Below are 44,107 nucleotides of genomic sequence, written 5' to 3'. Positions count from 1 at the left end.
CATGAATACGATAGCATGATGACTTGGATTGTACATTTTTATTTTCCATTAAATGTACATTTTTATTTTACCATTTACACCTCTCTATCTTTTCCCACAAAGTTCCAAAAACTCTTCACATCCCTCATATACTTTTCAATCGTCGCCTCTGATTTTTCTTCCCTGTACATTCTCCTTTTCAAATCCTGTAACATTTCCTCTTTCAGTTTATGCTTCATTGATATCGCCTCCTTGTCTTGCATGCTTTCAAATAGTATAGCCCAATGCGGGCGCTTCTATATATTAAAATGCTGTCGTCGATTTATTTTTGGATAACAATTAAAAAAATGGATGAGAAATCATCAAACCAAATGATTTTTCATCCATTTTGCATTTTGTATCCATTCAATCATAACCGAAGATATGATAACTGTTATAACGGAAAACATAATGCGAGAAAATGGGATGCTTCTTGAACTCTTCTTCATTTTCTATTTCATTGCGGTTCGCCACAACTGTCAGGTATTGTTCATTGTTCATAATAATACTGCTGATTACATCCGGCTCTCCTTCCACGCTTCTGTCTTTCCTCCTCAGACCGGTTCCAAATATCACCGCAACTCCAATCATCACGGCAACTACCATCTTCCATTTTCTTCCAATCTCTATCTTCATTTCCATTATATTACATCCTCTTCTTTTGCAGTCTATACATTGCAATTATATGAAAATTTTATACTATAATCAATGGAAAGGCATTCGTGTAAATGGAAAGAGGTGAAATCTTTATGGCTTAAAAATTACATTAATTAATGATATTTCCATTGGAGATAATCTTCGCAAGCTGAGAAATGCAACCAATCTTACTTAGGAACATGTCGTAGCACAATTGCAGTTGCGTAATCTCGCTACTTCCAGAAGTGTTTACTCACAAATTGAAGCCGGAACTTACAATATCCGCATCAGCGAACTGATTGCACTTGCGGAAATATTCCATACAGATTTCAACACTATTTTTAACGGACTGACATATGAAAAATAATCCTAGAGAACAAGTTATCTGTTGTTTGCTGTTGGCGGGGCTTGGAATGTGCCGTCTCACCTATAATCCGTCCCGGATTTTTAAATAGTTTCAAGTTTCCATTTACCCATATAAACGTATAAGCGTATACTTTATACATTTTCAATTTCCAACTTATTTCATTGCCCTGCAACTATAAGCATATACGTTTTTCTCTTCACATTACATTTTCTGTATTTTTTCCGTATCATCTATAACTCTCACAGCATATCTGTGTATGGATTCCCTGAAATCCTCTCGCATTTTTTCCGTTGTCTGAAGAAATGTTTGTAGAATACCGGATATTATATATCTTTTCGTTCTCTTTCAAATCCCCTGAAAAGCTTCTGGCGCTCATAGGCTTTTCTGCATTATCCTCACACCATCTGCAATATGCCTGATACAGTTTTCTGGAAGTTGCTGTTGTGTTCACTTCTAGACGGATATATCCGGTTGATTCCATAAAGGAAATAATGTTATTCGCGGATTCCATCGCTTCATGAAGATTTTTCTTTGCCTTCTCACTCAAAGTAAAACGATAATCATATTTCAATAAACGCTCCAATCCTTCCAGACACCAGAGGAAAATATCATCTGCTTCTTTTCGTAATTTCTCGATCAGATACGGATCATTCACTATTCCCGCCGGAATATCTTTTACCGTCAGAATGATCTGTCTCCGATAAAATCCATAAGACCGATCATGCGGTGCACTGAGACTTCCATTTCCTAAACAGCGGAACCTTACATACAGACTTCCCTGCACACTCTGCTTGGATTTTCTCTCCAGATCCATCTTGTCCTCCAGAGTAACAATAGATTTGATATAGTTGGTATCCTTCAGTGCTTCCAGCTTCATATCATCATCTACCATGAGAAGTTTATGTTCCAGATCTGCCCTTGCGAATCGGTATGCTCCACCTTCTGGATACTGCTTACATTCTTATCTTGTGCGGATATATTTCTTTTAGACATAAAATATGCCCCCTCCTAAGTAGCAAGTTTGTATTATTTTACTTGTCTACCTAGAAGGGAGCATATCAGCACAGCATGTGCTGTTATACATAAGGCAAGGGTCGTGAAGCCTTCAGCCCAGTTATTATCATAGAAGATCAGTATTTACAGACTTTTATTCACACACTCTGTTTCGGCTTAAAAATGGCAAAAAGATGCTGCCGCATCTATGATTTTCTAATCGTTGATGCGACAGCCCCATATCATAAGAAACGAGGTCTGGCATAATCTTTTAACCCCTAACCACCCCCTGAAACAACAAAGGAAGGCTTTTTTCGCTATCGAGGTCATCCTCATTTAAAAAACAAATATCTTCCTGTTTTTTATTTCCCCAAAATCACCTGCTCCCCTTCCGCTGCAACAACAGCGCTTCGCCTCTCCTTATCGTACTGCATCGTTCCTCCGCTTATGCTCCGGATTTCAGGAACATTGTAAAGTACATATGTTATCCTTTCATTTTTTCCACAACTAGACAAATAAATCTTATCTTTATCCGTATATGCCCTCACATTCAGCACAATATTACCTTCTTTGTCGGGGATCCGGCATTCTGCTTTCTCTCCCTCCCGTAATTCATAGATACCGATCTGCACATTTTCCGCGAAGGAATACCCGGCTGTTTTTTCATTGCTTCCCATCGGGAGAAGCGAATTCTCGGCCACGAATAAAGGCAGGGAATGATAATCGTATGTTTCCCGGTACCAGCGTCCTCCTTCTTTCCGTTCTCCGTTCAGAAGATGCGTCCACACACCTTTTGGGAGATAATACTCCCCAATTCCCTCTTTATTAAAAATCGGCGCTACCAGAAGACGATCTCCAAGCATATACTGCATATCGAGATATTTTACTGCAGGATCATTTTCATATTCCAGGATCATCGGTCGCATCACAGGAATTCCCGTCTTGTGCGACTCCACTGCCATACTGTAGATGTAAGGCATCAACTTCAATTTCAGTTTCGTAAATTCTCTGCACACTTCCACAGATTCTTCATCGAACAACCATGGCACCCTGTAGCTTTTGGAGCCATGTAGTCTGCTGTGAGTGGAAAGCAGCCCGAATTGCAGCCATCTTTTATATACATCTGCATCGGCTGCCAGTTCAAATCCACCAATATCATGGCTCCAGTAACTGAAGCCGGAGAGCATAAAGGAAAGGCCGCCTCTCAATGATTCTGCCATAGATTCATATGTGCCTGTACAGTCGCCTCCCCAGTGTACGGGGAATCTTTGGCCTCCCACCGTCGCACTTCTGGCAAATAAAACTGCCTCCTTTTCTCCTCTTTCTCTCTTTAACAATTCAAATACCGTCTGATTATATAATAATGTATAATAATTATGCATTCCCCATGCATCTGCTCCGTTTGCATAAGTCACATCAACAGGTATCCTTTCACCGAAATCTGATTTGAAACAATCGACTCCCATATCCAGCAGTTCTTTCAGTTTTTCCTGATACCAAATCACAGCTTCCGGGTTCGTGAAATCAATGACTGCCATTCCAGGCTGCCAGTTATCCACCTGCTTTACGCCCAAACCATCGGCGCGCATTAGGAAATAGCCTTTCTTCAACCCCTCCCGGAAGAATACCGTCCCCTGTGCTACATAGGGATTAATCCATACGCATATTTTCAACCCTTTGTCTTTATATCGCTTTAACATTCCCCTCACATCCGGAAATGTTTTCTCATTCCATTCAAAATCACACCAGTGCAGGCCTCTCATCCAAAAGCAGTCGAAATGGAATACGTCAAACGGCAGATCCCGCGCTTTCATCCCCTCGATAAATGAGTTAACAGTTTTCTCATCATAATCAGTCGTGAAGGAGGAACTCAGCCAGAGTCCGAACGACCATGCCGGAGGAAGTGCCGGTTTGCCCGTCAGACTCGTATAGTGCTCAATCACTTTTTTCATAGAACTTCCGCCAATCACATAATAACGCATCTCCTCTCCTTTTACGGAGACGCCGACTGCTTCTACCTTTTCGCTCGCAACCTCAAAGGACACGTCTGTGCTGTGATCCACATAGATTCCGTAATTTTTATTCGTTATATAGAACGGAATATTTTTGTAACTAATCTGCGATGAGGTTCCCCCGTCCTCGTTCCAGCAGTCTACAGTCTGACCGTTTTTTACAAATGCGGTAAACCTTTCACCAAGACCATAGACACATTCTCCCGCTGCCAGTGAAAACTCTGAGACAATATAAGGATTGTAGTCCTCAGCAAGATAATTTGTCTCCGGGTACTTGGTTGAATTTTTTCTGTCATGTCGCATGTATCCGACATTTTTAAACCCACATGATGTCATATCTTTCCCGTTTCTTTTGTAGCTGATATAGAACTCTTTTAGTCCCACATGTACACTAACATTCCCTGCTGACATCACCGCCTCATCCTCGCTGATGTCTATATTTACTTTACATTTTTCTCTATTCAGCATAAACCGGGGTTCTCTCTTTTCGTATCCTTCAAAATGAAAACATCTTACGGAAATAATATCCGCGCCGGCTGAGGTAAACTCAAACGTCAGCGTTCCGACGTCCAATGCGCCTGCGCGGCTGCAGATGGTCCGGAACGGAGCAATCACCCTCATGCCGTTTTCTATTTCTTCCACTTCGTACGCCTGTACCGCATAACATGCGTGAGCAGCCTCGCTCTTTTCCCAGAATCCCTCTGTAAATTTCATGGCTTACTCCTCCTGCTAATGTTCTGTAATACTTCCGCCTTTGCATAAAATCCTCTCGTTCTACCGTCGATTACTGCACTGTCAGCTACTTGCAACTGTTCCTGAAGACGGATATCCCTGCAGGACGCTCCAAGCGAAATGATGTAATTCCCCTTTTCCACAAACCATTGCATGTCACGGTCCAAGAAGGCAAACTGAGACACCTTCATCTCAAACCGCACTTTCTTTTCTTCTCCCTTTTTCAATTCCACTCTCACGAATCCGGCCAGTTCCATTGTCGGACGCACCATCTGCGATACGGCATCTGTAAAATACATCTGGACAACTTCTGTTCCGTCACAGCCACCTGTATTTTTAATCCGTGCTTCCACCTTGATGACAGACGACGCACTAACGACCTTTTCCTCGATTTTCATATCAGAATACTCAAAAGAAGTGTAGCTCAACCCATGTCCGAAATAATAGAGAGGCTCTGCCGTATCATTGATATATCCGTTTTTATTCCGAATCATTCCGGTGTGCCCAGCTGCAACATAGCCGCTTCCTCTCGGAAGGCCATAGTAAATCGGAAGCTGTCCTGCATTTCTTGCCACAGTGACCGGAAGACGCCCGGACGGATTCACCTCGCCGAAAAGCAATCTGCACAGAGCACTGCTTCCCATTTCTCCCGGCTGCCATACTTCCACGATAGCATTGAAATGTGACGCGGTAAACTCGTTTGACAGGGGACGTCCGTCATAATGAAGTACAACTGTTTTCTTATGTAATCCGTAAATTTTTCTTGCAAATTCCTCCTGTGCTCCCGGCAGATCAATGTCGGTAGCATCCACGCCCTCCCCAACCGTAGAAGTACTTCCCCAGCCATTTTTACCTCCGAGCGTCAGCAAGACTACATCGGCATCGGCCGTAGCACGCACTGCCTCTTCCATTCCGCTAAGTTCAGTTCCTGCACAGTTTATCCCCTTTGCAAATACCACCTCTGTGTTAGGAAGATATTCTTTTAATTTTTGATAAAGTGTTTTTGCTTTCGGAAAATCTTTCTGTATCCGCTTATTTACCCTGGGTGAGGTATCACGAACCTGTCCTATATATTCCTGATCAATATCATAGATAATGACTCCCGGTTCCTCAAAGTCCTGCCCATCTTCCTCTCTGGACATCGTCATATCGATTACTGCAGGATAAGAAAATGTCCCGAACAAGCTACGGATGTTGTCCGCATGAGGACCAACTACTGCAAGTTTTTTTATCTGTTTTGACAGTGGAAGAACATTGTTCTCATTTTTCAATAAAATAAAACTTTCCTCCGCTATCTTCTCATTCAGCCGCTCTGTTTCTTCTAAATGTAATGTCTTTTTTAGTTTTCTTAAATCTGGATAAGGGTTTTCAAAAATACCCATTTCAAACTTCATTCTCAGAACTCTCTCCACCGCCTGATCGATCACAGATATGCTCAGTCGCCCGTCATTTACCGCTTCTTTCATGCAGTAATGGAACCCTTTCGGTCTCGGATACTCTACATCCAGCCCGGCCTCAATTGCCTGAATTCCGGCCTCTTCAAATGTGGCGGCCACCGAAAATGGGTCTACCAGACGATCCACTGAGAGATAGTCAGAGACAACAAATCCACGGAAACCAAGCGCATTTCTCAGTATTTCTGTGAGCATCTTTTTCGATCCCACAACCGGTTCCCCATTGATGGAACCATATGAATTCATAACACTCTTCAAATTGGCTTCCGTTATTGCACACTGGAAAGGTTTGCAGTGAATTTCCAGAAGATCTCTCTCCGAAACAAGATTGCGCCCCATATTGATTCCGCCCTCTGTGACCCCATGCCCCGCAAAATGTTTTGCCGTTGCCAAAATACCTTTTTTCATATCCTCTGACTGAATCCCTCTGACAAAGGCACTTGACATCGCCGATACAAGAGCCGCATCTTCTCCGTATGTCTCTGTCATTCTTCCCCACCTCGGATCCCTGTCCACGTCCATCACAGGAGAGAGTGCCTGTCGAAATCCCACATACAGCATCTGGCGGCGTATGATATCCGCCATCTGCTCCACAATCGCCGGGTCAAACGTAGACGCCTGAGCGATTGCACTAGGAAATACATCAGCCTCCGTATACTGTGCCCCCGCACACGCTTCACAATGAATCAGTGCCGGAATTCCAAGCCTTGTCTCATTTACCAAATATCTCTGTAATTTGTCCGCGTACTTCACAATTTCTTCTACACTGTCTGCCACAGTAAATGCGCCAACATTCCCAATTCCGTTTGGTACATATTCCTTAAAATCAGGAATCTCCTCCGTGATTGTCACAAGACATGTAATCTGATCGATTTTCTCCTCAAATGTCATTCTCCGCATTAGGTCTTTAAGCCTTTCCTCCACCGGAAGGCTGCTGTCTTTGTAATTCGCCATCTCCTTTTACCTTCTTTCTTGCGCTGTCTTTCTGAATGGACTGCTTTATCGGATTATTTCAGATACTCGTCCACATTTTCTGCTGTGACGATTTTAAACGGAATGCTGACATCCTCGATATCTGCCGGGTCTGTCCCGTTTTTCAGGTCCTCGAAAATCTGAGCACCCGCTTCTGCCTGTGCTTTTGCATCCTGCAGAGAAGTCATCGTCATTTCTCCGTTTTTAATAGATTCCAGTGCGTCATCACTTCCGTCCACACCGAGCACCTGAATGCTGTCCTGTTTTCCCGCAGATTTCAATGCCTCAACAACTCCCAATGCCGCATCGTCATTCTGGCATACAATTGCGTCAAAACTGTCATATGACAACAGACAGTCATCCGCCGTACTCATTCCGAGATCTTTTGCGTTTTCCACGTTATATTCACCTAAAATTGTAATATTACTGCCTTTCAGAGCATCTTCCAGACCCTGTTTACGGTCAATATACTGCTGGTCGTTTGGTGCTCCTGTGAAGTATAAGATAGATGCTCCTTCCGGAAATACCTCTCGTAGGTATTCACCCTGTGCTTTTCCCGCATCATAGTTCGGAGAACCAACATAAATATATCCGTCATAGTCATCCCCGCCCGAAACCGTAGTCAAAAATGAGATGTAAGGAAGTCCTGCACTTTTCGCCGCCTCAAGAGCCGGTATAGATCCGTCCAGATCGTTGCTGATAGCTGAAACTACATTTACGTTCTGTACAATAAAATCATCAATTTGTCCGTTCTGTACATTTGTATCTCCACCCGCATCTGTGACCGTAATATCAATTCCTTTCGCCTCTGTCATCTCTTTTAAATACGTTCTGAATTTTGCACAATAATTGTACGTATCACTGTTGTTTGCAAATCCGACTAAGTACCCTTCACTTTTCTTACCTGTTTCGCCCGTATCACCTGTCTTGTCCGTACCGCATCCTGTCATTACCGTCACACATGCCATAATTCCCGCCACCATCACTGCTAATTTTTTCTTCATTATTTTTTCCTCCTTAATTTTTATTTACTTTTTTTATTTTCTTTTGTCTTAATATCAATAATCACTGCCACTGCGATTAACACCCCCTTCACAATCAACTGATACTGGGTGGATACATGCAGCAGATTCAATATGTTGTTGATCAATCCTACGATGACCGAACCGATCAAAGCTCCTGTTACCGTTCCGATTCCTCCTAAGAAGCTAGTCCCGCCCACAATCACCGCAGTAATAGCATCAAACTCATACCCTTCTCCCACAGAAGGCATTCCCGCCATCAAACGCGCCATCAGCACTACACCTGCCAGTCCTGTCAGTGCACCGCTCAGTGTAAATATCAGCCTCTTTATGCGCTTCGTATTAATGCCCGAGGCAATTGCCGCCTTCTCACTTCCTCCGATAGCATAAATATAAGTTCCGAATGTTGTCTTTTTCATCAATATCGCTATGACTACAACCATAGCAAGCATAATGATAACCGGAACCGGTATTCCGAGGACTGCCCCATATCCCAATGGTCTCGCTTTCTGCACGCCTCCGATTGTCTGCCCGTTTGTATAAATCTGAACAATTCCCTGAAGTACATAGGTCATAGCCAGAGTCGCAATAAACGGCTGTAGTTTATAGTGGGTAATTAAAAATCCGTTCACCCAGCCGCAAAGACATCCGATTGCGATACCCGCCAGTATCGCCAGCGGTAGATTTCCCGTTCCTGCAAGGATTCCCGCCGAAATGCACGCTGATGTTGTACATAAAAATCCCGCTGACAAGTCAATCATGCCTGATACGATAAGCATCGTCTCGCCGCAGGCAATAATGGTAACAACAGAAATCTGTTTTAATATGTTAATCAAATTCTGGGGTTTTAAAAAGTTATGATTAATGACTGCCGATGCAATAAATAAAAAAAACATGATAAGTACGATTCCGTATTTTCTGTATATCTCTCCCGATGATAATCTCTTCTTATTTTTCATCTTTCGCCTCCACAATTATTTTCATAATTTTATCCTGAACCAGATCCTCACGCCCTAAAATTTTTAACAATTTCCCGTCACCGACCACTCCTACTCTATGGCTCATGGAAAGCACTTCCGGCATATCAGAGGAGATGAGTATAATTGCCATACCCTGCCTCGCAAACTCTGTAATGAGGGAATAGATTTCTTCCTTTGCACCTACATCAATCCCTCTTGTCGGCTCATCTAAAATAAGAAGCTTAATATCCCGCACAAGCCATTTTGCCAATACTACCTTCTGCTGGTTTCCGCCGCTTAAATTCTCTGCAAGTGTACTCATACCCGGAGCTTTCACTGAAAGTTTCGAACAAATAGCATTTCCCTTTTTCTTTACCTGCTTTACATTCCAGAAACCTATTCTCGCAAACAAATCCCCATTCGGAAGTTTGATATTGTCTTCTATCGATCTCACACCCACAAATCCGTAAGTCCTTCTGTCCTCCGTCACCATTGCAATCCCATGCCGTATTGCATTTTTGACAGAGCGTATCTTTACCTCTTTTCCCTCCATCAGGATCTCTCCTTTTTCCAGATGATCCAATCCGAATATTGTCTGAACAATCTCACTTCTCCCTGCGCCTACCATACCTGCAAGGCCGAAAATCTCTCCTTCATGAACCCGGAACGAAATGTCTCGAAATACCCCGTCATTAGTCAAATTCTTCACTTCAAGCACAACTCGATCCTTATGTTCTGAAATTGGGGGATAGATATCTTCGATATCCCTCCCTACCATCATAGATATAAGCTGCTCTTCCGTAGTGTCTTTTATTTCCCCCGATGCAATCCACTTACCGTCGCGCAAAACTGTATATTCATCGCAGAGTGCGAAGACTTCTTCCAGCCTATGAGAGATAAAAACGAATGCAATCCCAGTCTCTTTCAGTTTGCATACTGTCTTAAAAAGAATGCCGGTCTCCGCACTTGTCAGAGATGATGTCGGCTCATCCATTATAATGACTTTACTGTTTCTCGAAATTGCTTTCAGAATTTCAATCATCTGACACTGAGCCACATTCAGATTCCCCATTTTTTCATCGGGGTCATAATCCAGGTTCATTATTTTTAATAATTCCTTTGTTTGCTTCTTTCTCTCCTTTTTGTTCAAAAATAATTTTCCTTTTTTCTGTTCTCTCCCTAAAAACAAGTTCTCTGATATCGTCAGCTCAGGTACATAGTTCAATTCCTGTGCAACAATAGAAATTCCTTGTGCATAGGCATCCTTCTCTGACTTCATATGAATCTCTGTTCCTTCACAAAAGACTGTTCCACCATAACCGGTATAAGTTCCCGACAATATCTTCATCAGTGTTGACTTGCCGGCTCCGTTTTCACCGACCAGTGCATGAACTGTGGAAGAGCGTATCTTCATATTGACCTGATCCAATGCGACTACACCCGGAAACTCTTTGCGTATGTTTTTTAGTTCCACAATTGTACGCCTCACCAAAATGTTCTCTCCTCCTTGTCTAAACGTTTTAACATTTATTTTTTCCAATCCTTTTTGTACGTTAGAATTATATCATATTTATCATGTTTATTAAATTAATTAGGTTTATTTTTGTTTATTTTGTATATTATTACTTGTCTAAACGTTTCAACAAATATGTCTAAACGTTTCAACACTGTTAAAAATAGACAGACACAAATGGTATTATTTTACAGAATAAAAGAGCCGGTTTCACCGACTCTTACATAAAACCATTTTAAATTTTCTTTGTACTGCCCCGAAGCAAAAGTTGTGGTTTATACTCTCTCACATTCCTTCCCTTTTTTTCTGTGCACTCGATCAGCTCCATGGTGCGTTCTCCTATATACTTTCCCATTTCCTCTACCGGAATGCCTATTGTTGTCAGCGGCACCTGCATCACATCCGCAAACGGAACGTTGTCGAAACCGACCACAGAAACATCTTCTGGGATACCAACCCCGTACATTCTCGCCGCACGATAAATACCAAATGCCATCTCGTCATTCATAGAGAAAATAGCCGTCACCTTTTTTCCCATAATATAGGGAAATAACATGTATCCGCTATTCATTGTATAATCCCCATAGACAACCAGTTCTTCATCGTAAAAAATTCCAGCTTCCTCAAGCGCCATTTTATATCCTTCCAAACGCTCCTGTGTTACCTGATAGTTCTTTTTCCCCGCCACACAACCGATCCTTCTGTGTCCGTAATCTATGAGATGCTTCGTCGCAATATATCCGCCCTGACGGTAATCAAACACTACATCCGTCCCTTCACAGGCAAATCCGTAATTATCCATAGTCATTACCGGAACATCTAACTGCAGCATGGCATCATTCAGTTTCTTTTTTTCTTCATCCGTATATTTCTCAAGCGATTTCGCCCAGATCAAGGCACTGATATTTCCCGCACCCACGTTCCGAATCAGATCACACTCCACCGCTCCGTCATCTTCGATAATATGACAGACAAGAGAGTAGCCTCTTTTTTCAAACACATTGTTAATCTCCATGAAAAGCGATGAAATATGGGTATTCCGCAAGTCATTAAAAACAATCCCTATCAGCTTACTCTTTTTATTCACAAGGCTTACCGCTGCATTATTTGGCTGATAATTATACTTTCTTGCAACTTCGATTACTTTTGCTTTTGTCTTCTCCGACACCCTCGTTTTCTTTGAAGACAGTGCCATAGACACCGTTGCCACCGAGACGCCGCACTCGCGTGCAATATCCTTAATTGTCACCTGCATCGCCGTTCCTCCGATATATCTTCCACTCTGTTTCTATCTGTGTTTTTTGTCTATTTTACCATTGTAAAACAAATCATAATATCTGACAAGGAATTCCCCATCACTTTCTTGTCTGTATTTTAAATTTATTTGCTTCAGCGCCCTGATCTCCTCTACATTCCAACAAATTTGGGCCATGTTCTTTCTTAAAAGAACATGGCCCGAAGCAGGCAAGAGGTGTCCCAAACCCAGGCATCCCTATATTTTATCCCCTGCACCTTAAACTTTCATAAAAAATAAATAGTCCCTCTGCCATCACCGGATTTATGACATGAATCCCTGTACGGCTTTCTATTTCGCGGTCTATTCCGTCCATGCCGAGTCCCGTGCAGGCCAATGCTATTATATCCGCCCCCTTTTCCTTCAATTCCAAAGCCTTTCTGTAACAATTTCTGCGTCCTTCTTCTTTTCGTAGGTCCAATGTATTCTGTACGCCGTCCGGCATTGCCATCTCTATTATCTTGTCCCCCAGCATCTTTCCAAAAGCTTTCGGAATATAAGATGTTACGCCCAAAAGCGCGATCTTTTTTCCATACAAAGATGCCAATGCAGCCGTACATTCCCCTGCCCCAAGAACCGGTTTTTCCGGAAACATCCGGCGTATTTCATCTACTCCCGGGTCATCAGCACAGCTGACAACAACTAAATCTTTATTTGCAAACCCCTTAGCGAGTGCTAAAATCTGCGGCAGCGCTTTTTGGACCAGCTGTTTCGTAGGCAGGCCTTTTTCAAATCCCTGAATACATTTACTTTCCACCTTTATTCCCGGGAAGAATGTTTCTATGACCCTCCCGTGGCTTTGTATTTTTTCGTCATTTTCTAAGGTTACCACCCTGATTAAACCGACCTCAAACATAAGATCCCATCCTTTTTTATTCCTTAAACACGAGAATGTTCCCCTTCGCCTATGCGTCTAACCATTCACTGACAGCACGTGCCAGCATGGTTCTGCACAGAATCACAGGCTTTCCTGAAATCTTTCTTACAAGCTTCTTCGCCTCTTCCGTATATCCAATACAGTCCATCACGATTAAATCCGAATCAATTTCCTTTGCCTTTTGCGCTGCCTCGACCAATTCTTCCCTGCTTCCATAAGGGTTCGCAGCTATTGGAGCGACCTGATCCATAATAGGTCCCCATTGATCATATGCCTGCTGTATCTGTTGCGCATCAGGCGTAATTAATATCATATTAGACCGCTTACTAACTGCTTTTGCGATCCCATTCAGAATTTTGGACGGATAAATCAACGGCACATTCGCCTGAAAAATATCCGGAAATGAACCGGCACATAAAAACATAATCAGTTCTGCCCCATTATGCTCCAGCCGGGTAATACAGTCCTGCAGCCGGCTAAGAATGAAGCTTTCACCAAATTTTGCAAATTCACCGTTTTGAAGGCGGGAAACAAGCACATAATCACCCTTCGCCGGTTCCATTTGTTTGATTTCTTCCATTGAAATCCCGTCCAGTGCCCCTGCTTCTAAAACTTCAACCTCTTCTCCCAGAATCGCCTTCATGTCCGCCATAACGTCAGTTCTTGGAGATTGTCCAATTGTTACTGCTCCTATTTTCATAATAACACCTACTCTCTCATAGTAAATCCAAACACAACCGGCACTCACACCGGGCAATTCTCATTCTGACATTTAAAATACTTTGCAGATATCGCCATACAGCCCGGGCATCCTATACTTAAGATAAGGTATTTCTTCCCGCCTTTGTTCTACAGTACTCCTGGTAAGTTCTATTTCCATTATCCCATCCTCGTCATTGCCAATGCAGCGCATGACCCGTCCCGATGGATCCACAATTGTTGAAAATCCGCAGCGTTCACTTTCATATTTTGCTCTATTCACTCCCGCTACATATAGTTGGTTTTCTGCCGCTCTTGACGCAAGCATAGTTGACCAGAATTCCTGATACGGATGCGGCCATGCACTTGGATAAATAAGCAGCTGGGCGCCTTTCACAGCCAGTATCCTGCTCAGTTCCGGGAACCCCAGATCTCCGCACACGAGCAGGCCAATCTCCCAGCCCTTATACGTAAAGACCTCTATTGCGGAACCCGGTTCAAAAAATTCCCTTTCCTCCCCCCAAAGATGTATTTTGTCAAAGTAATGCAGCATTTTCCCATTTTCATCCCAAAAACACGCCGTGTCAAAATACTGTTCCTCTCGTTTATCTGCAATCCCGGCAACAATTGCCAATTCATTTTCTATCGCCAGATCAGCAAAAAATGCTTTCTCGTCTATCGGCACAGTTCTTGTTTTTTCAAAATCATACCCTCTTACACAAAGTTCCGGAAAACAAATAATGTCAGTACCCTTTCCCTTTTGGGCCCGGATAATGGAACGGATTTTATTCATGTTATACTCCGCATTCCCCTCTGCCGCTCCCATCTGCACCATGGCTAATTTGATTTTCTTATCCTGCACAGCAAATCTCCTTCCTGCTCTTAAACCAGTTTATTATTCAGATGTTACGAATGACTCTTTTGATCATTGTGCTCCTGCTCTGTAACCCTCTCTTTTCCTTTTGCCCAGACACGGTATCCGTAATAAGTCGCCCCTGCCATAACAAGGCCGTTGACAGCAGAAACTCCTACCACAACGACAAATGAAGTGATATAGCATGTCACTGCCCCAATCACACAGCACACAATTCCTGCAACATTAAAATTGCTTTCAACTACATATTCCTTTTTATGTATAAGATAATATTCGACCCAGAGTATTCCCGCAATCGGACCATAAATCACGCTGATCAGATTAAGAAAACTCTGAAAATATTGGATCACATTTAACATAGCAAGAACCGTCCCTATCATACCCGCCACAAAGGTTAGCGTACTTCTTTTTTGTTTCGGGAAAATATTATTCAGCGCCAGCCCGCCAGAATATGCGCCGGTTAAGTTGGTTGACCAGGCGGCGCCTATCAAGATCACAAATGCAACCCAGTTAAATCCCAGATTAAACAGAACATCAACAATATTATATGACGGCGCAGTCATTGCAATAATAGCCGTTCCGGTCTCTTGAATTGCTGAAATTCCCCCGATTCCAATTATACTGATAATTGCAATATGGCTTTTCTTTTTCTTGCAAAATCTGGTATAGTCACTCGAAATAATTGCTCCGCACATGATAAGCCCGACAACCATATTTAAACCGCTCATAATCCCCATATGTTCTTTCGGAACATAACTCCAAATGTTGGCAAGGCCATATGTATTGGATGTCTTTATCAGCCCCCAGACAACAAGTATCAATATCGGAGGTATTAAAATATAATTGACCCACTTAATTGAATGGAATCCCTTTGCAGCAAAAATTGTCATTAATACGCCAACAATAATTACGATTAACTTGTAGTTACTAAACTGAGGAAAAATTTTTTGGATTGATAAAGCTGCCAGGCTTGTCTGAATGCCAAACCATCCGAACAGTGAAATACACATGGCCCCCGATACTAGAAATTTGTTTGCATACTTTCCAAATGCCATCTCCGTCAGTTTATAGGTAGTCAGCCCCTCTCTCATTCCGATAAGACCCTGAATGTAAAAAATAGTAACCAATATTAAGTTTCCTATAATAATGACGAATATTGATTCTTTTAGCGTTAGTTTCTCAATTAATCCCCCTCCCACCATAAGTGTAGAAACCGCTACATTCATACCCAGCATCGCAAAAAGAGGTCCTGATAACCCTTGCCGTTGTTCATCAGGGATTCGTTCTTGAGCGGCGCTTTCCTTTTGGATAACTTCTCCCATTTTCGCAACTCCTTTCTCTTTATTTTGTTTTTCTTTTTATTATGTGTTTATTATATCATGAACAAAACTATAACTAAGGTGTAAATGTGTACACAAATATAGTATATAAATATACAAATCATACATCATAACAGATTTAGATTTGAATTATTCGCTTATTCCTGATAAAATGTTCTAAATATCATAATATTCAAGGAGGTGCAGGAAGTATGAAAGTGCGTGATTTATTTGATTTAAATGCGGAAGTATTTAAAGAATTCCGGCTTCTGACCGGAGTTGGAGGGCTGGATAATGAGATAACGGATGTTGTTATTATGGAAGTACCAGACGGTATCTATTGGATTAATCCAGATAACTTCGTTATTACAACCGGCTATTCTCTTATGACAAACGAAGTTTCTATAGAAAATATGATTCAGCTCCTGATATCACGTAAAGCTGCTGCCCTGGGCATTAAAATCGGAAAATATATTGACAGTCTCCCTGAGAAAATAATCGCTTATGCAAATGAGCACAATTTCCCCATTATCAGCATTCCTCTCGCCTTTACCTACAACAGTATGGTGCTTCCCATTCTTAATAAATTAAAAGGCGAGGATAGTTATCAGTACTATATAGTCAGAAAACTTCACGAAGAACTAAGCTTATTAAAAAAGCATCATATTAACATCACTTCTTTCATCAGGCTGATTGAAGACTATACGAACCAGGAAATATTCTTATACTGGGAAAATAATTTAAGCCTTATCAATAATACTGACCGTGTAGACGACGCCTTACTGAAAAAAAGCATCCGTGAAAGCCTCTCACAGATATATGCAGCGGACCGCCCTTTTGAGATTTCATCAGATACGGCTTCCTATGCAATATTTAAAGTAGAAAGTCTGACAGAAGTGTTGGCTTTTCTCTGCATACGTATGGGATACGGACAGTCGTTAACTCCGATCAATGAAATCCTTATTAATGAAATTCTTCCAACTGCCTGTATATATTTATTGACTAACTTAAACAAATCTGCAAGATACTATAAATCCGCAGATGACTTTTTCTTAAATATTCTGGATGGAGCATACACCGGAAATGAACTCAGATTAAAAGAAGATGCTTCCTATCTGAATATAGATTTTCAGGTCTCCCGCTTTGTCTGCGTCATTGACACAACAATTAAAACATCTGGAGAATTTCACATTTTTAAGGAAAAAATCATATCCTCTCTGCAAATATATACCTTCCATTACATTTGCCAAAAGCATGGATATCAAATCATTTTAATCTTTGAGCCGAAGAATTCTCAGAATATACAAAAAATATATGAACCTTGCTTCCAAAAGCTCGTGGGTGATCTCAAAAAAAGGTTCCCGGCAGAGCACTTTTCAGTTGGCGTCGGCAAAACTTGCCACACGCTGAAACATTTGAATTTTGCGTATGAGGAGGCCCTGTTCGCCTTAAAAATAGGTAAAAAACTCCATGCACAGCAGGACGGCATATACTTCTATGAAAACTTCATGATTTACCACCTGCTATATGAAATTTCAGGCCATCCAACCTTATCTAAAATTTATAAAAATACAATAGAACGCATCCAAAAATATGACCTTGAAAATAATACTGTGCTTCTTAAAACTCTTGAAATGCTGGTTGACTGCGATTTCAGCATTTCCCAAACCTCCGACAGGCTTTATATACACCGCAATACTCTTTATAAAAGAATAAACAAGCTGAACTCGCTGTTAGATTTCGATATTGACAAATCCGAAAACCGGCTTATTCTGCAAATCGCCCTAAAGCTCCATAAAATCGGTATTTAGTCGGCAGGCTTTAGTCCTGTCGACTAAACTCCGTTTTACCTCCTCAACAACAGCCTGTACCAGACGGTCCACGTCCATTTTCTCGTTATAACATGTATTCGCGGCTTTCCTTTCACTGCCAAACAGCTTCATCTTTTTCATTGATTCCTGCTTAACCGCCTCCACGGCTGCAGGAATCAGGTCAATAATCCCTTTATTCATATCACTGAATTTTTTAAACTCAGCCTCTACCGCAGCGATATTGATATCCGTAAAAATATTCACCTTGCTGATGCCCTCCGAAACAGCCTGTTTGAAATCAGAGTCCGTAAGGCCGGAGCCACCATGCAGTACAAGAGGGACATCCACGGTGTTTGCAATAGTCCTGATTCTCTCAAAATCTAATTTGGGCGGCAGTTTGTAAGCTCCATGTGCATTTCCTACCGCAATTGCCAATGCATCTACTTTGGTCTTTTCCACATAATCCTTCGCCATCTTCGGTTCCGTATAAAACTGCTTCGGATCTGTCATATGAGAATTTCCTTCTGCAGAGCCTTCATTATCCCCCACATGCCCGAGCTCCCCTTCGATTGTAGCGCCGTAAGAATGGGCGATATCTGCCATTTCTCTTACTTTACTTATATTCTCCTCATAGGGATCTGTAGAGCAGTCATACATAATAGAAGAGAACCCTAATTCAAGCGCTTTCAGGCAGGTTTCCTTATGAAGGCCGTGATCCAAATGGATGACAACCGGCACATTTGCCTTTTTCGCCATAGGAATCAGGTAATATGACACCTCCTCCAGCGGGCCGTATGGGAACAGTACTTCCGCAGTACCCATAATTACAGGTGATCCCGTGCTTTCTGCTGCACTTATAATTCCTCTTGCAAGTTCCAGATTTACCGCATTGAAAAGTCCTACTGCATAATGATTTTTTTTCGCAGGAATCAATACTTCATTTAAATTTACTAACATATTCCGCCTCCTAATTTTTATTAGATCATTTTATGACCCTATTTTGTGCCATCCGGCATTTATTTTCTGTTCCAGTTCCTCAAAAGTCTGCAGTCCGCTCAAAGCATCATAGGCCGCCACGCAGGAAGCACCGGTTGCCGCCGACAGCTGCAGTGTTTTCTCCAGAGGATATCCTTCCAGCATGGCAGTCAAAAATGCAGCGATGCTCGTATCCCCGGCTCCGGTACCGGAAAGGATACGCTCCGGCACATAACTCTTTTCAAACCCTTCTTTGTCTGCCCAGCTGTTTAAATCCAGCCCCACTCTGTTTCCTATATTCATGAGTGCCCTCCGGCCCGCGGTTTTATAATACATCCCGGGCGCACCGCATTTGATCAGAAGGACTTTGGCGCCGAATTCCATGCATTGTCTTCCCAGGGGCTTTATATCTTTTTCGATGTCCAGGACCTCTGTGATGTCCTTCCCCGAAGCCCTTTCCTGCCATTGTTCGTAACGTTTCTTATCCAGCATAAAACAAAGTTCTTCCACGCTGGGCACAAAAAAGTCCACAAAAGGCATGACACATTCCAGAATCTTCTCCCAGTCAGCCCTGCCGGCTTGCGCATCAGGATCTACAGCCGCCATATCAAGTGAAGTTGCTGCACCCGCCGCTTTTGCACGTTTCATTATTTCCACCAATTCCGCTCCGTCATTTTCATACATAGATCTCATCAGCGGAGGATAACCAAAATGAAACAACGCCGCTTCCTCTAAAGCTTTCTGAGGAATGTCCGATGCCCGGAAGGAATGGTTTGCTCCTGAATTATGAAGAAAGATGCGGTCAATTCCCGGAACTGCCAGGATTACCGTATAGGATGTAGATTCCTTGTCTGATAAAATCATTCCCGCCTCTGCATCATATTTCTTTAAAATATTATATACCATATCGCCAAATGCATCTTTTCCGATCTTCCCCATCAAAGTAACATCCGCACCGAGTATCTTCATTGCCAGTCCGGTGTTGACTACGGCCCCGCCAGTGTGTACGTCCGCCTGCCCCATCTGTATCAGACTGCCCGGAGAGAGTGTCTCGCTTAACTGCTTTACCTTTTTATCAGGGAATACCGGCGTGATATCCAGACAAATATGTCCGGCTGCGATTACTTTTTTCTTCATAGCTGCCTCCTGTCTTTCTTTTTCTAATACGGAAAATGAGAGACCTTTTGATCTCCCTGTTTTTTGTGTCAAGACTTATTAGATTCCCATCAGAAGATTCATCACATACATTTCCAGCGCCTCAAAATCTCTGTTATCAACACATTTTTTCTGGAAATCATAATCGAACTTATCCACCTTTTCTTCCAGAGCCTTAAATATCTTCAGGCTATTTTCCAGATGCTTATAGCTGTCCTCATCCTTTGTCGTCCTCATCGCCTTGACATCGAGACCGACATACTCTCCGTTCTCCCCATAACCATTTTCCTTCAGGACCTTGACCTGATTGAATGCAGCGCGCAGATTCTCGACGCCAAATGATTTGTCCTGGTCATAACGGATTCCGTTCTGGTCATTCAGATGCACGGTCATCAGTTTTCCCATTGCCATCGCAAATCCAATCTCATTGGCCGGATCCAGCCCTGCCAGAATTGCGTGTGCACTCTCCAGATTACCGCCTACACGAGCCGGATCTATCGTAGCCGCAGAAACAGCCATGACATGTCCCATTGTTCCGCAGATGCTTCTGTCAATCGGCTCATTTGGCTTCGGCTCGATGCAGACACGGATCTTCGGGTCATATTCCAGCATCTTATTAATTGCCTCCACCAGCATCTTTGTTGCCCAGACCGGAGATTTTGACTCTGCACACAGCGTTCCCTCTCTTGCAAGCCAGAGCACAATCATATCACAGCCAAGTTCGTTGGCGATATCTATCGAGCGGTAAGCCCTCCACATCGCATACTCTCTGTCTTTTTCAGATGTGCTCATGAATCCGCCGTCCTGCGTGTGATCATCCATCCAGAGGCGCGGAGCGACAAATTCTGCCTTCAGATCGTATTTGTCCAGTGTTTTCTTCAGTTCGCGCGCCTTCTCTTTGATTTCCTCTTCCGTGTAATCATTGATGTTCGGCACTGCATCGTCATCGTGGAACTGCACTGCGGAAAACCCCAGTTCTGCAAACCTTTTGTACTTCTCCTCTGTCGGAATGTCCCTTCTTGTTGCCGGGCCATAAGAATCTGCTCCTGTATGTACATTCCAGGGACCGACTGAAAATTTGAATTTTGTCATAATAATTTTTCCTCGCTTTCATAAAAAATTGGCTTTAGCGCTATTATTAGCGCTTTTTACGGGAAAACCGCACGCCCTTAACTGCTGTATCTTAGTTATATCAGAAACAGCAGGCAGGAAAATGACTATGTTGCGGTTTTTTTGTTGTTTATTGTTTTCACGTAGTGTATCATAAAGCCAGAGCTCACGCAGTGAGCAGCGGGGTATCGGACCCTCACCGCAACCAGTTCAGACGTTTCTGCGATGTTACGCATAGCCCGCAGGAATAAAGTGTATTTCAGGGAGAATCAAGACATGGTAAAAAAAGAAGAATTTGAAATTGTACAGCATACAACGATGAACTATCTGGAAATCTTTCTGGTAGAAATGACCGCCCGCAGTCCCCACGGGCACGGAGACCTGGAAATCGGCATTCTTCTGGACGGAAGCCTTACGCTCTTCACAGAGTTTAAACAGCATGAACTGCACGCCGGGGATATCTATATTATCAACAGGTATCAGATACATTCTTTTTATAATAATGGCAGCCAGAACCAAATACTGGCGTTTCAGATTCATCCCGACTTTTACCGCAGAATTGATTATCAGCTCGGTTTCCTTCGTTTTGATAGCAATATTATTCGAAGCGGTGAACTGCATGACGCTCTGTACCAGACTTTACTTTCCTGTGCCGCTTCCTGCTTTTCTTCTTCCGCCCACAATGCCATCAAGTGCTCCAGCCTGCTTCTGGACGCCATTTACCAGCTGCTGACAAGCACGAATTATACAATTGCGAGTGAAAAAGAATCCGCCACCGCAAAAAACAACTCCAGACGCCTGAACCGGATTACAGACTACATCTCAGAACACTACATGGAACATATTGCTCTGCAGGATATCGCCGCCCTTGAGAATATCACCACCTATCATGCTTCGCATTTCATCACGCAGATGCTGGGGATTTCCTTTCAGGAATATCTGAATAATATCCGGTTCGAGCACGCCTTCCAGTTGATCTCCAAGTCCGATCTGCCAATACTGGACGTCTGCCTTGAGACAGGATTCTCCAGCAGCAGGTACCTCAATCAGATGTTCATGAAAAACCTTGGGTGCAGTGTAAAAGAATATCGAAAAAAGCAGGAAAAGCCGCGCCTGATTGGCGCAGCTCTCCCTACTGACAATATTCAGAACCGGTATACATTTGAACAGGCGGCTTTTGTTCTGTCCCGCATATGGAATACGTGTAAACTGTAAAAAGCTTTATGAATCTTCAAACTTTTTCCGTATATATTCATATTTGCGCTCCATTGGGCTGCGCTGAGGCCTGGGGCGCAATGCCCCCCCCTACACCACCTCATAAACCGCCGTCCCAAAAGCCGGAATAACCTGCCTTCCCTCCTGCCATTCTCCCGTATACAATAGCGGCATCTTATGCTTTAGTTCAACCACAGCTCCCCCTGCGCAAAAGTTCAAAACAAACAGGAAGCTTCTGCCATCCTTCCTGCGCATGATAATCTCCACATCATCCCCTGCGTTTATCAGTTCCGCAAATGGTTCCAAGACATTCGTATATTCCAGCAGCATTTTTACATTTCCCCGTGAAAATGCACTTCCAAGGTGCAATACTTTTCCGCTTCCCACATGATGTTCAACGAAAGCCGCTTTCCCCGCATAATAGCTGTTTTTATAAACAGCAAGCACCTCCCCGCCGGCAGGTTCCATGATATCATTGAAAACCGGCATTTCCATCTCACGCCCATTCCAATCTGCATATACCGGATCCTCTGCTGGACTTGTAAAGGTATATTCTTTTACATCAGAACCGGTCAATTCCGCCATAAGCCCCGGCAACGGCTGCATCACACATTTTCCGTTCATATCCTTATATCCGGCCATGCAGCCAATAATCAGCGTGCCGCCCTGTTCCACATAAAGCTTCAGTAATTCCATGCGCTCCTTATTCACGATAACCGGATGCGGATAGAATAGAACCGGATACCTTTTCAACTCATCCAGTTCGCTGCCGCGCTGCAGATAAACCACATCATAAGGGGTATGGGACTTTTCCGCCGCAGCAAAAATCTCATTCTCACTATACTTACTAATTCTTTGATGCCATGCATCCACTTCTGCATCCAGTACATTATCGAAATCTTTTAAGACTGCAAAAACCGCCGCATAGTCCGCTCCGCACAGAGATTCCAGTGTCCGAAGTTTTTGATAAAAGTCCTCCACTTCCGCCAGCTTCCGATTATCTCTGTTATCATGATCTAAGATTCCGTGCCAATACATTTCGGTTCCAAACGTGCAGGTACGCCAACGAAAAAATGATATAAAATCCGCACCATGTGCCACACTCTGCATTGCCCAGAGCGTCAGCTGCCCCGGACGCGGAGCCGGCCCTTCCATTCTGGTTGTCCAGCCGTTGGCCCCAGCCTGCTGCTCCATGATTCCAAAATGCGGGCAGATTGACCGCACTTCTGCCAGATGCTTCGACCACTTCCTGTCATTCAGATCCTGTGATTTCAGAGGTTCCCGGTCCAATCCATAGGCAAAACTGGGGTACGAATCATACATATATACATCCAGGCATTCTTCCATCATCCGATGGTTATCCACATGGTCGAACATTCCGTTCGTCATCACAAAATCTTCCGGTTTTTTATACTTACGGATGATCTCCGCCTGCATGCTGCAGTAGGAAAGTGTACTGTAGGAAATAAACCGGTAATAATCCAGATGCATATGTGGGTTCACGGCCCTGCTCAGTGTCGGCCGCGGCACATAAATCTGTTCCCATTGTGTATAGGTCTGATTCCAGAATACAGTTCCCCATGCTTCATTCAAAGCATCCAGCGTCTTATATTTCTCCTTCAGAAATACGCGGAATGCCTCAGAATCCGCATCGGAATAGAATTCGGAAACCTCACAGTTCAGCTCATTGTCAATCTGCCATCCCACAATCGCCGGATGCCCGCCATAATGTGCGGCAATTTCCGTTACCACTCTTGCTGACAGTTTCCTGTACACCGGCGCATTATAATTATAATGCCTTCTGCCGCCATGGCGGTACAAAACGCCCTCCATACTGCTGTTCAGCACTTCCGGATATTTTTCCGTCAGCCATGCCGGCGGCGTTGCTGTGGGGGTTCCGAATATGACTTTCATTCCCTTCTGCAGGCACAGCTCTAAAAAATCATCAAAAAATGAAAACGTAAAGCTGCCTTCCTCCGGTTCAAATTTATTCCACGCAAACTCCGCAATACGAATCACTGTAATTCCGATATCCAGCATCCGTGTCAAATCCGCTTCCCACAGCGCTTTATCCCAGTGCTCGGGATAATAGCACACGCCCATTGTCATTTTGTTCCACTGAAAATTCTGCTTTTTCTTCATATCTCCGCTTCTCCGTTTCCTGCATAAGCTGCCAGTTATTTTACGATGTACTGGTATAGTAGTTTTATTCCTAAGGCCATGAACTGCGGTATGCTCTCAGGATTTGAAAAACAAATATATCCTCTTCCTTTATTTTATAGAATAGAAAACGGAGCGAAAAGAGAGAAATCCGAACATTTATAAATAAATGGGCATGTCAGAAATCCATGACTTCTGACACGCCTGTTTATACTGCTTCGGTACACAACCTCTTCACCGTTTTACTTCATCCCATGTTCTGAACACCGTGTACACATTATCCGGTTTTGCTCCCGGACCGAATTCACACTGTGCGATACACCCGCCGTCTGACCATAGCCTTTCGTATACTGCTTTGACCGCATTTTCTATATCCTCTGTGCTGCCGTCGGGCAGAAGATGCTGTCTGTCAATCTCTCCCCAGAATGTAATCTTTCCCTTATATTTTTCCAGCTGTTCCAGACCGATACAGAATATCTGTGTATTAAATGCATCAAGCCCCAGTTCAATCATTCTGGGATAAATATCCAGCGTATTGCCATCGGAATGCATAAATGTTTTCTTTCCATATTTTTTGGCAATTGCGATATAGTCTCTATACATTGGACGGAAAATTTTGTCCCACAACTTCGGATTAATCAGCAGACTCTGCTGGCTTCCCCAGTCGTCCATAAATGAGATTGCATCAATGTCTGTCTTTGCCCATTTTTCTACCAGTTCACAATAAAAACTGTGCATTTTCTGCAAAAAATCCAGCATATTCGCAGGAGGATCCATCAGGTCCATGTACAGTTCTTCCGTTGTACGAATGAACTGCAGCTGCTCAAAAGGCCTGGGGCAGCACCCTGAAAGTACGAATTTATCCGTATTGCGGCAGAATTCATTCACCGCTTCCGTATCAAACTCCAGCCACTCCAAAGGGATATGTACCTGGTCAGCATCCTCCCATTCTTCATCACGGACCAGAGGCGCTTTTACCTCCCCGATGATCCCTTCATGGATATTATTGAACCTGCAGCCCCATTCGTCTGTGTACTCGCCTATTTTATACGGCTCTCCTTTTGCAATCGTCTTCTTCTGCAGAATACAGGGCGCCGTGACAATATCGTCCTCATATTCCCTCCTGATCTTATCCACCATTGATCCATAATTCATTTCTGCCCATGGCAGCAGCCACATCTGTCTGGGAACCCGTCCATCCGTGTTCCGAAATTCCAGTGTCCTGTATACAAGCTCTCTTGAAGTCATCGCATAATCTCCTTAACAACTATTTTTATCCTATTATACCTTCTGCATTTCAGCAGTTCATTAAAAATAATCCATAGTACTATTTTATACATGGGAACCAAGTGGACTTGTCAGATTGCAGAACCGGTGATATTCTTATATATATAATTCGGACGTAAATAGATTCATAACTATTAGGGCAAATGATTCCAAATATACTTAAGAGGAGGTGGACATCGTGCTTCATATTCCTGACAACGTACCGATCTGGACAGACGAATGTAAAGTCCTTACGAGAGAACAGCTGAATATACCAGCGCTCCATATGATTGGGCATGCGCATTTTCAGGCTGCCAGCGCCAAACTGGACATGCACTACCACTGTAATATGGAATTTGTAGTTATTATGAATGGCAAACAGCAGTACATGGCAGACGGCAAAAGATATATGCTGTACGGCAATGATATTTTCATGACCTATCCATACGAAAATCACGGAAGCGGCGAGAACTCCCAGGACGTATGTGAATTTATCTGGTTTCAGTTTGACATGTCCGCATCGCAGAACTTTCTTGGCCTTACAGCGCCATACAGTGAATACCTGTTCCGCCGGCTTCTCAATTACAAGCATCGGACCAAAAAGGCGAACACAAAAGACCTGCAGGTACTTAACCGGGCATTTCATCTGCTGGGATCGAAAGAAATATCACAGCAGATACTGGGGTATAGTTTTTTTCTGCAATTTGTTGCGAACAATATATGTACAGCTGATATTGAATTGACAAAAGACCTTTACAGTGCGGATATTCAGGAGGCAATTAATTACATCCACATCCATCTTATGGAGGATTTGAGCATAGATATGCTGGCTGAGAACTGCGGTTTATCGTCGTCACGGTTTAAAACAAAATTTAAAGAAGAACTTGGCATTACGCCCCATTCATATATCATCTCTTTGAAGATTGATACCGCCAAAATATTATTGAAGGATCCGAAGAATACGGTGACAGATGTGGCCTACCAGTTGAACTTTTCCTCAAGTAATCATTTTTCTTCGGTGTTTAGAAAGTATACGGGATGCACGCCAACCTATTTCCGGCGCCATCGTTTCTCTAATATTTATTAAGCAGAATTTTGGTATTACAGGCAGGGGACTGATGCCTCCTGCCTCAGACTGTAGAAAACTAAGTTAAGGGAGAGCATATTGCTCTTTGATTATGGATTAGCTGAAATTCTATTTTCCGCGGCCGGATATTTCTTTGCATTCTTTTTTGCCTTGTCTTCCACCGCCCGTGCCAGATCGATGTCAAAGTGTTTACATATCCGGCAGAGATACCAGAAGACATCAGCAATCTCTTCCTGCAGATGTTCAAATTCCCTGGAATCTTCCTTTACACTGTCCGCTTCATCAGAATGAAGCCACATAAATATTTCCGCAAGTTCTGCTGCCTCAACGGTGAGAGCCATCACAAGATCCTTAGCGTTCTGGTCTTTACGCCAGCCCCGGGCGTTTGAAAACTCCTGAATATACTCCTTAATCTCCGCCAGTGTTGTAACTTTGTCTTTCATTTGTATCATCCTCATTTCCTAATAGTCTTGTAATTTAGTACATACTCACTCAGCGAGTCTGCGGCATAACAGCAGAATAAGGAGTCAGCTATTCGATCTTTCCGTCCAGAAACGCCTGAAGGATATTCTGGGGATTTTCATAGTAAAAACTACTGTTATAATCGTCAATTTTCCCGCTTACAAATGAATGGTACGCTAAAAATAATGCATCTATGACAGATACCTTCTTCTCCTTTGCAATCCCAAGTATCAGACGTTTATATACTTTACCTATATCCCAATGAGATGGAATAGAATATCCGCATTCTCCCACATTGTCAAATGTCCCCTTTAATATACCCGCTGCCGCAATAAACTGATCACTTACATCCTCAATATTATCACTATGGTAGATATCCGCCAGCTCATACATCTTTTCAATGCCCTTCTGCCCTAATGCATCAACTACATCCAAGTTCTAAATATAAGCATATCACCGGCCGCCCCATCTGGCAAGCCGTCTCTAGCTCACATTTCCCTTCACATTTTACTCTTTTTTTAGGAACCAATCACATTCCCGACATATTTTGCCGCTATACTCAAAAACAACCATAGAGAAAAGGAAGGATTTACTATGTCCAGAGCAATCGGTATTGATTTAGGAACTACGAACAGCTGTGTTGCAGCAATCGAAGGCGGCAAGCCCGTGGTGATCGCCAATGCGGAAGGTATGCGGACCACTCCGTCCATCGTCGCTTTTAAGAATGACGGCGAACGCCTTGTCGGAGAGAGCGCCAAAAGGCAGTACGCACTGAATCCCACAAGAACCATTTCTTCCATCAAACGCCACATGGGCACGGACTACCGCGCCCGCATTGACGGAAAAGATTATTCCCCTCAGGAGATCTCCTCCATCATATTAATGAAGCTAAAAAAAGACGCAGAGCAATATCTCGGCCAGCCCGTTACGGATGCGGTCATTACGGTGCCCGCCTATTTCAGTGATTCCCAGCGCCAGGCAACCAAGGATGCGGGAAGGATCGCGGGCCTGAACGTACTGCGGATTATCAATGAACCAACCTCTGCTGCCCTTGCATACGGGCTTGATAACGGGGAGCCTCAGAAGATTATGATATACGATTTCGGCGGCGGAACGTTCGATGTCTCTATTATCGAAATCGGAAACCAGGTCATCGAAGTGCTTGCCACCAATGGGGATAATCACCTGGGCGGTGATGATTTCGACCAGCGCCTGACGGACTATATCGTTAAGACCTATAAAAAGCAGGAGCGGATTAATCTAGAAAAGGACTTTTCGGCGCTTCAACGAGTCCGCGAGGAATCCGCCAGGGCAAAGATCAGCCTTTCTTCTGCAGCACAGACTGATATCAATCTGCCATTTATCACAACAGATAAGAAGGGCGAGCCAAAACATCTGCAGATGACCATTACCCGCGCACAGTTTGAGGAGCTGACCAGCGACCTGGTGGAGCGGACAGCAGGCCCGGTGAATACCGCCCTGAAAGATGCCGGCATTCGTGCAGCCGACCTCAGTAAGGTCATTATGGTGGGAGGCTCCACACGGATTCCCGCAGTCCAGAATAAAGTAAAGCAGCTGACAGGCCTTGAGCCCTCGAAGTCCCTGAACCCGGACGAATGTGTTGCCCTGGGAGCGGCAGTCCAGGCAGAAAAGCTCAGCGGGGGCGCGGCACTGGCAGCAGGCTCTTCCGCTTCGGAAATTATTCTCATGGATGTCACACCGCTCTCTCTTTCCATTGAAACAGTGGGAGGCGTGGCAAATGTACTGATTCCTAAGAATTCGGCTATTCCCACAAGGAAAAGCAACATTTATACAACCGCCGCTAACTTTCAGACTTCTGTAGATGTTAAAATCTATCAGGGTGAGCGTAAATTTACACGCGACAATAAGCTGCTCGGCAATTTTAAACTATCGGGGATCAAGCGTGCCCCTGCCGGAGTTCCACAGATTGAAGTCACCTTTGATATTGATGCAAATGGAATCGTCAACGTGTCTGCTAAAGACCTGAGTACCGGCAAACAACAGCAGATTACAATCACGTCCAGCTCCAATCTGTCCGAGGCTGAGATACAGAAGGCCATGGCCGACGCCAGATTTTATGAGAGCCAGGACAACAAACGTCAGGAAAACATTGATATCCGTAACGAAGCGGAAAAGCTTGCATTCCAGGTAAGCCAAAGCCTGAAAGATTCTAAAAAAGATATGGAGAAGACCGAGTACAAACAGATCAAAGCCGACCTGAATACTCTTCAGAAACTGCTTGGAAAGACAACCATTGAAAAAATTACCGATCAGCAGGCCGGAGAAATCAGGGCCGCCAGGGAAACTTTGGAGAGATCAGCGGCGGAGCTGCTTTCCTAAAGCCCAAGCAGATTTTCTTTTCCGGGTAGGGATGGGCAGAAGGAGATCCCTTCCTTTCACTGGTTGCATCCAATCGGTAGTAACGGTCGTCAGCTGGGAAGGCTCCTTGATGTGGACAGTGTATGGATTCGCTTGGTGGTACAGCTTAATCCAGAATCAGATCAGGATTGTCTGAAAAGTGTTTCAGTATAACAATTGGGTCTGTTTCTGATGGGTTTACGATCTTTACGCCTTCTTTTGCTGCCTTTTCGGTCACAAAGTACTCATCGTGGGTAAGCTGACCATAGCGGATCAACGCGGGGGATTCTATCTCCCACACGCCAAATGTTCCATGCCCTTCCAGGCAGATCAGGCCGTATGGTGCGCTGTCTTTTATGAAGACTGTACGCCCGGGCAGTACTGTCAAACGTTTTGCGCTGACACAGTCACATTTATAGCAGATCCACTCCTCTATATATCCATCCTGCAGCATTTCTTCCATAGGACGTACTGGTTTGGGCCTCATATAATTATGCTTATGAAAATCAGGGTCGATATTCTTTTCCCAGTCAATGACATCCAGAAGATACTCATAATTCCCCTTTTCTTCTTCCGGACAGTTCTTCCAGAGCAGGTCTTCGCCTACCACCTGTCCGTTCAGCAGTACGGACTGATACATGGCATAGACATCTGATGCAAACTGTGGTTCATATGTACACAGTGAGCCCGGTGCATGCATAACTCCCGGGTCTACATGGAAACCGGTATCGTGTTCCAGCTTATATGCTCTGGAGAGGCCGAGAATGTTGTTATCACCCTTCTTAAAGTTTCTGAGGCTTTCCAAGACCTCCTCTTTCGTGGTTTCCGGATTAAATCCGAAAAATGTGAAGGGGAACTCTCCTCCATGGTTATTCAGCTGGGATGGGAAAAAGTACATTTCGGGTTTACCGTCTGCCCCCACTCTTTCTGCGTGTGCCTGGCGGTGATGGATATGATGAGGCAGAGGCCCGGCATTGTCAAAGAATTTAGAAAACATAGCCCATCGATGGTACTTATTCCACAGCTTCTCTCCGATCAGCTCTGCGCCTGACAGTTCAACTGCGTCCCGCAGGAGAATCCGCTCGTTCCCCTCTTCGTCAGCTATAATATAGCTTAACCCTTCATCCTCCGGAGTTCCCGGCCCATTTTCCGCCCATGTCGTGGAAGAAAACCACCGTTCATCAATTCCGCCCCGCGTGCCCAATATATAGTAATCATCGGGGTGCAGTTTAATTCTCTTCCCCGGACGGCAGAATGCTCTGGGTACCCAGGCCGGCGCCAGGCGGAGCACTCCTTTTCCCTTTGACAAAGCTTTTTCTGTCAGACCTTTTTTGTCCATAATAGCCTCCTTACTCATTTTATCGAAAACTCTTTACGAGGTACTAGTATAAGCCACACTAAATGCCTTGCTGGTTTATACTAGATGAGTTTAGACTATCACGCCAGAAAACGTTCGTCAATTCAAAATAATATTTTCGGCTTAATACACATTTTATGACGCAATTCATCGTGTTTTAGCACAAAAAAGGAGCGAACGCCAGAAAACATTCTTCGTTTTGTTCGCTCTGGTTATCGATGCCGGCACTTACCATCCGAATAATTCCCACTCGCTCGCTGCCAGTTTATTCGTAGATCTTCGAACAATCAGATTACAGGGCAGTTCTACGCTTTTTTCTTTTATATCCGGGTCTGCCAGCATTTTTACCGCCATACGGCCCATTTGATACGTGGGAACATTAACCGTTGTCAAAGACGGCTCTATCATTGACGATACGCTCAGATTATCAATCCCGGTCACAGCAAACTCATCCGGAATCGTCCGCCCCTCCGACCGGACCGCCTTAATTGCTCCTATCGCCATCTGGTCGTTCGCTGCAAATATAGCAGTCAGGCCCCGGTTCCTGATCATCAGCTCCTTCGCCATCATATATCCGCTGTTTGGCGTAAAATCGCCCTCTGCAATCAGATCCACCGAATAGGGCACGCCGAATTCTGCCAAAGCTCTCTTGTATCCCTGGACCCTGCATATTGTAAGAGGATTAGACATCTTGCCTGATATGTGGGCGACACGCCGGTGTCCGTTTTCCAACAGTTCCCGGGTCGCCATATATGCATTCTTCTCATGATTTACATACACACTTCCGAACCCCGTTTCCTCCAGTTTTCTCTCCAGAGTTACAACCGGGATCCTCCGTTCCAGAAACGTCTGTTTTATAAAACTGAAATATTCCTTTTCTTCTGTAGCCGGGCAGACAGTATCAATAAGAATTCCGCACAGCGCCTGCTTCCGGATCGTTTTGATGAACCTTTTTTCCTTATTAAAATCGAAATCCGAGTTGCCAACTACCAGGACATATCCCTCTTCTGCCACCGTGTCTTCGATTCCGTTCAGGAGATTAGAAAAAAATGTGCTTGCAATATTCGGAAGAACAACCGCAATAATCTTATCTCTTTTTTTCTGCCTTTCCGGAAGCTGATACCCCAGCTCACCAGCTGTTTCAAGCACCCTGCTCCGGATCTCTTCACTCACATATTTTCCGCTGTCACTTAAGACCGCTGAAACCGTAGATAAAGATACGCCGGCAGCCTTTGCCACATCTCTCATACCAGGCATCTCCGCAACCTCCCTGATCTGTGTTTTATACTATGGTACTCCGGCAGCGAACGTTTGTCAATTCATTTTCCTTTTATTTAGATTCCTTTCCCACCGAAGCCTCCGGCTCACGCTGGAAATCCCCAACCTAAGAGACTACATGAACATTGTATTATTCTCCATTGGGGACTGCTGATGCAGCCCCCTGTTTTCTGGTCAGCCCTGAGACTACAAGATACCCATCTGCATATTTCCCGGCTGCCTCCGCCAGTTTCTGCACCTCTTTTTCTTCCATCAGTTCAGTTGTGTCATAATCCCATTCCTGTCCAATCTTAGCATATTTCTCTTTACACACATTATTAAATGCACATAATTCCCAGCGTTCTGTCACATCCGCCAGTTCTTTCCGAACAAACAGGCCGATTTCCTCTATATTTTCTTTTGCTGCTGTCGCCCCCGGAATTAACGGCGTCCTGATCCACAGCCTTGTGTCCCTCTTTTTCCGAATTTTACCGGCTATGAACTTCAGGTTATCCAATATGATCTTGTTGCTGACGCCCGTATATTCTCTATGCAGTTTTTCATCCATGAATTTGATATCATAGAGAAATGTATCCACATATGGATATATCTCCTCGTAAACCTCTTTCTTACCGAAACCAGATGTATCCAGTGCGGTATCCACACCCTGACGCTTCAGCGCCTCCAGAAATTCAGCCAGAAACCGGTGCTGGAGCACAGGTTCGCCGCCCGACACGGTCACCCCTCCTGAAAAATCGTCAAAAAACATATCGTCTTTACATGCCTCTTTCACAAGCCGGGCTGTTTCCCAGTATTCTCCCACCGTGCCCATCGCTTTTGCCGGGCACTGGTCAGCACAGGTGAAACATTGTCTGCAGGCTGTTCTGTCGATCCGTATCCCACCGGTCTCCGCAGCCAGCGCATTTCCCGTACAGTGGGCGGCGCAGCTCATACAGCCGATACATTTTTTTGCATCCCACTGCAGCTCCCTGTCCGGACTGATACTTTCCGGATTCTGGCACCACCTGCAGTGCAGGGGGCACCCCTTCAAAAACACAGTGGTGCGCATACCAGGCCCATCGTGGGTTGTTCCTCTGTGTATGTCAAAAACCAGTCCCTTTTCCATCTTTCTTCCCCGCTAAACACTTGTATAATTTACTCTGTTCACAAATTCTTTTCTGAACTCGTGATCCATAACCACAAAATGAGCGCTGTACCCGGTGACCTTTACGACAATGTCCGCATATTCCGGGTTCTCGATATCGTCTACCGCCCTCTTAAGCTTTTTCAGATCGATTACATTAAAGTTAATCTGAATGCCGCCCTTCTTCATGTATGCCTTAGAAAAGTTTTCGATATATGCGCCTTTGTTTTCCTTTCCGTCAAAGAATTTCGGCTGCAGTTCGATCTGCAGCGAACCGCCCTGGTACTCTCTGAAAGGCACCTTCAGTAAGGACTTTGCGGTTGCAGTGATCCCCTCATGGTTTCTTCCATGCATAGGATTGCACCCATGCGCGATCGGTTCCTCGGCAAACCTGCCGTCCGGCGTCGCGCCCAGTATAGGACCGGCATAGGTATGCCCCATATATTGGAATAAAGAGGCCCGGAAGTTGAAGCCTTTGATATTGCGCTGTTCCTCCAGCGTATCGTGGATATTTTCCGCTACTCTTACGTACATCTCGTCCACACCGTCCCGGTCGTTCCCGAATTTCTCCTGGTTCAGCATGATCTGGCGCATGATTTCGTGATCTTTCCAGTTGTTCTGAACAGCCTTATTCAGCTGGGCCATCGTATATTTCTTTTCCTCGAACACCACTTTCTTTATGGCGTACAGAGAATCCACCACATTGGGCACTCCCAGAACATTAACAGAAGTAAATGCATTATGAGGCCCGCCTATTGACGTAACATCCAGCCCTTTTTCAATGGTGTCTTTCATGCAGAGGGTAGTGACCATTTCCGGCCATACCCGGTCCTGCCACTTATACACACAGTTCTTAAATTCGGTAAATGCTTCTGCCGTCCGCTTTACTTCCCGGGTATATAAATCCCAAAACTCCTCAAAAGTTTCTGCATTCTGTTCTTCTGCCAGCTTCATGGCTCTCTGCATGGGGGCCGGCAGAACAAAAGAGTTCAGGTCATGGTCGCTGTACTCGGCTCCCACCGCGCAGTACCACTGACAGCCGCTGTACGACACATTCCAGGCATCGTCTTCGCTGTAACCACTGTACAGCTCGGAATCCCGCATTACATCATAGTTGACCAGAGTAGGAACCCCGCAGCCGTGTCTTGTCACCACGTCACATGCATAGCTGTAGTAGTCCGGATCCATATCTTCATGCCACATCACACCCAGATGATTATAGCCGCCTATCATATCGTAGGCCTCCAGTCCGATCCAGCTGATTTCATTGGTGGCGTCCCGGCCTTCCCGGTCTCTTCCGCCGAAGGAGAAATAATTCCCGCCGTATTTCAGGTACAGTTCTGCCAGGATATCTCTGGCTTCCTCCCTTGTGATTTTCCCTTCTTCCAGATCCTTTCTATAAAATCTGATCAGCATCTGGTCCAGCCTTCCATATCCGTTGCCATGGCCGTTTATCCTCTCTACAACCTGGAATAACTGGATCCACTGTACTGCCTGCTCAAAACTCTCAGGCGCCCCCTCTGCCAGCTGTTTCATATTGGCAGCAATTTTCTGATACCTCTTCTTTTGTTCCGGGTCGCCCTCCGCCCCTGCAAGTTCCGCAGCACGCAGGGAATGCCGCATAGTATAGCGTATGATTGCCTGTACCACTTGTTCCTGTGCCTCCAGATAGGCGCGCCTCTTTTTGTTTCCATACCGTTTCCATTTTTCTTTGCTTTCCGTCACATCTTTCAGCAGTCCGGTCCATCCCTTCTTTAGGCCGATGTTAAGATCCGGGCAGGTATGTGCCAGGCTTGTTCCTCCGGCGCCCATCTGGCGCAGGTCAAATCCCAGCTCTGCCACTTCATCCGGATACACAAACTTTCTGGCCTCATCCAGCTGCCAGTGGAATTCTCCCACAATCGTCTCATTTGGATAAATTTCTGCAGGACTATGGTCCAAAAAAAAAGCATAATCCTCCGCCCAGTTAGTTGCAGAGTATTCGAAGCCCTTCACTCTGGACGGCATCTCGTCCAGATACGGAAACGGAGTGCCCACATCCACCCGGCAGTTGTGGTCCCCCAGATTGATTCTCTCGTCATCGGAAAGCGCCAGCTCTCCGGTTGCCGGTGAGAATCCCGCACTGTGCCCGGACCAGTGGTACACAAGAAATTCTGCGTTATCCACATATACATTCCTTCTCCCGCTTTTTGATAAACCGGTGCTTCTCTCCCACAATTTTTGTATTCTTTCATTTTTCCTAAATTTAGATTGTTCCATTTTAGTACCTCCATTCATGTTTCATTTTCTGTCTTTATTTTATCAGCCAATAAAAAAGCCACAACTTCCCGTTGTGACTTTAAGGTTGCATGATACAACTATTTCTGAATTAACCAGCCGTTTTGTTGTTTTATATCAATCCATCTCATCCCGCAGAGCGTCGATGATATTCTCCTTTTTGATCTTTCCTGCGGCATATACCATGGTAATAAAGACTACCAGGAACACACCAAGTATACTGGCTCCCATACTGCACCATGGGAACACAAATTTCATCTCTCCGCCCCCGGCGTTCATACCCACATAAATCAGACAGGATAGAATCCCTGCGAGGGGCAGCCCCCAAAGCATTGTCCGCACTCCGTAAAGAGAACACTCAAAACGCATCATCTTATTAAAATCCCGGTCGGACATCCCCACCGAACGGAGCATGGCAAACTCCCGCCTGCGCAGCTTGATGTTCGTGGAGATCGTGTTGAAAACATTCGCAACCGCTATGAGCGAAATCATGGTTATGAAAACAATCGCAAACAAGTTGACAATGAACGTCATATTTCGGTTCTGATCAAGAATTCCATACACATTATACAGGGTATAGTCAGCGGTTATGCCGGCTCCGTCAATCATCGCCTGCATCTCGGACGTGGACCGTCCCGGATTGTCTGACTTGAAAGTCATCCCCAGTTTTACAGGCTTTGAAGACGCCCCCAGAGCGTCAAACTGAGGTTTTGCCTGGTATGGAGCGATCACCATAAGCGTGTATCCGCGCCAGTCTCCCGGCTCTGCGGGCAGCAGATCCGGATAGGCATCTACAAAGGACGCACGGATTGTTTTGGTTTGATCTCCTGAATCGGAACGCAGCGTAAATTCCATGGGCTCTTCCTGCATATAATAATGTTCCGGCAGTATTCCTGTCACGATCATATTGTCTTCCAGCCCGCTATATTCCGTTTCGGAAAGCTCCAGGCCTTTGAGCAGGTCCTGATAGACCCCATCCTCTACAAACTGGATATCCAGCGGCGCTTCAACCGTTTCATTCGTCCCGTCATAACCAATAAGTTCCCCGAATTCATCCAGAAAATGTCTGGTCAGATCTTTCGTATTAAGTACGCAGGAATAGGTCGAAAGCGCCTGATAAGAACTTTCTTTTACTCCGCTGGCATTTTTCATATCTTCATAAAGCCGGAGGAGCTCGTCTTCTTCCATGTCCCGTGTATAGAAACAAATGTCATAGTCTTCAACTGCCACAGCAGAATTCTCTGCTATCTGGTTCAGATAGGTACCGAAAGAACTTGCCGTCACGGTCAGCACCACGCTTAACGTAAGCGACAGGATTATGCTGCGGTAACGCCGCTTGTTTCTTTTGAAGTTCTTTAACGCAAGCATCCCCTCCAGACCGTAAAGGCGTTCCGTGAGCTTTGAGGTTCTGAGCGCCCTGGCTTCCACCCTGACCTCGTTGGTCTGGCGGATACATTCCATCACAGGGGTCCCTGCAGCCTTCTTTGCCGGAATATAGGCCGATATTAAAATGGTAATCAAGCTGACAACAACCCCGGCTAAAAGAGCAGGAACCGACACTTTCAAGGTCAGCGGCACATTATCATACATCATATTTGCAAAATTCTTTGCCACAAGGGAAAGCACCAGCCGGATACTTGGAATCCCAATTAAAATCCCCAGCGGTATGCCCACAGCACCGATGCATATTCCCTCAAACATGACCGAATTGCGCAGCTGCCTTTGTGTTGCGCCCACCGACATGAGGATTCCAAACTGGTGCGTGCGCTCATTCAATGAGATGTTGAATGAATTGTAGATCAGGAATACTGAGCCGAGCATTACCAGGGCAATTAAGATTCCTCCAACCGAGTATAAAAGGACTGTAAGCAATTTTTCCCCTGACAGACCCATAAACCGCAGTACGTCATCGTTCAGAACATAGCTGTAATTATCCGGGATACCGTCTGTATAGGAATGAACTTTATAGGGATTCTTTAGCGTAACAAATACGGAAAGACTGTCCGCTGCGGCTGCATCCTCCGTTGTAATTAAAGTGTATCCCGGCGCGGCAAACTCCTCGGCAGCCGGCCGCTGGCAGATGCCCACAACCGTATAGGTCTTCTCTTGTGCCGGAACCAGTGTTTCTTCCCCGCCGCAGTATGGATCGTGCTGGCTGAGCTTCTGGCCGTCTTTCATGCGGCTTCCCACCTGCAGGGTGATCGTGCTGCCCACCGGAATTTTCACCCCGCCGTTTGCTGCAATATGCGCCGGTATCAGAACCTCGCTGCTGTTCTTGGGCATTCTTCCGGAAAGAAGCTGTAGTGGCAGAGTTTCCAAGGCTTCTTCATTCCATCCAGAAAGAAAAAGATAGGGCTTGTCGGGATTCTGGCCCCCTTCCAGCGCGGCATAACCAATGTTCTGCAGGACAGCCGTACCTGCCACCCGGCTGTCTACGGCCTGAGACTGTAGATAGGCGGAATCTGCATCCGGGATTTCAACATGCCAGCCGCCATACTTTGAAGCAGCCCCAAGAATCATATAACTCTGCAGGGAAACGGCAAATGTAGCGACACCCGTGATCAGAGCCGCAGACAGGGCCACGCCGACCACCGTTACAAAGGTCCGCGTGCGGCTCTTTTTTAATCCCTGCAGGGCAACCTTGTGGAAAATATTCATGACCGCCCCACCTGCCTCTCATCCCGCACCACTTTACCGTCTGCGATCGTAATAATGCGTTCTGCCTGCAGGGCAATATTTTCATCGTGGGTAACGAGGAGAAGAGTCTGCCCATATTTTCTGTTGCTTTCTTTCAGCAATTTGATAATCTCGTGTCCATTGCGGCTGTCCAAAGCACCTGTAGGTTCGTCCGCCAGCATGACTGCCGGTGCGTTCATCAGTGCACGTCCGATGGCGACACGCTGCTGCTGCCCGCCCGAAAGCTGGTTGGGAAGATGGGACTTTCGCTCCTGTAATCCCAGCAGGTCTAATAAATCGTTCAGACGTTTTTTGTTCACTCTGCGCTTATCCATCAGGATCGGCAGTGTGATATTTTCTACAACATTCAGAGTGGGAATGAGATTGTTGAACTGGTATATCAATCCGACCTGCCTGCGGCGGAAGATGGCCAGCTTCTCATTGCTCCCTGCATAGACATCCTGCCCGTCCAGATAGATCTTACCGCTGGTGGGCGTATCCACGCCGGCTATCGTATGCAGAAGAGTGGATTTGCCAGATCCGGAAGAACCGATAATTGCAGTAAATTCCCCTTTCTCAATGGTAAGCGACACATGGTCCAGCGCGATCACCTGATTTTCTCCCGCGCCATAAACCTTACATAAATTTTCAACTTTTAAAAATTCCATTATGTGAATCTCCTTCCCTTTTTCTACTCATATAATAGAACTTCCCGCTTACATTTCAGTGACTTTCCGGTGAGAGATCCGTCACTTTGGAAAACGGATAGAAAATACCGCGCCGCCCTGGGGATGATTTTTAGCGGTAATGGTTCCGCCCTGTCGGGTGATAATGGTCTTGCAGAGTGCCAGCCCGATCCCATAACCAGCCGTACCAGTATTTTTCCCCCGATAGAACCTTTCAAACAAAACAGGCAGGTCTTCCTTATTAAATCCTGTACCGCTGTCATGAAGGGTAATACCGGTAAACAGGGGCGTATCCTCACACATAATGTGAATCTTCCCGTGATCTCCTGCACCCTCGATGCAGTTTTTAAGAATATTCTGAATTGCTTCCGACAGCCAGCCTGCATCGCCCCGAATCACGGTCCCCCTGGGTACGTCAATCTTAAGCTCGATGCTGTGCAGCTCTATTGGAATATAAAGCGGGCGAAGCGCAGTGTTAATCAGGCTGTCTACCTCGATCTGCCCGTTTTGGAACATCACAACGCCTGCATCCAGACGGGATAATTTCAGCAGCGAACTAAGCAGCCAGTCCATCTGTGCAAACAATTCCTCCGTCTCCCTGAGCAATTGCTTCCGTTCGTTTTCATCCGGGCTGTTCTCCAGCAATGACAGAATCAGATTTGCGGATGTAAGCGGGGTGCGGAGCTGATGGGCAATGTCGGCCAGTGAATCTGCCAGATGTCCTTTTTCTTTTTTCAGCGCATCGTTCTGTTCCCGGATCCGCTGTGTCATTTTGGTTATCTCGCTCTGCAGAATGGAAAGTTCCCCTTCTTCAGCTTCACTGATAAACAGATGATCCGTATTATGAAGCACAATATTGATTTGCTCTGAAATCTGTGCAATCCTTTTGTACCTGGCCCGCGTAAATACAAAAAATGCCGCGCCAAAGGCAGCGGCACAAACGAGGGCCAGTCCCCCGGCCGCCGGATTCATGTAAAATCCCGCTGCCGCAGCGGCAGCGGTTATGATAGCGAATGCAATGGCAAACTGCCGGATCTCCCTATTCCGAAACATATCCATCCCCCAATCGGTAGCCCGTTCCACGAACCGTCAAAATGATCTGCGGGTCTGCCGGATCATCCTCGATCTTCTCCCGCAGCCGCTTAATATACACGGACAACGTATTGTCGTTGACAAACTCCCCCGCCGCATCCCATAATTCATCCAGCAGCCTGTCCCTCGTAAGAATATGATTAGGATTACTGATAAAAACCAGCAGAAGGTGGTATTCAAGTGCAGAAAGAAAAACCCTGACGCCATTTTTTTTCACAATACCGCTTGCCGTATCGACAGAAAGCCCGCAGATTTCCAAAGCCGACGGCGACTGCCCCGATCTGCGAAGTGCAGTCTTGATCCGCGCAATCAATTCCCGTGGGCGGAATGGCTTAGTGATATAATCATCTGCGCCCATGTTCAACCCCGTAACAACGCTCGCCTCATCACCCGAGGCCGTCAAAAAAATCACCGGAATATCCCGCGTCTGTTTGATCTCCGTGCACACCGTAAACCCATTACCATCGGGCAGTGAAATATCCACCAGCGCCAGATCAAATCTATGCTCCGCGAACATGGCAATGGCTTCATTCTGCGTAGAAGCATGCGTAACCGCAAACCCCTCAGAGTGCAGCAAAAGCATAAGATTTTTGGCGATTGCTCTATCATCTTCCACTAAAAATATCTGTTTCATACATTTTTATCATCCTTTATTTATTTTTTAACCTCTAATAACTATAATAATCTCCATACATCTTTCATTATATTGCCCGCCCCCCTGAAATGCAACTTACAGAATTGTCATCTCCCCCCTCACTATTTTAACATTCCGGAAAATCAATACGCTGCTTCGGTTACAGCCCCTCCCCCGGCAGACGAACTTATCTGCTGACCAGATGCGCCCAGTGAAATGAAGGGGCGGCCGATCGATCCCCCAACCTCACGCCTCTGGCTGCATCCACCCATTGTAGTTTAAAAGGGTGTCGGCTATTTGCGTGCGGTATTCTCTCGGGGACATTTTTACGGTCTGCTGGAAGTTGCGGTTGAAGCTGGATACGGAACCAAAGCCCGTGTTTTCTGAGATGCTCAGGATGGAGTCTTCGGTAGTACACAGCATGTTGCATGCTTCTGCAATCCGTACCTGGTTGATGTATTCCAGGGGGGACATTCCCATGATCTGGGAGAATACTCTTCTGAAATGGGTGGGGCTCCAGTGACATAGTTCGGCAAGAGTATCTGTCGTAAAGGATTCCATGTAATTTTGTTCTATATAATCGAGTGCGGGTGAGAGTACCATGGTATTGGACTTGCTTTCATCTTCTGTAAGGGAAAGATTCCGGGAAGCTTTCAGGTTCTGGATCCGATACAGTTCGATGTACAGGGACAGCAGCAGGCCGCGTGTGCTCAGCTGGTAGCCTGGCTTTTTCCCGGTCATCTCTGAAATCACCTGCATTGCGAGGCTGTAGATTCGTTCGGAGTCTTCTTTTTTTAATAGGTACTGATATCCGTTTGTTCCTGCTGGCGCCAGGTTTATATTTTCCCAGGAACCGGGCATCCAGCCGCCGAACATCCTGCCGGGATCAAAAAACAGATAGGACCATTTGCTTTTTCTGCCCTTGTCAGAATAGGTAGTGTGAGGTATATTTTTAGGAATGCATGTCACGTTTCCTGCCTCAAATCCCAATGCCCCGCCATAGAATTCTATTTTTCCGCTCTCCGAATGGCAGATCCCTACTTCCAGACAGTTGTGAAAATGCAGGCGCCCGCTGGGAATATCCGATATCTTCCAGTGCTCCCCAGTCAAAAGCAGCACGGGAAAATACTCCGGAAGATGATAGCTGCGGAATTCCGTTATTTTATATTCTCCTTTTGAAACATTTTTACGCATATACTTCTCTCCCTGTTTTAAATTTGTGTATAGAATCCGGTGAATAAGACTGTCTAAGCCTGTCTTTCGGATGTTTGATTTATATTTTATCATAAATGGTCATTTTTGCGCACTTTTTTTATCCGGGTGATTAGACGGTATCGGTCATTTGAAGGATAATAATGCTACAAACATGTATAACACGTAATCCAAAGATAGAGAGGAGACCAGATATGAGCACAACAAAAGGGGGCTTTACCCTTCCCGGGGAAGCCGGATATGAAAAACTGACGCTTGAAATGGCAGAGAAATGGGGGGCCGATGTTATCCGTGACAGCGATGGAACGGTGCTTTCCGATGAGATTCTGGAAGCAGGATACGGTATCTACTCCACCATCTGCATCATCCGAGACCATAATGACTGGGCAAAAAAGAACATGGACAAACTGCAGCAGACTTTTCTCATCACACAACCGGTAACCGCTGCAAGTGATACGCTGGAGATTGATTTGATGAAAGATTTCTTTGAGGAGCAGTTTGCTGTCAATGACACTCCCGATGCCTTTAAATACTGGCAGGTATATGACAGAACCACCGGCCAGGAGGTTGACAGGAAGCACTGGGATTACTCAGCCGGAAACCGTCAGGTACGGCTAAAAGGGATTACTCCCTGGCATAATTACACGGTCTCCTTTATGGCATACCGTATCTGGGAAGAGATCTCTATGTACAACCATACGACCAACCATTGGGAAAAGGAGCATTTGATGCAGATTGATCCCCGTTACGAGGAGGCACAGGAGTATCTGCTTGCGTGGATGAAAAACTGGTGTGAAACGCACCAATCTACGACAGTTGTCAGATTTACTTCCATGTTTTACAACTTTGTCTGGATCTGGGGCAGTGATGTAAGAAACCGGAATTTATTCACCGACTGGGCATCTTACGATTTTACCGTCAGCCCCAGAGCGCTGGATCTATTTGCCGAGACATATGGATACAGTCTGACCGCGGAAGATTTTGTAAATCAGGGGAAATATCACGTCACGCATATGCCCGCCGGAAAGACGAAGAGAGACTGGATGGATTTTATCAATGATTTTGTAATCGAATTTGGTAAAAAACTGGTATCCATGGTTCATGACTATGGCAAAAAAGCCTATGTCTTTTACGACGACAGCTGGGTGGGAATCGAGCCTTACAACGGACGTTTTGAGGAATTTGGGTTCGATGGAATGATAAAATGTGTTTTCAGCGGCTATGAGGCGCGTCTCTGCAGCGGTGTTCCTGTGGAAACCCATGAACTTCGCCTGCACCCATATCTGTTTCCTACAGGGATAAATGGTTCGCCTACATTTCTGGAAGGGGGCAATCCGAAAGGGGAAGCCCAGAAATACTGGCAGGCCGTCAGACGCGCTGTTTTAAGATCCCCCATTGAACGGATCGGACTTGGAGGTTATCTGCATCTGGTTGAAAACAGCCCGGAATTCGTGGAGTATATTGCCGACACCGCAGACGAGTTCCGCATGCTCAAAGATCTTCACAGCCACGGAAAACCCGCTGTGTTAAACCCAAAGGTGGCTGTACTTCATTATTGGGGCGCCCTGCGCTCCTGGACATTGTCCGGACATTTCCACGAGACATATATGCATGATTTGATCCATATCAACGAAAGCCTTGCTGGACTTCCTTTTGATGTCTCATTCATCAGTTTTGAAGATGTCAAAAACGGTGCATTAAAAGGAATCGATGTCGTAATCAATGCAGGATATGCAGGAAGTGCATGGAGCGGAGGAGACTGCTGGAAAGATGAGCATACCATAAGTATTCTGACCGAATGGGTTTATAACGGCGGAACCTTCATCGGAGTCAATGAGCCTTCCGCATTGGAGGGGTGCGACACCTTTTTCCGCATGGCACATATACTGGGCGTTGATGAAGATACGGGGGCCAGAGTGTGCCATGGCAAATGGTCATTTACAGAAGAGGCCCCGGAAGGTCTCTTCCTGGCTGGAAGTTATATACATGCAAGAAAGGGAATTTATCTGACTGACGGTAAGGCATCCGTCCTCAGAGAAGAAGCTGGCATGCCAGCCGTGACTTCCTGCGGATTCGGCTCCGGCAGGGGGATATATCTGGCATCCTTTGAGTACTGTCCGGAAAATACACGGCTGCTAATGAATCTGATCCTGTACGGAACAGGCGGGCAGCTTATGCCGGAACTGGTAACAGATAACCTGCATACGGAGTGCGCTTATTATCCGGAGAGCAGTATGCTTGTCGTGATCAACAACTCCGGCCAGGAACAGAACGCAGCTGTAGTTGTAAACGGGAAGAAAATCACATGCCGGATGGAGGGCTATGGAATTTATTGTGAGCGGGTTTAAAATGCGGGGGATGTAGTACGCCTGACAGCAGCGGGGAGCGGGACCGGCCCTCAGCCGGGGGAC

35 protein-coding genes are annotated in these 44,107 nt (G+C 45.2%); 6 read left to right on the top strand and 29 right to left on the bottom strand.

Annotation, left to right across the window (positions count from 1 at the left end):
- Positions 1–74: 74 nt before the first annotated feature.
- A complete protein-coding gene (locus ARB69_RS26800) occupies positions 75–218 on the bottom strand; it encodes a hypothetical protein (protein ID WP_157355670.1) in 144 nt (47 codons plus the stop codon).
- Between the two features lie 166 nt (positions 219–384).
- Positions 385–660, bottom strand: coding sequence for a hypothetical protein (locus tag ARB69_RS18815; protein WP_055154683.1), 276 nt, complete (start codon positions 658–660; stop codon positions 385–387).
- 208 nt (positions 661–868) lie between these two features.
- On the opposite strand from ARB69_RS18815, the gene ARB69_RS28335 reads away from it, so the two are divergent.
- Positions 869–1,021 carry a helix-turn-helix transcriptional regulator gene (locus ARB69_RS28335; RefSeq protein WP_334291950.1) on the top strand — a complete coding sequence of 51 codons (153 nt, stop codon included), beginning with the start codon at positions 869–871 and terminating at the stop codon, positions 1,019–1,021.
- A 226-nt stretch (positions 1,022–1,247) separates the two neighbouring features.
- Here the strand turns inward: ARB69_RS28335 and ARB69_RS18810 are convergent, their stop codons facing one another.
- The 11 genes from ARB69_RS18810 to ARB69_RS18755 all read right to left on the bottom strand — a co-directional run bounded on the left by ARB69_RS18810 (position 1,248) and on the right by ARB69_RS18755 (position 15,744).
- Complete coding sequence (locus ARB69_RS18810) at positions 1,248–1,913, bottom strand: DUF5906 domain-containing protein (protein WP_330377731.1); 666 nt, start codon at positions 1,911–1,913, stop codon at positions 1,248–1,250.
- Between the two features lie 463 nt (positions 1,914–2,376).
- Entirely contained in the window at positions 2,377–4,740 is a 2,364-nt protein-coding gene (gene yicI / locus ARB69_RS18805) for an alpha-xylosidase (RefSeq protein WP_055154682.1), read from the bottom strand.
- Positions 4,737–7,166 (bottom strand): beta-glucosidase family protein, encoded by a 2,430-nt coding sequence (locus ARB69_RS18800; protein ID WP_055154681.1) that lies wholly within the window; start codon positions 7,164–7,166, stop codon positions 4,737–4,739. The genes yicI and ARB69_RS18800 overlap by 4 nt, the downstream gene beginning before the upstream one ends.
- 53 nt (positions 7,167–7,219) lie before the next feature.
- A complete protein-coding gene (locus ARB69_RS18795; RefSeq protein WP_055154680.1) occupies positions 7,220–8,188 on the bottom strand; it encodes a sugar ABC transporter substrate-binding protein in 969 nt (322 codons plus the stop codon).
- Positions 8,189–8,208: 20 nt separating this feature from the next.
- Positions 8,209–9,165: an ABC transporter permease gene (locus ARB69_RS18790; RefSeq protein WP_025656237.1), complete on the bottom strand. Its 957-nt coding sequence runs from the start codon at positions 9,163–9,165 to the stop codon at positions 8,209–8,211.
- A complete protein-coding gene (locus ARB69_RS18785; protein WP_055154684.1) occupies positions 9,155–10,654 on the bottom strand; it encodes a sugar ABC transporter ATP-binding protein in 1,500 nt (499 codons plus the stop codon). The genes ARB69_RS18790 and ARB69_RS18785 overlap by 11 nt, the downstream gene beginning before the upstream one ends.
- Positions 10,655–10,913: 259 nt before the next feature.
- Positions 10,914–11,933: a LacI family DNA-binding transcriptional regulator gene (locus ARB69_RS18780; RefSeq protein WP_055154679.1), complete on the bottom strand. Its 1,020-nt coding sequence runs from the start codon at positions 11,931–11,933 to the stop codon at positions 10,914–10,916.
- A gap of 244 nt (positions 11,934–12,177) precedes the next feature.
- A complete protein-coding gene (locus ARB69_RS18770) occupies positions 12,178–12,828 on the bottom strand; it encodes an aspartate/glutamate racemase family protein (protein WP_055154677.1) in 651 nt (216 codons plus the stop codon).
- Between the two features lie 49 nt (positions 12,829–12,877).
- The gene (locus ARB69_RS18765) at positions 12,878–13,549 is read right to left on the bottom strand and encodes an AroM family protein (RefSeq protein WP_055154676.1); all 672 of its coding nucleotides are present in this window, start codon (positions 13,547–13,549) and stop codon (positions 12,878–12,880) included.
- A 72-nt stretch (positions 13,550–13,621) separates the two neighbouring features.
- The gene (locus tag ARB69_RS18760) at positions 13,622–14,410 is read right to left on the bottom strand and encodes a carbon-nitrogen hydrolase family protein (RefSeq protein WP_055154675.1); all 789 of its coding nucleotides are present in this window, start codon (positions 14,408–14,410) and stop codon (positions 13,622–13,624) included.
- A gap of 44 nt (positions 14,411–14,454) precedes the next feature.
- On the bottom strand, positions 14,455–15,744 hold the full coding sequence (locus tag ARB69_RS18755; protein WP_050640303.1) for a cytosine permease: 1,290 nt from the start codon (positions 15,742–15,744) through the stop codon (positions 14,455–14,457).
- Positions 15,745–15,953: 209 nt separating this feature from the next.
- Between ARB69_RS18755 and ARB69_RS18750 the strand changes: the two genes are divergently transcribed.
- A complete protein-coding gene (locus tag ARB69_RS18750; RefSeq protein ID WP_055154674.1) occupies positions 15,954–17,552 on the top strand; it encodes a PucR family transcriptional regulator in 1,599 nt (532 codons plus the stop codon).
- Here the strand turns inward: ARB69_RS18750 and ARB69_RS18745 are convergent.
- The 3 genes from ARB69_RS18745 to ARB69_RS18735 form a co-directional block, all read right to left on the bottom strand.
- A complete protein-coding gene (locus ARB69_RS18745; protein WP_055154673.1) occupies positions 17,526–18,509 on the bottom strand; it encodes a class II fructose-bisphosphate aldolase in 984 nt (327 codons plus the stop codon). The two genes, ARB69_RS18750 and ARB69_RS18745, sit on opposite strands and share 27 nt — an antisense overlap.
- 30 nt (positions 18,510–18,539) lie before the next feature.
- Entirely contained in the window at positions 18,540–19,664 is a 1,125-nt protein-coding gene (locus tag ARB69_RS18740) for a carbohydrate kinase family protein (RefSeq protein ID WP_055154672.1), read from the bottom strand.
- A 78-nt stretch (positions 19,665–19,742) separates the two neighbouring features.
- Positions 19,743–20,774 carry a TIM barrel protein gene (locus ARB69_RS18735; protein WP_055154671.1) on the bottom strand — a complete coding sequence of 344 codons (1,032 nt, stop codon included), beginning with the start codon at positions 20,772–20,774 and terminating at the stop codon, positions 19,743–19,745.
- Between the two features lie 294 nt (positions 20,775–21,068).
- On the opposite strand from ARB69_RS18735, the gene ARB69_RS18730 reads away from it, so the two are divergent.
- Positions 21,069–22,007, top strand: coding sequence for an AraC family transcriptional regulator (locus ARB69_RS18730; protein ID WP_055154670.1), 939 nt, complete (start codon positions 21,069–21,071; stop codon positions 22,005–22,007).
- 90 nt (positions 22,008–22,097) lie between these two features.
- Here the strand turns inward: ARB69_RS18730 and ARB69_RS18725 are convergent, their stop codons facing one another.
- On the bottom strand, positions 22,098–24,149 hold the full coding sequence (locus ARB69_RS18725) for a beta-galactosidase (RefSeq protein WP_055154669.1): 2,052 nt from the start codon (positions 24,147–24,149) through the stop codon (positions 22,098–22,100).
- A gap of 252 nt (positions 24,150–24,401) precedes the next feature.
- Entirely contained in the window at positions 24,402–25,415 is a 1,014-nt protein-coding gene (locus ARB69_RS18720; RefSeq protein WP_055154668.1) for a uroporphyrinogen decarboxylase family protein, read from the bottom strand.
- Between the two features lie 217 nt (positions 25,416–25,632).
- On the opposite strand from ARB69_RS18720, the gene ARB69_RS18715 reads away from it, so the two are divergent.
- Positions 25,633–26,520 (top strand): AraC family transcriptional regulator, encoded by an 888-nt coding sequence (locus ARB69_RS18715; RefSeq protein WP_055154667.1) that lies wholly within the window; start codon positions 25,633–25,635, stop codon positions 26,518–26,520.
- An 89-nt stretch (positions 26,521–26,609) separates the two neighbouring features.
- On the opposite strand, the gene ARB69_RS18710 is transcribed toward ARB69_RS18715, so the two are convergent.
- Positions 26,610–26,963, bottom strand: coding sequence for a nucleotide pyrophosphohydrolase (locus ARB69_RS18710; protein ID WP_055154666.1), 354 nt, complete (start codon positions 26,961–26,963; stop codon positions 26,610–26,612).
- Positions 26,964–27,051: 88 nt separating this feature from the next.
- Positions 27,052–27,417 carry a hypothetical protein gene (locus ARB69_RS18705; RefSeq protein ID WP_207643120.1) on the bottom strand — a complete coding sequence of 122 codons (366 nt, stop codon included), beginning with the start codon at positions 27,415–27,417 and terminating at the stop codon, positions 27,052–27,054.
- 159 nt (positions 27,418–27,576) lie between these two features.
- Here ARB69_RS18705 and dnaK point away from each other — a divergent pair, with 159 nt between their 5' ends.
- A complete protein-coding gene (gene dnaK / locus ARB69_RS18700; RefSeq protein WP_055154665.1) occupies positions 27,577–29,343 on the top strand; it encodes a molecular chaperone DnaK in 1,767 nt (588 codons plus the stop codon).
- A 145-nt stretch (positions 29,344–29,488) separates the two neighbouring features.
- On the opposite strand, the gene ARB69_RS18695 is transcribed toward dnaK, so the two are convergent.
- The 9 genes from ARB69_RS18695 to ARB69_RS18655 all read right to left on the bottom strand — a co-directional run bounded on the left by ARB69_RS18695 (position 29,489) and on the right by ARB69_RS18655 (position 41,678).
- On the bottom strand, positions 29,489–30,700 hold the full coding sequence (locus ARB69_RS18695; RefSeq protein ID WP_025656225.1) for a hypothetical protein: 1,212 nt from the start codon (positions 30,698–30,700) through the stop codon (positions 29,489–29,491).
- Positions 30,701–30,946: 246 nt separating this feature from the next.
- Positions 30,947–31,975 (bottom strand): LacI family DNA-binding transcriptional regulator, encoded by a 1,029-nt coding sequence (locus ARB69_RS18690; protein WP_025656224.1) that lies wholly within the window; start codon positions 31,973–31,975, stop codon positions 30,947–30,949.
- Between the two features lie 151 nt (positions 31,976–32,126).
- Positions 32,127–33,101 (bottom strand): glycyl-radical enzyme activating protein, encoded by a 975-nt coding sequence (locus tag ARB69_RS18685; RefSeq protein ID WP_025656223.1) that lies wholly within the window; start codon positions 33,099–33,101, stop codon positions 32,127–32,129.
- Between the two features lie 12 nt (positions 33,102–33,113).
- Positions 33,114–35,378 carry a pyruvate formate lyase family protein gene (locus ARB69_RS18680; RefSeq protein WP_025656222.1) on the bottom strand — a complete coding sequence of 755 codons (2,265 nt, stop codon included), beginning with the start codon at positions 35,376–35,378 and terminating at the stop codon, positions 33,114–33,116.
- 135 nt (positions 35,379–35,513) lie between these two features.
- Positions 35,514–38,054 (bottom strand): ABC transporter permease, encoded by a 2,541-nt coding sequence (locus ARB69_RS18675; RefSeq protein ID WP_055154664.1) that lies wholly within the window; start codon positions 38,052–38,054, stop codon positions 35,514–35,516.
- Positions 38,051–38,740 (bottom strand): ABC transporter ATP-binding protein, encoded by a 690-nt coding sequence (locus ARB69_RS18670; RefSeq protein ID WP_055154663.1) that lies wholly within the window; start codon positions 38,738–38,740, stop codon positions 38,051–38,053. The genes ARB69_RS18675 and ARB69_RS18670 overlap by 4 nt, the downstream gene beginning before the upstream one ends.
- Positions 38,741–38,821: 81 nt before the next feature.
- Positions 38,822–39,811, bottom strand: coding sequence for a sensor histidine kinase (locus ARB69_RS18665; RefSeq protein WP_055154662.1), 990 nt, complete (start codon positions 39,809–39,811; stop codon positions 38,822–38,824).
- Positions 39,798–40,484 (bottom strand): response regulator transcription factor, encoded by a 687-nt coding sequence (locus ARB69_RS18660; protein ID WP_025656218.1) that lies wholly within the window; start codon positions 40,482–40,484, stop codon positions 39,798–39,800. Before ARB69_RS18660 ends, ARB69_RS18665 begins: the two co-directional genes overlap by 14 nt.
- A 246-nt stretch (positions 40,485–40,730) precedes the next feature.
- A complete protein-coding gene (locus tag ARB69_RS18655; RefSeq protein ID WP_055154661.1) occupies positions 40,731–41,678 on the bottom strand; it encodes an AraC family transcriptional regulator in 948 nt (315 codons plus the stop codon).
- 212 nt (positions 41,679–41,890) lie between these two features.
- Here ARB69_RS18655 and gnpA point away from each other — a divergent pair, with 212 nt between their 5' ends.
- Positions 41,891–44,044: a 1,3-beta-galactosyl-N-acetylhexosamine phosphorylase gene (gnpA, locus tag ARB69_RS18650; RefSeq protein WP_055154660.1), complete on the top strand. Its 2,154-nt coding sequence runs from the start codon at positions 41,891–41,893 to the stop codon at positions 44,042–44,044.
- Positions 44,045–44,107 lie beyond the last annotated feature (63 nt).

The sequence above is a fragment of the Faecalicatena contorta genome (assembly GCF_001404335.1).
In the GTDB taxonomy this organism is placed as follows: Bacteria; Bacillota; Clostridia; order Lachnospirales; family Lachnospiraceae; genus Faecalicatena; species Faecalicatena contortus_B.
Note: the sequence above shows the minus strand (reverse complement) of the source record. Positions and strands in the feature narration are given on the sequence as shown.

Excerpts from the sequence above, each read along its gene's own strand:
- ARB69_RS26800 (WP_157355670.1), bottom strand. The coding sequence starts at position 218 with ATGAAGCATAAACTGAAAGAGGAAATGTTACAGGATTTGAAAAGGAGA.
- ARB69_RS18815 (WP_055154683.1), bottom strand. The coding sequence starts at position 660 with ATGGAAATGAAGATAGAGATTGGAAGAAAATGGAAGATGGTAGTTGCC.
- ARB69_RS18810 (WP_330377731.1), bottom strand. The coding sequence starts at position 1,913 with ATGGTAGATGATGATATGAAGCTGGAAGCACTGAAGGATACCAACTAT.
- yicI (WP_055154682.1), bottom strand. The coding sequence starts at position 4,740 with ATGAAATTTACAGAGGGATTCTGGGAAAAGAGCGAGGCTGCTCACGCA.
- ARB69_RS18800 (WP_055154681.1), bottom strand. The coding sequence starts at position 7,166 with ATGGCGAATTACAAAGACAGCAGCCTTCCGGTGGAGGAAAGGCTTAAA.
- ARB69_RS18795 (WP_055154680.1), bottom strand. The coding sequence starts at position 8,188 with ATGAAGAAAAAATTAGCAGTGATGGTGGCGGGAATTATGGCATGTGTG.
- ARB69_RS18790 (WP_025656237.1), bottom strand. The coding sequence starts at position 9,165 with ATGAAAAATAAGAAGAGATTATCATCGGGAGAGATATACAGAAAATAC.
- ARB69_RS18780 (WP_055154679.1), bottom strand. The coding sequence starts at position 11,933 with ATGCAGGTGACAATTAAGGATATTGCACGCGAGTGCGGCGTCTCGGTG.
- ARB69_RS18770 (WP_055154677.1), bottom strand. The coding sequence starts at position 12,828 with ATGTTTGAGGTCGGTTTAATCAGGGTGGTAACCTTAGAAAATGACGAA.
- ARB69_RS18765 (WP_055154676.1), bottom strand. The coding sequence starts at position 13,549 with ATGAAAATAGGAGCAGTAACAATTGGACAATCTCCAAGAACTGACGTT.
- ARB69_RS18755 (WP_050640303.1), bottom strand. The coding sequence starts at position 15,744 with ATGGGAGAAGTTATCCAAAAGGAAAGCGCCGCTCAAGAACGAATCCCT.
- ARB69_RS18750 (WP_055154674.1), top strand. The coding sequence starts at position 15,954 with ATGAAAGTGCGTGATTTATTTGATTTAAATGCGGAAGTATTTAAAGAA.
- ARB69_RS18745 (WP_055154673.1), bottom strand. The coding sequence starts at position 18,509 with ATGTTAGTAAATTTAAATGAAGTATTGATTCCTGCGAAAAAAAATCAT.
- ARB69_RS18740 (WP_055154672.1), bottom strand. The coding sequence starts at position 19,664 with ATGAAGAAAAAAGTAATCGCAGCCGGACATATTTGTCTGGATATCACG.
- ARB69_RS18735 (WP_055154671.1), bottom strand. The coding sequence starts at position 20,774 with ATGACAAAATTCAAATTTTCAGTCGGTCCCTGGAATGTACATACAGGA.
- ARB69_RS18730 (WP_055154670.1), top strand. The coding sequence starts at position 21,069 with ATGGTAAAAAAAGAAGAATTTGAAATTGTACAGCATACAACGATGAAC.
- ARB69_RS18725 (WP_055154669.1), bottom strand. The coding sequence starts at position 24,149 with ATGAAGAAAAAGCAGAATTTTCAGTGGAACAAAATGACAATGGGCGTG.
- ARB69_RS18720 (WP_055154668.1), bottom strand. The coding sequence starts at position 25,415 with ATGACTTCAAGAGAGCTTGTATACAGGACACTGGAATTTCGGAACACG.
- ARB69_RS18710 (WP_055154666.1), bottom strand. The coding sequence starts at position 26,963 with ATGAAAGACAAAGTTACAACACTGGCGGAGATTAAGGAGTATATTCAG.
- dnaK (WP_055154665.1), top strand. The coding sequence starts at position 27,577 with ATGTCCAGAGCAATCGGTATTGATTTAGGAACTACGAACAGCTGTGTT.
- ARB69_RS18695 (WP_025656225.1), bottom strand. The coding sequence starts at position 30,700 with ATGGACAAAAAAGGTCTGACAGAAAAAGCTTTGTCAAAGGGAAAAGGA.
- ARB69_RS18690 (WP_025656224.1), bottom strand. The coding sequence starts at position 31,975 with ATGCCTGGTATGAGAGATGTGGCAAAGGCTGCCGGCGTATCTTTATCT.
- ARB69_RS18685 (WP_025656223.1), bottom strand. The coding sequence starts at position 33,101 with ATGGAAAAGGGACTGGTTTTTGACATACACAGAGGAACAACCCACGAT.
- ARB69_RS18680 (WP_025656222.1), bottom strand. The coding sequence starts at position 35,378 with ATGGAACAATCTAAATTTAGGAAAAATGAAAGAATACAAAAATTGTGG.
- ARB69_RS18675 (WP_055154664.1), bottom strand. The coding sequence starts at position 38,054 with ATGAATATTTTCCACAAGGTTGCCCTGCAGGGATTAAAAAAGAGCCGC.
- ARB69_RS18670 (WP_055154663.1), bottom strand. The coding sequence starts at position 38,740 with ATGGAATTTTTAAAAGTTGAAAATTTATGTAAGGTTTATGGCGCGGGA.
- ARB69_RS18665 (WP_055154662.1), bottom strand. The coding sequence starts at position 39,811 with ATGTTTCGGAATAGGGAGATCCGGCAGTTTGCCATTGCATTCGCTATC.
- ARB69_RS18660 (WP_025656218.1), bottom strand. The coding sequence starts at position 40,484 with ATGAAACAGATATTTTTAGTGGAAGATGATAGAGCAATCGCCAAAAAT.
- ARB69_RS18655 (WP_055154661.1), bottom strand. The coding sequence starts at position 41,678 with ATGCGTAAAAATGTTTCAAAAGGAGAATATAAAATAACGGAATTCCGC.
- gnpA (WP_055154660.1), top strand. The coding sequence starts at position 41,891 with ATGAGCACAACAAAAGGGGGCTTTACCCTTCCCGGGGAAGCCGGATAT.